52 protein-coding genes (2 of these 52 cut by a window edge) are annotated in these 56684 nt (G+C 73.2%); 23 read left to right on the forward strand and 29 right to left on the reverse strand.

What is annotated here, in order from left to right; genetic code table 11:
- From IF83_RS0103215 to IF83_RS0103245, 7 genes are all read right to left on the reverse strand, one after another.
- Positions 1-736 carry the 5' portion of a helix-turn-helix domain-containing protein gene (locus IF83_RS0103215; RefSeq protein ID WP_030542470.1) on the reverse strand. The gene continues 491 nt to the left of window position 1, outside the view, so only the first 736 of its 1227 coding nucleotides appear in the window; its start codon is at positions 734-736; the stop codon falls past the left edge of the window.
- A 225-nt stretch (positions 737-961) separates the two neighbouring features.
- Positions 962-1297, reverse strand: a complete 336-nt coding sequence (locus IF83_RS31010) for a hypothetical protein (protein ID WP_051722402.1) — start codon at positions 1295-1297, stop codon at positions 962-964.
- A gap of 65 nt (positions 1298-1362) precedes the next feature.
- Entirely contained in the window at positions 1363-1818 is a 456-nt protein-coding gene (locus IF83_RS0103225; protein WP_030542472.1) for a VOC family protein, read from the reverse strand.
- Between the two features lie 276 nt (positions 1819-2094).
- Complete coding sequence (locus IF83_RS0103230) at positions 2095-2922, reverse strand: helix-turn-helix domain-containing protein (protein WP_037678402.1); 828 nt, start codon at positions 2920-2922, stop codon at positions 2095-2097.
- The gene (locus tag IF83_RS0103235; RefSeq protein ID WP_030542474.1) at positions 2919-3464 is read right to left on the reverse strand and encodes a DUF6879 family protein; all 546 of its coding nucleotides are present in this window, start codon (positions 3462-3464) and stop codon (positions 2919-2921) included. Before IF83_RS0103235 ends, IF83_RS0103230 begins: the two co-directional genes overlap by 4 nt.
- Entirely contained in the window at positions 3448-3633 is a 186-nt protein-coding gene (locus IF83_RS0103240; protein ID WP_394297298.1) for a hypothetical protein, read from the reverse strand. The genes IF83_RS0103235 and IF83_RS0103240 overlap by 17 nt, the downstream gene beginning before the upstream one ends.
- A gap of 175 nt (positions 3634-3808) precedes the next feature.
- Entirely contained in the window at positions 3809-4129 is a 321-nt protein-coding gene (locus tag IF83_RS0103245; protein WP_030542476.1) for a hypothetical protein, read from the reverse strand.
- A gap of 310 nt (positions 4130-4439) precedes the next feature.
- On the opposite strand from IF83_RS0103245, the gene IF83_RS0103250 reads away from it, so the two are divergent.
- On the forward strand, positions 4440-5057 hold the full coding sequence (locus IF83_RS0103250; protein WP_051722403.1) for a pyridoxamine 5'-phosphate oxidase family protein: 618 nt from the start codon (positions 4440-4442) through the stop codon (positions 5055-5057).
- A gap of 107 nt (positions 5058-5164) precedes the next feature.
- Here IF83_RS0103250 and IF83_RS0103255 read toward each other — a convergent pair whose 3' ends face one another.
- From IF83_RS0103255 to IF83_RS0103265, 3 genes are all read right to left on the reverse strand, one after another.
- A complete protein-coding gene (locus IF83_RS0103255; RefSeq protein ID WP_030542478.1) occupies positions 5165-6061 on the reverse strand; it encodes a universal stress protein in 897 nt (298 codons plus the stop codon).
- A gap of 270 nt (positions 6062-6331) precedes the next feature.
- Entirely contained in the window at positions 6332-7345 is a 1014-nt protein-coding gene (gene gap, locus IF83_RS0103260; protein ID WP_030542479.1) for a type I glyceraldehyde-3-phosphate dehydrogenase, read from the reverse strand.
- 145 nt (positions 7346-7490) lie between these two features.
- Entirely contained in the window at positions 7491-8102 is a 612-nt protein-coding gene (locus tag IF83_RS0103265; RefSeq protein WP_030542480.1) for a DoxX family membrane protein, read from the reverse strand.
- Positions 8103-8574: 472 nt separating this feature from the next.
- On the opposite strand from IF83_RS0103265, the gene IF83_RS0103270 reads away from it, so the two are divergent.
- The 4 genes from IF83_RS0103270 to IF83_RS0103285 all read left to right on the forward strand — a co-directional run bounded on the left by IF83_RS0103270 (position 8575) and on the right by IF83_RS0103285 (position 12140).
- On the forward strand, positions 8575-9300 hold the full coding sequence (locus IF83_RS0103270) for a CBS domain-containing protein (RefSeq protein WP_030542481.1): 726 nt from the start codon (positions 8575-8577) through the stop codon (positions 9298-9300).
- Positions 9301-9389: 89 nt separating this feature from the next.
- Positions 9390-10121: a CBS domain-containing protein gene (locus IF83_RS0103275; RefSeq protein ID WP_394297296.1), complete on the forward strand. Its 732-nt coding sequence runs from the start codon at positions 9390-9392 to the stop codon at positions 10119-10121.
- Positions 10122-10378: 257 nt separating this feature from the next.
- A complete protein-coding gene (locus IF83_RS0103280; RefSeq protein WP_030542483.1) occupies positions 10379-11080 on the forward strand; it encodes a response regulator in 702 nt (233 codons plus the stop codon).
- A gap of 88 nt (positions 11081-11168) precedes the next feature.
- A complete protein-coding gene (locus IF83_RS0103285; protein ID WP_030542484.1) occupies positions 11169-12140 on the forward strand; it encodes an Acg family FMN-binding oxidoreductase in 972 nt (323 codons plus the stop codon).
- A gap of 280 nt (positions 12141-12420) precedes the next feature.
- On the opposite strand, the gene IF83_RS0103290 is transcribed toward IF83_RS0103285, so the two are convergent.
- On the reverse strand, positions 12421-13086 hold the full coding sequence (locus tag IF83_RS0103290) for a class I SAM-dependent methyltransferase (RefSeq protein WP_030542485.1): 666 nt from the start codon (positions 13084-13086) through the stop codon (positions 12421-12423).
- Between the two features lie 82 nt (positions 13087-13168).
- Entirely contained in the window at positions 13169-13741 is a 573-nt protein-coding gene (locus tag IF83_RS31015) for an ATP-binding protein (RefSeq protein ID WP_051722404.1), read from the reverse strand.
- Between the two features lie 136 nt (positions 13742-13877).
- Between IF83_RS31015 and IF83_RS0103300 the strand changes: the two genes are divergently transcribed.
- Positions 13878-15254: a tetratricopeptide repeat protein gene (locus tag IF83_RS0103300; protein ID WP_037678407.1), complete on the forward strand. Its 1377-nt coding sequence runs from the start codon at positions 13878-13880 to the stop codon at positions 15252-15254.
- Between the two features lie 39 nt (positions 15255-15293).
- Positions 15294-15659: a hypothetical protein gene (locus IF83_RS0103305; protein WP_030542488.1), complete on the forward strand. Its 366-nt coding sequence runs from the start codon at positions 15294-15296 to the stop codon at positions 15657-15659.
- Positions 15660-15729: 70 nt separating this feature from the next.
- Here the strand turns inward: IF83_RS0103305 and IF83_RS0103310 are convergent, their stop codons facing one another.
- Together IF83_RS0103310 and ppdK are read right to left on the reverse strand one after the other, a co-directional pair.
- Positions 15730-16005, reverse strand: coding sequence for a hypothetical protein (locus tag IF83_RS0103310; RefSeq protein ID WP_030542489.1), 276 nt, complete (start codon positions 16003-16005; stop codon positions 15730-15732).
- A 544-nt stretch (positions 16006-16549) separates the two neighbouring features.
- On the reverse strand, positions 16550-19282 hold the full coding sequence (gene ppdK, locus IF83_RS0103315) for a pyruvate, phosphate dikinase (protein WP_030542490.1): 2733 nt from the start codon (positions 19280-19282) through the stop codon (positions 16550-16552).
- 338 nt (positions 19283-19620) lie between these two features.
- Here ppdK and adhE point away from each other — a divergent pair, with 338 nt between their 5' ends.
- Positions 19621-22440, forward strand: coding sequence for a bifunctional acetaldehyde-CoA/alcohol dehydrogenase (adhE, locus tag IF83_RS0103320; RefSeq protein ID WP_078843112.1), 2820 nt, complete (start codon positions 19621-19623; stop codon positions 22438-22440).
- A gap of 132 nt (positions 22441-22572) precedes the next feature.
- The gene (locus tag IF83_RS0103325; protein ID WP_051722405.1) at positions 22573-23472 is read left to right on the forward strand and encodes a universal stress protein; all 900 of its coding nucleotides are present in this window, start codon (positions 22573-22575) and stop codon (positions 23470-23472) included.
- A 244-nt stretch (positions 23473-23716) separates the two neighbouring features.
- Here IF83_RS0103325 and IF83_RS29800 read toward each other — a convergent pair whose 3' ends face one another.
- Positions 23717-24154, reverse strand: coding sequence for a hypothetical protein (locus IF83_RS29800; RefSeq protein WP_051722406.1), 438 nt, complete (start codon positions 24152-24154; stop codon positions 23717-23719).
- A gap of 195 nt (positions 24155-24349) precedes the next feature.
- Between IF83_RS29800 and IF83_RS0103335 the strand changes: the two genes are divergently transcribed.
- The 3 genes from IF83_RS0103335 to IF83_RS0103345 all read left to right on the forward strand — a co-directional run bounded on the left by IF83_RS0103335 (position 24350) and on the right by IF83_RS0103345 (position 26587).
- The gene (locus IF83_RS0103335; RefSeq protein ID WP_158710988.1) at positions 24350-24706 is read left to right on the forward strand and encodes a hypothetical protein; all 357 of its coding nucleotides are present in this window, start codon (positions 24350-24352) and stop codon (positions 24704-24706) included.
- 40 nt (positions 24707-24746) lie between these two features.
- The gene (locus tag IF83_RS0103340; protein WP_030542494.1) at positions 24747-25187 is read left to right on the forward strand and encodes an SPW repeat protein; all 441 of its coding nucleotides are present in this window, start codon (positions 24747-24749) and stop codon (positions 25185-25187) included.
- A gap of 266 nt (positions 25188-25453) precedes the next feature.
- Positions 25454-26587, forward strand: a complete 1134-nt coding sequence (locus IF83_RS0103345) for a PP2C family protein-serine/threonine phosphatase (protein ID WP_030542495.1) — start codon at positions 25454-25456, stop codon at positions 26585-26587.
- Positions 26588-26705: 118 nt separating this feature from the next.
- Here IF83_RS0103345 and IF83_RS0103350 read toward each other — a convergent pair whose 3' ends face one another.
- Positions 26706-29366, reverse strand: a complete 2661-nt coding sequence (locus tag IF83_RS0103350; protein ID WP_244176803.1) for an FG-GAP-like repeat-containing protein — start codon at positions 29364-29366, stop codon at positions 26706-26708.
- Positions 29367-29625: 259 nt separating this feature from the next.
- Positions 29626-30015, reverse strand: a complete 390-nt coding sequence (locus IF83_RS0103355) for a hypothetical protein (protein WP_030542497.1) — start codon at positions 30013-30015, stop codon at positions 29626-29628.
- Between the two features lie 715 nt (positions 30016-30730).
- On the opposite strand from IF83_RS0103355, the gene IF83_RS0103360 reads away from it, so the two are divergent.
- The 8 genes from IF83_RS0103360 (at position 30731) to ssuE (ending at position 38128) form a co-directional block, all read left to right on the forward strand.
- Positions 30731-31591 (forward strand): AfsR/SARP family transcriptional regulator, encoded by an 861-nt coding sequence (locus tag IF83_RS0103360; protein ID WP_279617208.1) that lies wholly within the window; start codon positions 30731-30733, stop codon positions 31589-31591.
- 374 nt (positions 31592-31965) lie between these two features.
- Complete coding sequence (locus IF83_RS0103365) at positions 31966-33651, forward strand: amino acid adenylation domain-containing protein (RefSeq protein ID WP_051722407.1); 1686 nt, start codon at positions 31966-31968, stop codon at positions 33649-33651.
- On the forward strand, positions 33648-34895 hold the full coding sequence (locus IF83_RS0103370; protein ID WP_078843115.1) for an acyl-CoA dehydrogenase family protein: 1248 nt from the start codon (positions 33648-33650) through the stop codon (positions 34893-34895). The genes IF83_RS0103365 and IF83_RS0103370 overlap by 4 nt, the downstream gene beginning before the upstream one ends.
- A 73-nt stretch (positions 34896-34968) precedes the next feature.
- Positions 34969-35538, forward strand: coding sequence for a hypothetical protein (locus tag IF83_RS0103375; RefSeq protein ID WP_030542501.1), 570 nt, complete (start codon positions 34969-34971; stop codon positions 35536-35538).
- Positions 35539-35577: 39 nt separating this feature from the next.
- Entirely contained in the window at positions 35578-35808 is a 231-nt protein-coding gene (locus tag IF83_RS0103380) for a hypothetical protein (RefSeq protein WP_030542502.1), read from the forward strand.
- Between the two features lie 25 nt (positions 35809-35833).
- Entirely contained in the window at positions 35834-36568 is a 735-nt protein-coding gene (locus IF83_RS0103385; protein ID WP_030542503.1) for a thioesterase II family protein, read from the forward strand.
- Positions 36569-36668: 100 nt separating this feature from the next.
- Entirely contained in the window at positions 36669-37532 is an 864-nt protein-coding gene (locus IF83_RS0103390; RefSeq protein ID WP_030542504.1) for a PAS domain-containing protein, read from the forward strand.
- A 74-nt stretch (positions 37533-37606) separates the two neighbouring features.
- Positions 37607-38128, forward strand: coding sequence for an NADPH-dependent FMN reductase (gene ssuE / locus IF83_RS0103395; RefSeq protein WP_030542505.1), 522 nt, complete (start codon positions 37607-37609; stop codon positions 38126-38128).
- Between the two features lie 56 nt (positions 38129-38184).
- Here ssuE and IF83_RS33590 read toward each other — a convergent pair whose 3' ends face one another.
- Positions 38185-38421, reverse strand: a complete 237-nt coding sequence (locus tag IF83_RS33590; protein WP_158710989.1) for a hypothetical protein — start codon at positions 38419-38421, stop codon at positions 38185-38187.
- 67 nt (positions 38422-38488) lie between these two features.
- Entirely contained in the window at positions 38489-39706 is a 1218-nt protein-coding gene (locus IF83_RS0103405; protein WP_030542507.1) for an MFS transporter, read from the reverse strand.
- 54 nt (positions 39707-39760) lie between these two features.
- Here IF83_RS0103405 and IF83_RS0103410 point away from each other — a divergent pair, with 54 nt between their 5' ends.
- The gene (locus tag IF83_RS0103410) at positions 39761-40588 is read left to right on the forward strand and encodes an AraC family transcriptional regulator (protein WP_078843118.1); all 828 of its coding nucleotides are present in this window, start codon (positions 39761-39763) and stop codon (positions 40586-40588) included.
- On the opposite strand, the gene IF83_RS0103415 is transcribed toward IF83_RS0103410, so the two are convergent.
- The 10 genes from IF83_RS0103415 to IF83_RS0103460 all read right to left on the reverse strand — a co-directional run bounded on the left by IF83_RS0103415 (position 40540) and on the right by IF83_RS0103460 (position 53651).
- The gene (locus tag IF83_RS0103415; protein WP_030542509.1) at positions 40540-41367 is read right to left on the reverse strand and encodes an Sden_1164 family protein; all 828 of its coding nucleotides are present in this window, start codon (positions 41365-41367) and stop codon (positions 40540-40542) included. The two genes, IF83_RS0103410 and IF83_RS0103415, sit on opposite strands and share 49 nt — an antisense overlap.
- Positions 41364-43613 carry an FAD/NAD(P)-binding protein gene (locus IF83_RS0103420; RefSeq protein ID WP_244176805.1) on the reverse strand — a complete coding sequence of 750 codons (2250 nt, stop codon included), beginning with the start codon at positions 43611-43613 and terminating at the stop codon, positions 41364-41366. Before IF83_RS0103420 ends, IF83_RS0103415 begins: the two co-directional genes overlap by 4 nt.
- Entirely contained in the window at positions 43600-45291 is a 1692-nt protein-coding gene (locus tag IF83_RS0103425; protein WP_030542511.1) for an Sden_1168 family B12-binding radical SAM P-methyltransferase, read from the reverse strand. Before IF83_RS0103425 ends, IF83_RS0103420 begins: the two co-directional genes overlap by 14 nt.
- Positions 45288-46490: a pyridoxal-phosphate-dependent aminotransferase family protein gene (locus IF83_RS0103430; protein WP_078843119.1), complete on the reverse strand. Its 1203-nt coding sequence runs from the start codon at positions 46488-46490 to the stop codon at positions 45288-45290. Before IF83_RS0103430 ends, IF83_RS0103425 begins: the two co-directional genes overlap by 4 nt.
- Positions 46487-47671, reverse strand: a complete 1185-nt coding sequence (gene aepY / locus IF83_RS0103435) for a phosphonopyruvate decarboxylase (RefSeq protein WP_244176807.1) — start codon at positions 47669-47671, stop codon at positions 46487-46489. The genes IF83_RS0103430 and aepY overlap by 4 nt, the downstream gene beginning before the upstream one ends.
- Positions 47668-49071, reverse strand: coding sequence for an isocitrate lyase/phosphoenolpyruvate mutase family protein (locus IF83_RS31600; RefSeq protein WP_244176809.1), 1404 nt, complete (start codon positions 49069-49071; stop codon positions 47668-47670). Before IF83_RS31600 ends, aepY begins: the two co-directional genes overlap by 4 nt.
- Positions 49072-49474: 403 nt before the next feature.
- Positions 49475-50287 (reverse strand): amino acid kinase family protein, encoded by an 813-nt coding sequence (locus IF83_RS0103445; RefSeq protein ID WP_030542515.1) that lies wholly within the window; start codon positions 50285-50287, stop codon positions 49475-49477.
- Positions 50274-51830 (reverse strand): sulfatase-like hydrolase/transferase, encoded by a 1557-nt coding sequence (locus IF83_RS0103450; RefSeq protein WP_158710990.1) that lies wholly within the window; start codon positions 51828-51830, stop codon positions 50274-50276. Before IF83_RS0103450 ends, IF83_RS0103445 begins: the two co-directional genes overlap by 14 nt.
- Before the next feature lie 17 nt (positions 51831-51847).
- The gene (locus IF83_RS0103455; protein ID WP_030542517.1) at positions 51848-52522 is read right to left on the reverse strand and encodes a pyridoxine/pyridoxamine 5'-phosphate oxidase; all 675 of its coding nucleotides are present in this window, start codon (positions 52520-52522) and stop codon (positions 51848-51850) included.
- Between the two features lie 169 nt (positions 52523-52691).
- Positions 52692-53651, reverse strand: coding sequence for a glycosyltransferase family 2 protein (locus IF83_RS0103460; RefSeq protein ID WP_158710991.1), 960 nt, complete (start codon positions 53649-53651; stop codon positions 52692-52694).
- Positions 53652-54141: 490 nt separating this feature from the next.
- Between IF83_RS0103460 and IF83_RS32900 the strand changes: the two genes are divergently transcribed.
- Together IF83_RS32900 and IF83_RS32905 are read left to right on the forward strand one after the other, a co-directional pair.
- The gene (locus tag IF83_RS32900) at positions 54142-55425 is read left to right on the forward strand and encodes an MFS transporter (RefSeq protein ID WP_030542519.1); all 1284 of its coding nucleotides are present in this window, start codon (positions 54142-54144) and stop codon (positions 55423-55425) included.
- Between the two features lie 74 nt (positions 55426-55499).
- Positions 55500-56684, forward strand: the 5' portion of a protein-coding gene (locus IF83_RS32905) for a nucleotidyltransferase family protein (RefSeq protein WP_158710992.1). Its footprint extends 435 nt past the window's final position; only the first 1185 of its 1620 coding nucleotides appear in the window; its start codon is at positions 55500-55502; its stop codon lies off the right edge, out of view.

The following is a 56684-nucleotide window of genomic DNA, read 5'->3' on the forward strand; positions in this document are numbered from 1 at the left end:
GTGCTCTATCCGGCTTCCGGAACGCCGGCTCCAGATCCTCGGCCTTGCGCTCCGCGACTCGCTGCGCTTCCTCCCAGCGGCCCTGACGCAGCAGGACCCAGGAGAGCGTGGACACTCCCATCCCGGACATCAAGGCGTCCGAGGCGCGCTCGGCTGCTTCAAGCTGTGCCTTCACAGCCTGGAACGCCCAAGCCGTATGTCCGGCCTGAGTCACCAGGCAGGCTGCGAGCTGGTAGGCGAGAGCAAGACGGGCCCACACTCGGAGCGCTTCCGGACCGGTCGCCTCGCGCGCGACGGCCCGCCCATCCCGCAGCAGATGAGGAAGTTGGCCGGCGAGTGTGCTGTAAGCACCGCGCCAATAGAGGGAAGTGGCTTCCCCCACGGCGTCCGCCCACGCGTCAGCCCGGGGCGGGTCCTCCTCCACCTCGTCGATGGAGATCCCGGGGAGAGCGGTCACGTCCTGAATGGCGTCGCGGAGGGCGAGAAGCCCTCCCGTGTCGTCATCGGACTGATGGGCGGTGACGGTGGGACTGCCGAGAAGACGTTCCAGTTCGGAGTCCAGGGCGGCGGCGATCGCACGGAGCGTCGTGAGGCGGGCGGATTGCCGTTGTCCCTGCTCCAGTTTGCGGATGGTGTCCACATGGACCTCTGCTCGTGCAGCCAGCTCCTCCTGGGTGACGTCGCGGAATTCCCGCAGGGCGCGGATACGGTCGCCGATACTGCTGGCTTTCACCATGGTTGACCCCCGGCCGGACGGTTCTTTTCCCTTCACGCTACGCGCGGGCGGAGCGGTTGGTCATGGAACAGGGGAAGACATGCCCGGAGAAGGGAACAGCGTCAAGCGCGAGGCGATGCGGTCCGAGCCGGAAGCCGCCCCCGGCCCGTCCCTGGCCGCGTACGCCCTCCGGAGACACCGCAACGCCGGTAACGCAGCCGGGCGGGCAGCCCGGGGCCAGGAGACTCAGCCCGTGCCAGAGGCGACGGGGCCGGCTGTCCGTGCGAGCGCATCCTTGCGGGCCGCGAGCAGGAACAGGACGGCAGCGGCGGCGATGAAGCCGAAGCCGAGGATCATGCAGGTCATGACCGTCTCGTAGGAGGCGTCGGCGATCCGCGGGATGCTGTTGAGGAGCACGAGGGCGTAGCAGCACAGGAAGCCGTAGGCGCGAAGCCGCAGCCCGGCCTGCCGCTTCCGCATCGACGCCGGTATCCAGCCCGACAGCAGCGCCACCGGCACCGGCAGCATGAGCGCTGTCGACACGGCCGGCCCGATCCAGTGGTACACCGGATTGCCGTTCATCCATGCCCCCTTCGTCGACGGTCGCCGGCCTGGAGAAGCCCGACGGGCTCGTCCATGCACGGCTATCAGACCACGTCGAATTCGTTGCCCTCGGGGTCCTGCATGGCGGCGGCGTAGAGCCCCATGTCCGGCTCGTCCTTGATCCGCAGCACGGTGGCACCAGCTCTGACCAGCCGTTCCACCGTGGTCTTGACCCGCTGTGTGCGGATGTCCAAGGGGACGTCACGGCCACCGCCGACCTTGAGGTCGAAGTGCCACCGGTTCTTGGCGGCCTTCGGCTCCGGGACCTGCTGGAACCACACCCTCGGCCCACGCCCCGCGGGATCGGTGATCGACTCCGGGATGTCCCCGGCGCCGGCCGGCAACTCGGCCTCGGGAACCCCCATCGCCGCCCAGTAGGCACGCCACGTGGCGTGCCTGCCCGGCGGAGGCTCAGGAACGTAGCCCAGGGCCTCGGCCCAGAAGGTCACCATTCTCTGCGGATCGGAGCAGTCGATCGTCAGCTGCAGTGTCATCTCCATCCGCGGAGCATCCCAGGCAGGTCTGACAGGCGATCCTTTTTCGCCGCGACAGGCCCTGGCGGGGGAGCGAACGAGTCCTGATCACGCCAACGGGGGCGGCGGCGCCGGTGCTTGTCTCGGTTCTCGCCCAGTGTCCCGGCGAGGGAAGCGGCTCGGCCGTGCGCCTGATCGAAGACGCGACGCGAGCGCCCCTGCCCGGAGCCGCGGCCGGCCTTCGCGATCAGCTCCTCCTTGTCCCGTGGATCCGCTGGAAGCGGAGAGCACCTGCGGCCGGCATCAAGTCTCCCGCTCGTGCAGGAAATCGTCCCGGACGTCCTCCACGAAGGCGCGCATGGTGTCGCCGGCCAGGGCGGTGCCCGAGAAGCGCTCGAACTTGGCGGCGTACAGGGCCACATCCCTCGGGTCCGTCACGGTCATCTCGGCGTGCGTCGTCTCCACCGTCACCAGGCGGTCGTCGCGGATCACGAAGGAGTGGCCGGGCACATCCCGCTGTGGAACGGCCAGGGGTACGACGCGGATGTCCACGTGCGGCAGCCGGGACAGCGAGATCAACCGGTCCAACTGTCCGGCCATCATGAGCGGCGGGAGGAGGCGCCAGCGCAGCACCGGCTCCGTGATGACGAAGCGCAGTTCCTTGCCGTGCTCGTACAACACCGTCTGCCGGGCGATCCGCGCACCGACCGTGCGGGACAACATCTCCTCGCCCAGTTCCTTGCCGGACAGGACGGCCCGCATGTACTCCGGGGTCTGGAGCAGGCCGGGGATCAGTGAGGGCTGGAAGAGGCGGAGCAGCGTCATGGACTGCTCAAGAGCGCGGATCTGCTCCTGCTTGCGGTGGAAGCCCATCCGCCGGTAGAGCCTCCACGCCGTCGCCTCCGTGGCCTGCGCGCGGGCCGCGGCCATGTACTGGGACTTGACCTCTTCGGACACGCCGAGGGCGGTGAGAATGCGTTCCACGTCCGCCACGCTCGGCGCGACGCGGCCGTTCTCGATCTTGCTCAGCTTGCTCGTGGACATCACGGCGCCGCGGGCGACGGCCTTGGCCTCCTTGCCGGATGCCTGCCGAAGCGCCCGCAGTGCCGCGCCCAGCTCTGCCCGGTTCACTCCGTCCCGTGCTTCTCCCACCACTTGGTGAACGGCACCGACTGGGCCAGGGCCACCTTCCGGTAGGTGGTGAACTCGGATTCCACCTCTCCTGCTGATGCCTCTGTGGCCGGCCGGAACGCCGGGCCGAGAAAGGCCCCGGCCTCGTCGTAGTTCAGGACGACCGGGTCGCGACCGTCGAACAGCCAGAAGTCCGGCGCTCCCGCCAACGGATTCGGACGGTCGGTCGTGTCGAGGATGAAGAACTCCTCCCCGGCCGCCATGTTCGTCAGATAGCCCCAGCCCAGCTCGTACCGGAGATACGGGGTCAGCGGCCGGGACAGCACATGCACGCGCAGCATGCGCTTACCGCTCTCCGTCGCGCGGCGCACCGTCTTGAGCCAGGCGGCGTTGTACCCCTCCGGCTTGGGTTCCCCCGCCAGGAAGGCCCGGTAGGCGTCCGAGTTGCCGGACTGCCCGTAGTCGTCGAGGGTCTCCAACCGGAACGCCTCCACCTCGAAGGAGGAGAAGCGGGCGGCCAGGTCGTCAGATGCGCTGATCACGGAGAACCTTCCGGAGGAGTTCCACGGGGATCTCGACGACGGTCTCGTGTGCGGGCAGCGCCAGTCCGTGATCGAGCGGAGTTTCTCCCCGTACGAGGATGGTGTCCCGGTCCGTCGCGTAGAGCGTCGGGCAGTCCCCGTTCTCACAGGTGCTGGCCAGTTTGGTCATGCGCACGATGCCCCCTCGGTCGAGTCGCGGTCTGTCTACCCGATGCTCATGGGGGCTTACGCGGAGGAGCAGCAAGACTCTGTTGCCGGAACGGGAAATCGACCCTCCGGGGCCGGGCATCGCGACGGCCCCGTCCAGGAACACCGGGCTCGCCGGACCGGCGCGGTGCCGCACCCTACGCGGGGTCGGGCCCGTCAAGGAAGCGGAGCAGTACGGCGGCCTCCGCGCGGAGGCGGGCGGCGCGGTCGGCCTGCGCCGGTGCGGTCAACTGCGCTGCCGCCGCCAGCCGTTCGGCGGCCTCGGCGCGGACGACGTCCACCACACCGCCCTCGCTCAGCTCACGCCGCACCGCCTCGGTCGTACCCGCCCCGACCGGTGACTCCTCCAGGGACCCGCCACGGAGCGCGGCCTCGCCCACGGGCACCGCCTCGGCGTTGTCCAGCGCGGCGAGCGTGGTGCGCAGCGCGCTCACCGCCGCCTTGTCGCGGGCACGCATCGCTTCGGGCAGGGCTTGGCGCATACGGAGACGTAAAGACATGGCAGCGACCCTATGGACGGGCCCCCGGCCACCACAACGCGATATACCCGGAGTGCCGCGCCCGCTCCGGGCCGGGACCCCGATGGTCCCTCGTCCAGTGCCCGCGCGGCCGCGGCGTGCGCCGGCCCGTCTCCTCCGCCCCCGTTGGAGTGAACAGGACGTCCCGGAGGCCGCCACCCCCGATTCCCCCGCCCGGGACCAGCGCCGGACCCTCCGGATTCGAGCACGCTTTCGGTACCGGGTGGCCGTACCGACCAGAATGGCGGGCATGGGGAAAACTTACGAACGCATAGACGGAAGGCTGCGCGCCTTCATCGAGGCACAACCCGTCTTCTTCACGGCGACCGCGCCGCTGGACGGCGACGGCACGGTCAACCTGTCACCCAAGGGCGTCACCGGTTCCTTCGCCGTGCTCGACGAACACACGGTCGCCTACCTCGACTTCGCCGGCAGCAACGCCGAGACCGTCGCCCACCTGCGCGAGAACGGCCGGATCACCCTGATGTGGTGTGCCTTCCAGGGCCCGCCGAACATCGTGCGCGTCCACGGCCGAGGCGAGCCGGTCTTCCGCGACGACCCGCGCTTCGAGGAACTGCTCACGCACTTCCCGGACGTCGACCCCGCGCCGCACGGGCTGCGCGCCGTCATCGTCGTGACGGCCTCCCTCATCCGCGACACCTGCGGTTACGCCGTTCCCTTCATGGCCTACGAAGGCGAGCGCGACCTGCACCGCAAGCGTTTCGAGCGGGAGGACGACGCCTCCCTGTCCCGGTACTTCGAGAAGAAGGAGCACATCGCGGCCAGCATCGACGGCCTTCCCGGCCTGCCGCTTCCGCTGCCGCCCCGGAGTGCCCGGGATCCCCGGGAGGCGGCCCCGCAGGCGTAGTCCTCGTCCGGTCCGGGCCCGGGCGGTCCGGGCAGCGAAGCGGCCCGCCGGCCGCCCCCGTGAACCGGGGGCGGCCGACGGGCCGTTGTCGCGCCGCGGCGCGGGACTCAGTCGTGCGGGACGACCGCGACCGGGACCGAGCAGTGGTGCAGCACCGCGTGGGCCACGGAGCCGAGGTGGGTCCCCACCGGCGAGCGGCGGATACGGCGGCCGATGACGACCAGGGAGGCGTCGCAGCCCGACTCCAGCAGATGGTCGGCCGGCTTGCCGATGACCGCCTGCGCCTCCACCTCGACCCCGGGGAACTTCTGCCGCCAGGTGCGCAGGATGTCCGCCAGCTCGCTCGACCGGCGCTCGCCGGTCTCGGCCTCGCGCACCGCGGCGGCGTCGGGGAGGTCGCCCTGGAGCGGCAGGCTCCAGCCGTGCACCACGCGGAGCCGGGTGCCGCGCCGCGCGGCGGTGTCGAAGGCGAACTCCAGCAGTTCGTCACTGGGGTTGGACAGGTCCAGCCCGAGGACCACGTCCTTGTACGGAGTGGCGGTGGAGGCCTGCCCCGCCGCGTCCGCCCGGTGCTCGTCGCCCGCCTGCTCCCCGGCCCGTACGAGGACGACCGGCCGGCGGGCGTGGGCCGCGGTGGACAGGCCGACCGAGCCCACCATGAAGCCGGTCAGGCCCTTGAGCCCGCGGGAGCCGAGGACCAGCAGCTCCGACTCGTCCGCGACGAGCGGCAGCACCTCGGCCGGGTGGCCCCTGAGCTGGTCCCGGCTGATCTCCAGGTCCGGGTGGCGGGCGGCGAGTTCCTCGGTGGCCTCGCGCGGGATGCGCTCGGCCCAGTGGCGCTGGACCTCGGCGTTGGTGTGCGGCGGCAGCGGGTAGGGCAGCGGCTCCCAGACGTGGACGACGCGCAGCGGCAGTCCGCGGAGCTCAGCCTCGCGGGCCGCCCAGTCGGCGGCGGCGACGCTCTCGCGGGAGCCGTCGAGACCGAGGGTGACGGGACGGGACATGGTGGCTACCTCCAGGGATTCGAACGCCGTGGTGACGTCCTTGCTTCGGTTACATACTCGCAGGTAGCAAACGGCTGCCGGAGGGCCGCAAGTCCCGGTCGTGGCACCGGCGGTCCCGGAACGGGCCGGGCCCTTCCGCGCCGGGTGCGGCGGTGCGGAAGGGCCGAGGGGCGCGGGCGGCCGGTGACGGCGCACCGGCCCGACGGCTGGACGGGGCCGGACGGGGCCGGGCCGGGGGCACCCCGGGGTGCCCCCGGCCCGGCGCGGCCGTCAGAGCCGGGCGGCCACGTACTCCGTGAGGTCCAGCAGCCGGTTGCTGTAACCCCACTCGTTGTCGTACCAGCCGAAGACCTTGACCAGTTCGCCGCGCGCCTGCGTGAGCGGGGCGTCCACGACGCAGGAGGCCGGGTCGCCGACGATGTCGCGGGAGACGATCGGCGCCGTGCTCACCCGCAGCACGCCCGCCAGCGCGCCCTCGGCCGCCTCGGCGAACGCCTCGTTGATCTCCTCGGCGGTGGTCTCGCGGCGCAGCACCAGCGCCAGGTCGGTGAGCGAGCCGTCCTCGACGGGGACGCGGACGGCGATGCCGTCCAGGACCCCGGCCAGCTCGGGCAGGACCAGGCCGACGGCGCGGGCGGCGCCGGTGGACGTCGGGATGATGCTCACGGCGGCCGTGCGGGCGCGGCGCAGGTCCTTGTGCGGACTGTCCAGCACCGACTGGTCGTTGGTGTAGCCGTGGATGGTCGTCATCAGCCCCTTGACGATGCCGAAGCGTTCGTGGAGCACCTTGACCATCGGGACCACGCAGTTGGTGGTGCAGGAGGCGTTGGAGACGATCTCGTGCCGCTCGGGGTCGTAGTCCGTCTCGTTGACGCCCATGACGATCGTGGCGTCCACGTCCTTGCCGGGCGCGGAGAGCAGCACCTTGCGGGCGCCGGCCTTGAGGTGGCGGGCGATCTCCTCGCGGGTGCGGAAGCGGCCGGTGGCCTCGATGACGATGTCCACGCCGTGCTCGGCCCAGGCCAGTTCGGCCGGGTCGCGCTCGGCGGTGACGGCGATGCGGTGGCCGTCCACGGTGATCGAGTCGTCGTCGTGCGCGACGGGGCGGCCGAGCCGGCCGTAGGTGGAGTCGTACTCCAGGAGGTGGGCGAGGGTCGCCGTCGGCGCGATGTCGTTGATGGCCACCACCTCGACCGGTGTGGTGTCGTCCGTCCGCCCCAGGGCGCTGCGCAGGTAGTTGCGCCCGATGCGGCCGAATCCGTTGATGCCTACCCGTACGGTCATGGTCCGTTCCTCCGGAACGTGTGCTGGCGGTGGTGTGGTGACGGCGGTGCGGGCGCCCGGTACGAAAGCCGGGTCCGGACACCCGGCCGGGCCGGCGGTGCTGGGCGCCGGCCCGGTCGGAGCTTTCGCGCCGCGGCTCATGAGGTCAGAGGAGCCAGCGGTTCTTGCGGACGAGGGGGAGTTCGGCCCACTTGCGGCCCAGGCCCCAGGTGTTGCCGGCGTAGGCGGCGGCGAGGGCTATCAGGACCAGCGCGTAGATGAGGTGGTAGTCGGCCACGGGGTTGGTCGACATGCTCGGCGCGCCGTTCGAGAGGTGTTGTGCGAGTGGCCATTCGGCCGCCCACATCAGCATCATCATCAGGGAGCCGGCGGCCGCGGTCAGCCGCAGTGCCACACCGCTGAGGAGCGCGACGCCGATGCCCAGCAGGCCCAGCATGAACAGCCAGTTCGCCCAGCCGGCGCCGGCGATGTCGTGGAAGAAGGACTCCAGCGGTCCGACGGCGACGTGGCTCAGGAAGCCCTCGGTGGGCGATCCGCCATCGATCCAGCCCTTGCCCGCGGGGGTGGCGTAGCCCCAGCCGAAGGTCTTGTCGAGGAAGGCCCACAGGAAGACGAAGCCGGTCACGATCCGGACGATCGCGAAGGCCTTCGCCCCGGCCGGGGTCATCACGGCGCCGTGCTCCGGAGCGGTCTGGGCCGCCCGCTGGGACGGGACCTGCATGCTGTGGTTCAGACGGGGTTCCTGCATGACGGCCATGACGCGCTCCTTGACTCGGGGTGGACCCTTCCGGGTGTCTCCCGTCCGGTGGCTCCCGGTCGGGTGATGCTTCAACCATGGCGCCTCGGACCGGTGTGCGACCGGTGCCGAAAGACCGCCTCGTACGGGCCCAACGGCCCCGGTTTCCCGGGCCCCTTGGACGCCGGGCGGCCCGGGGCGGTCCGAGGCCGGGGAGCCGGCGGGGCCCGGCCGCGGAGGGTCCCGGGAGAGGTCCCGGTGAGGCCCCTGCCGGAGCGCCGTACGGCCCGGGCCCCGGGGGGCCGAACGGCCCCGTGACCGGCCCGGGCAGCCCCTGTGACAGGCCGGTGGCCGGACGGATCGTGGAATCGCGACCCGTGGCCGCGCCACCCGCGTCCGGCACACCGCCGGCGGCGGGCGGGCGGGACGAGCCGGACGAAGGAACCAGCGCACCGGACCGGCCCGCCGGGGACCGGGAGAAGAGGAGATGGCCATGAAGCAGCGGAAGGTCGGCAGCGTGATGACGGGCGACGTCGTCCGGGTCACCCCCACCACCCCGTTCAAGGACGTCGCGGCCCTGCTCGCCGAGCACCGCATCAGCGGGGTGCCCGTGATCGACGACGACGAGAAGGTCCTCGGCGTGATCTCCGAGACGGACCTCATGGCCCGGCAGACCGAGAAGACGGACTCGGGGGAGCGGCGCCACCGCTTCCGGATCACCCCCTCCGCCCACCGGACGGCCGCCAAGGCCCGCGCGCTCACGGCCGGCGAACTGATGTCCTCCCCGGCGGTCACCGTGCGCGCGGAGAGTTCCATCGCGGAGGCGGCCCGCATCCTGGCCCGCTTCCGCATCGAGCGGCTGCCCGTGATCGACGAGGAGGACCGGCTGGTCGGCATCGTCACCCGGCGCGACCTCCTCCAGGTCTTCCTGCGGCCCGACGAGGAGATCCGCGCCGAGGTGATCGACGAGGTGCTGGTCCGCACCCTGTGGCTGGTGCCGCAGGCCATCAAGGTCACCGTCACCGACGGCGTGGTGACGCTGGAGGGCGAGCTGGAGCGCAGCAGCGAGGTGCCCGTCGCCGTCCGGATGACCGGGCAGATCGACGGCGTGGTCTCCGTGGTCGACCGGCTGACCTCCCGGTACGACGACTCGCGGCTGCGGCCGGTGGAGGCGTCGACCGCGCAGGGGACCGTCGACGACTGGCTGCGCAGCCTCTGATGGCCAGGGCCCTCGGGCTCCCGGAATCCCGGGCATCCCGCATCCGTACCCGTCGCACCCCCGAGCGCCACACCGAGCGAGGAGGAACCGTGCAGAGCGGAGAGCACATCGTCAATGACGTGATGACGCATACGGTCATCGGCGTCGGCCGGGACGCTCCGTTCAAGGAGATCGTCCGGACCATGCTGGAGTGGGAGATCAGCGCCCTGCCCGTACTGGCCGAGGACGGCCGGGTCATCGGCGTGGTCTCCGAGGCCGATCTGCTGCCGAAGGAGGAGTTCCGCAGGCACTGTCCCCCCGCCGAGGACCGTCCCGGGCGCCGCCGGGACATGGCGAAGGCGGAGGCGTACACCGCCGGGGAGCTGATGACGTCCCCCGCCGTCACCGTGCGGGCGGGCGCCACCCTCGCCGAGGCCGCCCGGATCATGGCGCTGCGGAAGGTCAAACGGCTGCCGGTGACCGAGCCCGGGGGCACGCTCGCCGGCGTCGTCAGCCGGGGAGACCTGCTCAAGGTCTTCCTGCGCTCCGACGAGGACATCGAGCAGGAGGTGCGCCGCGAGGTGACCGGCCCGCTCTTCGGCGCCTCGGCGGCCGTGGAGGTGCGCGTGAACCAGGGCATGGTGGTCCTCGCCGGGCGCATCCCGGACTGTTCCCTGGTCCCCGTCGCGGCCCGGCTGGCCCGCGCGGTCGCCGGTGTGGTGGACGTGGAGTGCGCCTTCGCCGGGCCCGAGCCGTGCCCGCCGGCCGTGCCGCCGGTCGTCCCGCGGGCCGGCCTGCGGGCCGTCCCGCCGCTCACGGTCGGGGGCGTGCCCGAGGCCTGACCCCGGGCAGGGCCCGGCCCTCCCGCCGCGGCCGCACCCGCCCCGGCGCGGGGCGCGCACCGGTCCCCGTACGGATCCGGGTCAGGGGGATCCGTCCGGGGACCACCGCCCATCCGGCGCGCGCGGCAGTCGTGTTGGGGTCCCGCCGGGCCGGTGACCAACGGACGCCGCCCGGGGACCGTTCGGCCCTAACCGGCCGGTCCCCGGCGGCGTGACGATCGGTGACAGCGACGGTTCACCACTCCCCGAGGGACACCATGGCCGAGGAACGCGAGGCAGCACCGGACAAGCCCATCAGGGTCTTCCTGCTCGACGACCACGAGGTCGTCCGGCGCGGGGTCCAGGACCTGCTGGAGTCGGAGCCGGACATCAACGTCGTCGGCGAGGCGGTCACCGCGGAGCAGGCGGTCGTCCGCGCCACCGCGCTCCGCCCCGACGTCGCCGTGCTCGACGTACGGCTGCCCGACGGCAACGGCATCGCCGTCTGCCGCGAGCTGCGCGACCGGATGCCGGACCTGGCCTGCCTGATGCTCACCTCGTTCGACGACGACGACGCGCTGCTCGACGCCATCATGGCCGGCGCCTCCGGCTACGTCCTCAAGCAGATCACCGGCCTCGACCTGGTCTCCGCCGTCCGCACGGTGGCCTCCGGGCAGTCCATGCTCGACCCCGCCACCACCGCCCGGCTGATGACCAGCCTGCGCGGCGAGGACGAGGAGGCGGAGGCCCGGAACGAGGTGCTGGCCGACCTGTCCCCGCGGGAACGGGAAATCCTCGGCCTCATCGGCGAGGGGCTCACCAACCGCGAGATCGGCCGGCGGCTCTACCTCTCCGAGAAGACCGTCAAGAACCACATCTCCCGGCTGCTCGCCAAGCTCGGCGTGGAGCGCCGGATCCAGGCCGCCGTCCTGGCCACCCAGGCGGCGCCGCAGCCGTCCCTGCAACACGGCCACTGCTGAACCCCGGGGCCCGGACGGGACCGGGACCCGGACGGCGCGTTTTCCACGGCGCGGGCATCCCACGCCGGGCACCGGGAGGACTGACGACATGACGACCACCGCCCCGCCGGACACGGCCACCCTGGAGAAGCTGATCTCCGCGTCCGTGGCCGCGCCCTCGATGTACAACACCCAGCCCTGGCGCTACCGCATGGACCCCGCCACCGCCGTGGTGGAGATCCGCGCGGCGGCCGAACGAGCCCTGCGCCACGCCGACCCGGTCGGCCGCGCGCTGCACGTCTCCGTCGGCGCGGCCCTGTTCAACCTGCGCGTGGCCGCCGCCCACCTCGGCTGGGAACCGGTCGTCCGCCTGCTGCCGCGCCCCGGCGAGCCCGAACTGCTGGCCTCCGTACGGCTGGCCGGCCGGCCCCGCCCGGGCAGCCACCGGCCGGACCTCTACGACGCCCTGTGGCACCGGCACAGCAGCCGCTTCCCGTTCTCCGCGCACCCGCTGCCGAGCCGCCTCCCGGCCGAACTGACCGAGGCCGCGCACGCCGAAGGGGTGCTGCTGTCCTTCCCCGGCCCGACCGAGACGGCCCGGCTGCTGCGCGTCACCGCGGAGGCCGAGCGCCGCAACACCCACGACCAGACGCGGCGGGCGGAGAGCCGCCGCTGGATACGGGAAGGGGCGTTCGACGGACTGCCCGGCTCCGTACTGGGCCCGCAGGACGCCACGGGGCAGCTGCCGATGCGGGACTTCGCCGGACTGCGCCCGGCCAGCGGCCGCCCGACCGCCGTCTTCGAACGGCGCCCCGTCATCGCCGTCCTGTCCACCACGCACGACCGCCGCGCCGACTGGCTGCGCGCCGGACAGGCCCTGGAACACGTGCTGCTGGTCGCCACCGCCGAGGGCGTCCGGGCGTCCATGCTCCACCAGGGCCTGGAGTACCCGGACCTGCGGTGGGCCCTCGGCGACGGCCGCGGCCGCCCCCGACACATCCAGATGCTGATCCGCCTCGGCTACGGCCCTGTAGGCCCGGCCACCCCCCGCCGCCCGGTCCGCCTGATCCGCGACCGCTGACGGCCCGGCCCGCCCTGCTGACGCCCGGGCCCGCCCCACGGACCGCCGAGGGGCACCGGCTCCGCACCCCGACGGGCAGGCCCTCCCCGGACCGCGCCGACGGGCCCGGTCCACCCCGACCGGCGGTGGCCCCGGCGGCACCGGGCCGCCGCCCCGCCCGTGCTCCTCCGGCACGGGAACCCGCGCCCCGGACGCCTCCGCCAGTCCGGGGCGCGGGCCGTGGTTCGGGGCGCCGTGCTGGATGGGGCCGACTCGGGCTGTGGCTGAGCCGGAGAGCCGTTCACCCAGGGGCCGAAGCCGTGGCGATCAGTGTGCCGATGTGCCCCGGGACGGGAGCCTCCAGCACCCGTACGTCAACGTCCCGGAACCCCGCGCGAGTGAGGAAGCGGGCCCAGACCTCCGGCTTGTAGCTGTAGCGGTAGGTGAACAGGGCCGGACCGGCGAAGCCGCCCTTGTACATGCCCTGCGGCCCGTAGGCCCCGGGAATGGCGGGCGGCTGGGAGAAGGCGAAGACGCCACCGGGGTTCAATCGCTGTGCGACCAGCGGGAAGAGGCGGCCGGGATCACAGAACCACGCGGCCCCGAAGACCGAGTACACGGCGTCGTAGGCCGCCCGGTCCTCCGACAGGAACTCCAGGACTTCCGCACACACGAACTCGACCCCGAGCGGCCCCCACCGCTTCGAGACGTTCCTGACCATGACGGGGGAGAGGTCCACCCCCTTCGCCGTGACCCCCCGCTGGGCGAGGCAGGCGAGCGCCCGTCCGGTGCCACACCCGATCTCCAGCACACTGCCCGGGCTGCCGAGGAGCTCGGGCCCCGGGCCGTGGCCTTTGTACTGCGTCCAGTTGAAGACGGGCTCGGCATCCGTCACGTCGTTGCGGGCACTGCCGGCATAGGCGTCCCAGAGTTCGCGCTCCGCGGCGATGTCATGGGGTACTGGCACGTCAGCTCCTCACTGGTGTTGTCCAGCGACATGCCCGCCTCCTCCTGCTGATGGCAGGACGAGGTGGAGCGTTGACCGAAAGTCAGTCTGCGGTCGTAGTCGTGGGCCGTGGATCCTCGTCGGTGGTAGTGCTGACCGAGCACCACACGGTGCCGTCGCCGTCCGTTCCCCACGCGTCGGCGATGTGGTCGACGAGCTGAAGACCGCGGCCGTTCTCCTCGTCCGGGCCTGGATCGCGCAGGCCGGGCCGGCCCGTGGACTCGCCGGCAACGGTGAGATGGATCTTCCCGTCCTCCCGGGTCATGTGGAGACTCGTCCGGTCGCCCCGGCCGTGGCGTACGGCGTTGCTGACGAGCTCTGAGACCAAGAGCCGCATCTCGTCCACGAAGCCGGCGAGTTCCCAGCGCATCAAGTACTCGGTCACCACAACGCGGGCGCGGCCCGGCCAGCGGTATGGGTCGCCGTCCTCGGCACGGTCGAAGACGAGGTCCAGCCGGTTGGCGCGGTTGGCGCGGTTGGCCGGGGTGCCGTACGCCGGAACGCGGCCATCGGGGGCGCGGTTGACGAGTGTCCCGGAGACGGGGCGGGCCGCGTCGGCCGTGTCCGGGAGATCGGCGTGAGCACCGCGGCTCGCGAAGGCGGGGGATGGTGCCATGGCGAAGAACCTCTTCCGTCGAGCGCACTCTTCCGGGCTTTCGTACGCTCAGTAAACTGACGGAAGCTTTGGGTAACTACGGGCCCGGTGGGCTCGGGTCGCTCAACGTGCTCAATGCCGCCGCCAGGGGAGGGGTATGTCCCGTCAGGGAAGGCAGCCGAACGACGCGCTCCGTTCCGTCCTGCAAGAAGCCGGGATGAGCTACGCGGCTCTTGCGCGGCGCGTTCGCGAGGTGGCCGCGGAGAACGGCGACGACACGGTCCGCACGAGCTCCGTGGCGGTGGCGTACTGGGTGGCGGGGACTCCGCCGAGGACGACAACCACTCGCTATGTCGCCGAAGCTCTCTCCCGGAGACTCGGGCGTCTCGTCACGCCGGCCGACATCGGGCTACCGTCGCCCGAAGACGCCAACGGCCCCGGACTCGCAGCCGATCCGGTCGAGTCCCTCGCGCACCTAGGACGGGCGGACGTGGACCGACGCAGGTTTCTCAGCACCACCGCGTACTCGGTGAGCGCTCTGGCGCTGCCCCTTTCCCCGGGGACCGCCGAGGCGGCACAGCGAGCGCGGCGAGCCGACGCCGGCGGGCGTATCGGAGCAGCGGAGATCGCCACCGTCCGCGAGGTGACGAAGGTCTTCACCAGGGCTGACGAGCGGTTGGGCGGCGACACGGGCCGGTCGGCGGTCGTGGAGTATCTCGCCACGGACGTGGCGGCCTACTGCCGTGGCACGTTCGCCGACGACGGGGTGCGGCGCGGCATGTTCGGAGCCGCCGCCGAACTCGCGTATCTCGCCGGCTGGAAAGCCCACGACGCCGGACGGGCAGGACTGGCACAGCGCTACTACTTGCATTCCTTCCAGTTGGTGGAGGAAGCGGACCCGCGAGCGCACGCCGGATACGTCTTGCGGATCCTGGCGCACCAGGCGTTCGACAACGGCCACAACACGCACTGCGTGGACTTGGCCGACGCGGCGCTGACCCGAGTCCGCGGGCGCGTCGACAAGGAGACGGAAAGCCTGTTCTGGCTCACCCTGGCCCGAGCGCACGCGGCCGAGGGCAACCGCGCCGGGGCCCTGTCCGCCATCACCACGGCCGAGAGGCTGGTGGACACCGCGAAGGCGGAGCAGCCGCCCGGCTGGGCGAGTCTGGGCGGCCCGCCGGAGGCGCGGCTCGCCAACCAGACGGCAAAGGCCCTGACCGCCATGAGGGACGTGAAGGCCGCCGAAGAGCAGTACCGGCGCTCCGCCCGCTGCTGGAACCCGGCGACGCATCCCCGGATTCACGCACTGACTCTCGCCGACCTGGGACATGCGCAGTTGACTCAGGGGCGGATGGACAGCGCATGCGGAACCTGGACGATGGCGCTGCGCGGGTTGCGGGGAGTGAACTCGGCCCGTGCCCGGGGGGCCGTAGCGGATATGCGCCGCAGCCTGGCGGTGTTCCGCAACCGCGGCTCGGCCGAAGCCACAAGGCTCGACGAGCACGCCGCAGCATGGCAGAGCGCCAACACCTGACAGCGACGAGGGGCACGGCACGTGGGAGAAGGGGCAGGCATGGACCGGACCGAGGGCGCGAGGTTGTTCCGGGAGGCGTGGATCGCGGGCGTGCGCGCGCACTTTCCCGGTGAGCCGAAGCCCGGCTATGTGACGCCCTGGGACGAGACGCCGGAGTGGGAGCGGGCGGCGGCCGGAGCCGTCCACGAGCAGGTGCGCCAGTTCCTCGAACTCAGCGGCGGGCACGCCTCGCGTCTCACGCGGGAGCAGAAGGGGCGCTATGTCGCGACCTGCTGGATCGCCCAGATGTACCAGCACTTCGAGGACCCCAAGCCCGGTTATGTGGCCGACTGGGCCGAGTTGCCCTCCTGGCAGCAGGAGACCGACGCGGACATCTTCGAGGCGATCGAGAAGTCGCTGAACTGACGCCATGTGCCAGGTGCCGCTTGTACCGTCCCAGCGGTGCTGCGGCCGGGTGTCACCCCCTGGATCCGGCTCAGCCGTGCGGTGACTGCTGTCTGCTCGCGGCGATCTCGACAGCGATTCTCAGTACGGCCGTAACCATCCCCGGGGCGACCATCCAGAGGGGAAGGCCACTCTCGCTGAGCCATGTGGCGGGCTTTTGGATCAGTACTGCGGCGGATGCGCACAAGTGGCAGACGGCGATGGCCGTGCCGGCTCTCGCGCGGCTCGGGAAGGTGAACGGGAGGAATGCCCAGATCGCCATGAGCCCGAGCACCACGAGAAAGTAGGCTGCGGCCATCAGCGCCATCGTTCGATTCCCCCGTTCACCATCCGGATGATCCGCGGTCGGTTCTGTGGTGTTCGGCGAAGCGCACCGGCTCGCCGACCCCGACCTGGTGCGTAATCCTGCGCCCCGGTGTCCGGCGCGATGGCGCGGGCGGACCGCTCCGTGATGTTGCCGACCGGACCTCGGCCGCGGTCGCGCTTCCACACCACCGGCCGCAGCCTACCCGTGGCCCTCGCGGCCCGCTCATGTCGTTCACATGGCTCAACTGCCGCTGTGCGGACGGACGTTGGCCGCTGTTGGTGTTCGCCGGCGGCAGTCCCGGCGCAGGGGAGGGGCTTCGCTTCCGGCTCTCAGGCGGGTGAGGGCCGGGCCCGCCGGCTGGTGAGGTGGGCGGCGGGCCCGGCGGTCCGGGCGGCGCAGATGCCGTGCCCCGCGCCCGTATCCGGCCCTGACATGCCGGGTACGGGCGCGGGCGGTGTGCGGCGGGCTTGCCGGTCGGGGGCCGGGCCCGGCAGTGGGCGGTGATCCGGGCCCGGCCGCGGGGTCCGGGCCCGGTCGCCGGTCGTCACTTCGTCGTGTCGGTTCCGTCGTCCGGGATCGCCGCGCGGCCGGCCTCCAGGCGGGCCACCGGGACGCGGAACGGGGAGCAGGACACGTAGTCCAGACCGGCGCCGTGGAAGAAGTGGACCGAGTCCGGGTCGCCGCCGTGCTCGCCGCAGACGCCGATCTTCAGGTCCGGGCGGGCGGCGCGGCCCTCGGCGACCGCGATCTCCACCAGCCGGCCCACGCCCTCCCGGTCGAGGGTCTCGAACGGGGAGACCGGGAAGATGCCCTTCTCCAGGTAGGCGGAGAAGAACTCGGCCTCGACGTCGTCCCGGGAGAAGCCCCAGGTGGTCTGGGTCAGGTCGTTCGTCCCGAAGGAGAAGAACTCCGCGGCCCCCGCGATCCGGCCCGCGGTGAGCGCGGCCCGGGGCAGTTCGATCATCGTGCCGATCGGGAGGTCCACCGTCACACCCGAGGTCTTGGAGACCTCGGCGAGGACCTCCTCGGCCTCCTCGCGGACCAGGCTCAGTTCCTTGACGGTGTCCACGAGCGGCACCATGATCTCCGCCCGCGGGTCGCCCCCGGCCCGCTTCCGTTCCACGACCGCCTCGGCGATGGCCCGCACCTGCATGGCGAAGAGTCCGGGGACGACGAGGCCCAGGCGCACTCCGCGCAGGCCCAGCATCGGGTTCTCCTCGTGCATCCGGTTGACGGCGGCCAGCAGCTCGACGTCGTGCGGCTCCGGGGTCTCCCCGCGCGCCACGGTCGAGGCGACGCGCACCGACAGCTCCGTGCGGTCGGGCAGGAACTCGTGGAGCGGCGGGTCGAGCAGCCGGATGGTGACCGGCAGGCCGTCCATCGCGGCGAGGATGCCGGTGAAGTCGTCCCGCTGAAGCGGCAGCAGGGCCGCCAGCGCCGCGTCGCGCTCCTCGTCCGTGGTGGCGAGGATCATCGACTCGACCAGCTTGCGGCGGTCGCCGAGGAACATGTGCTCGGTGCGGCAGAGGCCGATGCCCTGGGCGCCGAACCGGCGGGCCCGCTCGGCGTCCTCCGGGGTGTCGGCGTTGGCCCGCACCTGGAGGCGGCGCACGGAGTCCGCGCGGCGCATGATGCGGTCCACGGCCGCGACGACCGGTGCCGAGTCCTCCCCGGAGGTGGAGCCCGGGGTGGCGGTGGCGTCGTCCGCGATCCGGCCGCCGTCCTCGAAGTAGCGCATGACGACCGAGTCGATGAGCGGGGCCGCCCCGAGGAGCACCGTGCCGGCCGAGCCGTCCACGGAGATCTCGGTGCCCTCAATCACCGTCGTGCCGTTGGTGGTGAACCGCCGCGCCCCGGTGTCCACGGCCAGTTCCTCGGCGCCGCACACGCAGACCTTGCCCATGCCGCGGGCGACGACCGCCGCGTGGCTCGTCTTGCCGCCGCGGCTGGTGAGGATGGCCTGCGCGGCGATCATGCCCGGCAGGTCGTCCGGGGTGGTCTCCTGCCGGACGAGGACGACCTTCTCGCCGGCCGCCGCGCGCCGCACCGCCTCGGCGGAGTCGAACACCGCGACGCCGACGGCGGCACCGGGCGAGGCCGGGATGCCGCGCGCGAGGGTGGCGCCCACCGCCTCGGTGTCGAAGCGGGGGAACATCAGCCGGGCGAGCCGGTCGCCGGAGACCCGGGCCAGGGCCTCGTCCTCGCTGATCATTCCCTCGTCGACCAGTTCGGAGGCGATGGCGAAGGCGGCCTCGGCGGTGCGCTTGCCGACCCGGGTCTGGAGCATCCAGAGCTTGCCGCGCTCGATGGTGAACTCGATGTCGCACAGGTCGCGGTAGTGGTCCTCCAGCGTCTGGAGGTACTCGCGCAGCCGCGCGTACGAGGTGGGGTCGGTCTTCCCGAGGTCCTCCAGCGGGACGGTGTTGCGGATGCCGGCGACGACGTCCTCGCCCTGCGCGTTGGCCAGGTAGTCGCCGTAGATCCCGGGGCGCCCGGTGGCCGGGTCGCGGGTGAAGGCGACACCGCTGCCGGAGTCGGGGCCGAGGTTGCCGAAGACCATCCGCTGCACGTTGACGGCGGTGCCCAGGTCGTCGGAGATGTGCTCGCGCCGGCGGTAGATGCGGGCGCGCTCGCCGTTCCAGGAGTCGAAGACGGCGCGGATCGCCCGCTGCAGCTGCTCCTCGGGCTCCTGCGGGAACTCCTCGCCCGTCTCGCGGCGGATGATCTCCTTGTAGGTCGTGGTGAGTTCCGTCAGGTCGGCGGCGTCCAGGTGCAGGTCGTCCGAGGCGCCGCGGCGCTCCTTGAGCTCTGCCAGGGCGGCTTCGAACAGGGCGCTGTCGACGCCCATCACCGTGCTGCCGAACATCTGGATGAGGCGGCGGTAGGAGTCCCGGGCGAAGCGCTCCTGCCCGGAGACCTCCGCGAGGCCCAGCACGGAGCGGTCGTTGAGGCCGATGTCGAGGATGGTCTCCATCATGCCGGGCATGGAGAACCGGGCCCCGGAGCGCACGGAGAGCAGCAGCGGGTCGTCCGCCTGCCCCAGCCGCCGTCCGGCCTCCCGTTCGAGCGCCGCCAGGCTCTCCGCCACCTCGATCCCCAGGCCCTCCGGCTCGGAACCGGTGGCCAGGAAGGCCCGGCACGCCTCGGTGGTGACGGTGAATCCCGGCGGCACGGGCAGGCCCATCCGGGTCATCTCCGCCAGGTTGGCGCCCTTGCCGCCGAGCAGGCCGGCCATGTCGCGGCCGCCCTCGGTGAAGTCGTACACGTAACGGACCATGGTGGGGCCTCTTCCTTGGTGAGGACGTGCCTCCACCGTCGCCCGGACACCCGCGCGCCGACAGGTCCCTGACGTCCCCGCGCGGGGGACCGACCGGCCCCAAGGGTCCCCGCCGTCCCGGCGGTCCCGGCCGGGACCCGGCCCGGAGTCCCCCTTCGTACCCCGGTTTTACACCCCCATCGGCCCGCCGCGGGGGGACCTTCGGGACCTGTGGGCGGGCCCGGCGCTGCGGAAGTCTGATGGACGAGGGGCGGCAACCAGCCCCCGGGACACGGCCCCACCGGACCGAGCCCCGCGACCGCACCGGTCACGCGACCCCACGACGGAGGCTCACCGCAATGACCCGACACGACGCCGGCACCCGGCCCGCCGCGAAGCCCGCCAAGCCCGCGAAGCCCGCCAAGCCCGCGAAGACCGACCAGTCCGCCCAGCCGGCCCCCGCCGGCGGCGCGGTCACCGGCCCGGCCTCCGGCGGCGCGGCGGACAGCGGCCCGGCTGGCGGCGGCGCGGCGGGGAGCGGCGCGGCAACCGGCAGCGGAGCAGGCGAACGCACCTCCGCTGTCGACGCATTGGTGGCGAACGGCCTCAAGGCCCTCGCCGCCTACGAATACCTGACCCAGGAGCAGATCGACCACATCGTCGCCAAGGCGTCGGTCGCCGCCCTGGACAAGCACACCCAGCTCGCGCGGATGGCCGTCGAGGAGACCGGCCGCGGTGTCTTCGAGGACAAGGCCGCGAAGAACATGTTCGCGTGCGAGCACGTCACCCACAGCATGGCCAAGACCAAGACCGTGGGCGTCATCAGCCGCGACGACATCGAGGACCTCGTCGAGATCGCCGAGCCGGTGGGCGTGGTCGCGGCCGTCACCCCCGTCACCAACCCGACCTCCACCACCATCTTCAAGGCGCTCCTCGCGCTGAAGACCCGCAACCCGGTGGTCTTCGCCTTCCACCCCAGCGCCCAGCGGTGCAGCGCCGAGGCGGCGCGCGTTGTGCGGGACGCCGCGGTGGCGGCGGGGGCACCGGAGCACTGCGTGCAGTGGATCGAGAAGCCGTCCATCGAGGGCACCGCCGCGCTGATGCACCACGACGGCGTCGCGATGATCCTGGCCACCGGCGGCAACAGCATGGTCAAGGCGGCCTACTCGGCCGGCAAGCCCGCGCTGGGCGTCGGCGCCGGCAACGTCCCCGCCTACGTGCACCGCAGCGCCGTGCTCCGCCGGGCCGTCAACGACATCGTCCTGTCCAAGGCGTTCGACAACGGCATGATCTGCGCCTCCGAGCAGGCCGTCATCCTCGACGAGGAGATCTACGAGGCCGCGCTCGCGGAGTTCGCGAAGCTGCACGCCCACCGGGCCACCGCCGAGGAGAAGCGGAAGCTGGAAGCGTTCCTCTTCCCCACCGGCGCCGACGGCGGCGAGGGCTGCGAGGCCAAGGTCAACCCGGCCGTCGTGGGCCAGAGCCCCGCCTGGATCGCCGAGCGGGCCGGCTTCACCGTGCCGCCGGAGACCTCGATCATCCTCGTCGAGACCGACCACGTCGGCGCCGACGAGCCGCTGACCCGCGAGAAGCTCTGCCCCGTGCTGGCCGTGCTGCGCGCCGGCTCCGCCGACGAGGGCTTCGACCTGGCGGCGGCGATGGTCGCCTTCCACGGCCAGGGCCACAGCGCCGTCATCCACGCAGCCGACGAGGAGCTGGCCGAGGCGTACGGCCGCCGGATGAAGACCGTCCGCGTCATCGTCAACGCGCCCTCCTCGCACGGCGCCATCGGCGGCATCTACAACAGCCTGCTGCCGTCGCTGACCCTGGGCTGCGGCTCCTGGGGTTCGACCTCCGTCTCGAACAACGTCTCGGCCGCCAACCTCCTCAACATCAAGCGCATGAGCACCCGTCACAACAACCTGCAGTGGTTCAAGGTGCCGCCGAAGATCTACTTCGAGCCGCAGGCCATCCGCTACCTGGCCTCCATGCCGGACGTCCACCGGATCACCGTCGTCACCGACGCCACCATGACCCGCCTCGGCTACGTCGACCGGATCAACCGCGTCCTCCAGCGCCGGCCGCAGCCGGTCACCGTCCAGGTCATCGACGACGTCGAACCCGAGCCGAGCATCGACTCCGTGCAGCGCGGCGCCGCCCTGATGCGGGACTTCAAGCCGGACACCATCATCGCCCTGGGCGGCGGCTCCCCGATGGACGCGGCCAAGGTGATGTGGCTGCTCTACGAGCAGCCGGACATCGACTTCGCCGACATGCGGCAGAAGTTCTCCGACATCCGCAAGCGGGCCTTCCGCTTCCCGGTCCTCGGCGAGCGCGCCCGCCTGGTGTGCGTGCCGACCACCTCCGGGACCGGCGCGGAGGTCACCCCGTTCGCCGTCATCTCCGATCCGGCGACCGGCCGCAAGTACCCGCTGGCCGACTACGCGCTGACCCCCAGCGTCGCCATCGTCGACCCGCTGCTCACCGCCGACCTGCCGCCGGCCCTCGCCGCCGACAGCGGCTTCGACGCCCTCACCCACGCCACCGAGGCCTATGTCTCCGTCTACGCCAACGACTTCACCGACGGCCCCGCCCTGCACGCCATCAAGCTCATCTTCGAGAACCTCGAACAGGCCGTGAACAACCGGGCCGCCAGCCCGGAGGCGCGGGAGCGGGTGCACAACGCCGGCACCATCGCCGGCATGGCGTTCGGCAACGCCTTCCTCGGCATCGTCCACGCCATGGCGCACACCCTGGGTGCCACCTTCCACGTCGCCCACGGCCGCACCAACGCGATCCTGCTGCCGCACGTCATCCGCTACAACGGCACCGTGCCGACCAAGCTCACCAGCTGGCCCAAGTACGAGAGCTACCGGGCACCGGAGCGCTTCCAGGAGATCGCCCGCGCCCTGGGCCTGCCGGCCGCCACCCCCGCCGAGGGCGTCGAGTCCTACGCCGCCGCGGTCGAGCGGCTGCGCGACGCGGCCGGCATCGAACCGTCCTTCAAGGCCGCCGGCGTCGACGAGACCGCCTTCCTGGAGGCCCTGCCGCAGCAGGCGCTCAACGCCTACGAGGACCAGTGCGCACCGGCCAACCCGCGCATGCCGATGCTCGACGACATGCAGGCCATCATGCGCGCCGCCTACTACGGCGACCGGGTCGTCCCGGACGCCGGATAACCCCGGGCGGCCCGGCCGGGGACGGCGCCGTCCGCCCCCGGCCGGGACCGGCCGGACCGCACAACAGCACAACGGAACAGCCGCACGACTGCCGCACCGGCGGCACCGTATTGATCACTCGGGAGGAACGTCATGACCGCCACCGGCAAGAACGAAGACATCCGCGGCCGCGTCGTCGTCGGCTTCGACGGCTCGGAGCCGTCGTACCGCGCCCTCGACCGCGCCGCCGAGGAGGCCGTCCGGCGCGACACCGCGCTGGAGGTCCTGTGCGGCTGGCCGTGGAACCCGCCGCCGCTGGCCGGCGAGACCCCGCACGAGCCGCCGACGCTCGCCGAGGAGACCCAGGCCATGGTCGGCCAGGCGGTCGAGAAGGTCCGCGCGGCCCACCCCGGGCTGGAGGTCATACCCGTGACCACCAGCGAGGCCGCCGTCCCGGCCCTGGTGCGGCACAGCGAGACCGCCGCGCTGACGGTGCTCGGCACCCGCGGCCACGGCGGTTTCGCCGGACTGCTGCTCGGCTCGGTCAGCCTCCGCGTCGCCGCGCACTGCGCGAGCCCGCTGATGGTCGTCCGCGGCGAGGCCGACGGCAGCGACGGGCGCGGCACCGTGGTCGTCGGCGTGGAGTCCGACCAGGACGGCGCCGCGGTGCGCTTCGGCTTCGAGGAGGCGTCCCGGCGCGGAGCCCGGCTGCGGGCCCTGCACGCCTGGCTGTACCCGCCGCTGCCGGCCGGCGCCTACATGGGCGCCTTCGACGTACTGCCGAAGGAGGGCGAGGAGCTCCGCAAGGAGGCCGAGGCCCTGCCCCGTTACGAGGTGGCGCCGTTCCGGGAGGAGTTCCCGGACGTGGAGGTCATCGCGGACCACGAGTGCAACGCGGCGGCCCCCGCGCTGGTCGAGGCCAGCCGCACGGCCGACGTGATCGTGCTGGCCACCCACCGGACGCACCGGCACCTCGGGCTGCAGCTCGGCCCGGTCACCCAGGCGGTGCTGCACCACGCCCACTGCCCGGTCGTCCTGGTCCCGACCGACTGACACCCCGGCGGGGGACACCCCGGACCCACGGAAAGGAGCGCATGACGGAAGGGAAGAACGGGCATCCGAACCGCGAGGCGGGCAGCGGTGGTCATCGTCACCGCGCCCGACCGCGCACCACGGCCGCCGTGCCCCGCGCACGGCGGCCGTAGCCGTGCCGGCGGCGGAACGGGTGCCGCGCCTTCGTCCGGCGGGCCGTGAACGGGCAGGCGCCGCGCCGTCCCGGCCGTGAGCGGTTCCGTCTTCAGTGCCCGGCCGGCTCCGGCTGTTCCGAGCGGTCGGACCAGTCGGTCCCCGTCCCGGCCGCCGGGGTCTCGGCCGCCGAGGACCCGGCCGCGGGGGTGCCGGTGGAGGCGCCGGCCTCCGCGGGCGCGTTCTCCGGGGCTCCGGTCCCGTCCGTCGCGTCGTCGTGGCCCCGCTCCGACTCCGGAGCGCGGTCCGGGGCGCTCGTCCGGGCGCTCTCCCGGGCACGCTCGCGAGAGGCGTCGCCGTGCTCCGTCCGCCCCTGCTCCGTCCGCCCGTGCTCCCTCGCTCCGCGGGCCGGCCGCAGATCGCTCCAGTCCAGCGCGGCGCTCGCGGCGCGCTGCGTCTCCCGGGCGGCGTCCCGGGTCGCGGCGAGCACGTCGCCGTGCTCCTCGACGAGGAGCTGGTAGATCGGGGGGTTCGCGGTTGCCGTGGCCACGGTGTTCTTCCTTCGCTGTCGACGAGGGTGCGGTGCGGCCGGTGAGGCGCGGACCGGTCGGCGGTCCGGCCGCGGTGGGCCGAGAGCGCGCGTACCCGTGGCCCGAGCGGGCATGCCACGTCCGCATCCCCGTACCCCCGCACCGTCCGGGTCATGTGTCCAACTCGCCTGTGCCGCCGCCCGATACGGCTCGCCGTGAGACGTGTCACAGAGCGGCCGGACGGGGCGGACGGGGCGGACGCACCCACGCCGCCGCGCGGAACCGGGGGAGAGGACGGGAAGAAGCGGCACGTCGCGATGCGACGCCACAACAGCACCACCCTGCCCCGCATCCGCGCCGAGTCCCCGGCCTCCGATCTGCACCACCCGGAGACCGCGGCCGCCGACCAGGCGGAGCACACGGGCCGCCGGGACCTGCTCGACGCCGGGGAAGGCACGGGCGGCACCGGGCTCCGGTCCCCGACCGGCCCCGGGCCGGTCCGCCCCGCGGCGCCGCGCCCCGATCCGGTGGACATGTCGTGTTTGGCCGGGAACCCCACGGTTACGCCGTAAGCAGTAGGCACTTCAGACGAAAGGGAAGGAGGGGTTCCAGGTGACCGCACAGACATCGTCGAGCATCGCCCAGCACCCCGACATCATGGCCCTGCAGGCCCAGTCCGAACGGGCGGTGGCCTCACCGGCCGCCCAGGCGGTCGAGGCCCTGAGCCTGCTGACCGGTCTCTTCATCGCCGCCTCGCCCTGGATCGTCGGATTCAGCGGCCTGACGGCGCTGGCGGTGACCAACCTCATCGCGGGTCTGGCCTTCGTCCTCCTGGCGCGCGGCATGGGCGGCGACGCCTACGACCGCACGCACGGCATGAGCTGGGCCATGGCCGGTATCGGTCTGTGGACGATCGTCGCACCCTGGGTCGTCGTCGGGGACGTGTCGACGACCAGGACCCTGTGGACCAACATCATCGCCGGTGGCGTCGCGACACTTCTGGCCTTTGCCACCGCGGCCATGGCGGGAGGCGGTCGGCGACAGCGCACGTGAGCGGACCGGCGGCCTGATCGGCGCCGGGTCCCCGGCCCGCGCCGGGCCCCTTCCCGATCGACCGGATCGCACACCTGAGGGCGTGGCGCCTGCGGCGTCACGCCCTTTCGCGGCTCACCGCGACTCGTCCGTCTGGCCGCGACCGGCTGGCCGGAGGGCCCGGCGGACGAGAGCTTGGAGGGCGAGGACGTGCCGCGGTGCGGGCCGGAGGGCCCGGGGAGCCGGTGCGCACGGACGCCGGAAGGGTGAGAGGGCGGCACGGGCCGATGAGCGACAGCAACGGTGAGGACGTCTGGGAGCGCCTCCGCCGCACCGGGCTGTTCGGCTGGGCACCGTGGGTCGTGCCCTACGGGCTGATCCTCGCCGGGGTCGTCATCAATACGGTGGTGCCGCGCGGTACCACGGTCGCCGCCACCTTTGCCGCCGCGCCGCTGGCGGCCGCAGCACTGTGGACCCTGCGCGGCACGCTGGCCGTATCGGCCGTCGCGCTGGCGGCGATGTCGGTGTTCGTCTTCTGGTGGGACAGGCTGAGCACGGTCGAGGCGCTGGTCCGGCTGGCCACGGTCGTGTTCGTGGGCCTGCTGTCCGTGGTCGTCAACAGCGCCCTGCGGCACAGCGTCATACGGCTCTCCTCGGCCCGCCGGATCGCCGAGGCGGCCCAGATCGCCGTCCTGCCGTCACCGCCGGCCCGGATCGGTGACCTGTCCGTAGCGGTGCGCTACGAGGCCGCGTACGCGGGCGCCCGCATCGGTGGTGACCTGTACGCGGTGCAGAGCACCCCGCACGGGGTCCGGATGCTCGTGGGCGACGTCCGCGGCAAGGGGCTGTCGGCCGTGGACGCCGTGACCGTCGTGCTCGGCGCCTTCCGGGAGGCGTCGGAGCGGGTGCCGGATCTGGGGGAGGTCGCGGACTGGATCGAGAACGCGCTGCGCCGGGAGGCCGACCAGCGGGCCGGGGCGGAGGAGAGCGAGGGGTTCGTGACGGGCGTCCTCGCCGAGGTCCCGGCCGGCGAGCCGGACCGGCTGCGGATCGTCAACCGCGGCCACCCTCCGCCCGTGCTGCTCCTGGCCGACGGGTCCGTACGGCCGGTGGAGCCGGGGTCGTACGCGCTGCCGCTGGGCCTGGCGGCCCTGAGCGAGGAGCCGCAGGCGGGCGGGACCGTGGTGTCCTTCCCGCCCGCCGCCACGCTGCTGCTCTACACGGACGGGGTCACCGAGGCGCGGAACTCCGAGGGGGTCTTCTACGACCCGGTGGCCCGGCTGAACGGCCGCCGTTTCCCGGGGCCGCCGGCCCTCCTCGACGCACTGCTCGAAGACGTCGACGCGCACACGGGCGGCCGGACGGTCGACGACATGGCCCTGCTGGCCGTCTCCCGCGACCCTCCCGGGAACTCGGCCTGACGGGCACGGCACAGGCGCGGGCCGCCGGTCCCGGACCGGTCATGAGGACGTTCCGAGCATTCTGCTCACTGCTCGTCCTCATGACGGCCGGAACCGGCGGCCCGGAGTCGCCGCTGCCCTACGGCGTCAGCGTCTGCCCGATCGCCGCACCGGAGGGGAGCCCCAGCGTGCCGCGGCCGTAGTAGACGGCGCCGGAGGTGGAGACGCCCGAACTGCCGCTGTCCAGCTGGAGGATCGTCCCGTTGCCGCCGTCCTCGCCCATCGCGCCGATGGCGAGATCGGCGCGGCCCCAGCCCGACAGGTCCTGGAGGACCACGGAGGAGCCGACCTTGTCACCGGACTCGCTGACGCCGCGGACGCCGGACGTGTCCTGGGAGAGGGCGCGGGCCCCGGAGCCGGTCAGGCCGGCGGAGCTGCCGCGCAGCAGCAGCGTCGCGCCCGCGTTCTTCCGGGCGGTGCCGCTGCGGGTCAGATCCTCGCCCGGCAGGCCGGCGAGGACGTCGGCGTAACCGTCGAGGTCGTAGTCGCCCGCCGAGACGGACCAGCCCATGGCGTCGCCCGCCTCGGCGGCGCCCGGGACGCCGGAGGTGTCCTGGTGGACGGTCCTCATCCCGGTCGTCGTGAAGCCGGTCGAGGTGCCGGGCACCACGGTCACCTGGCCGCCGGCCTTCGCGCCGGACTCGGCCGTGTACGCCTGGCCGATGACCAGGTCGTCGTAGCCGTTGCCGTTGACGTCCCCCGCGGCGACCGAGCGGCCGCCGCGCACGGACAGCGTGCTGACCTTCACCAGGCCCGCGGACGAGCCCTTGAACCAGGTGACCCGGCCGGTGCCGCCCGCGTCGCGGTAGTTGAGCGCCACGTCCGCGTAACCGTCGCGGTTGAAGTCGGCGGTGGCAGCGTCCATGTGGGCGACGGCGCCGGTGGCGCTGGTGAGCGTGCCGTACTTGGTGGCGCCGTCGGTGTGCCGCGCGTTCCAGTGGCCGCCCTTGCCGGTGCCGGCGGAGAAGACGTCGGCCTTGCCGTCGGCGTCGAAGTCGCCGACCGCGACGGCCGAACCCAGCTTGGCGCCGGACCTCGTGACGCCGGTGGTGGTGTACATGGACCCGGAGTCCAGCCCCGGCCCGTACAGCACGGTGACCGCGCCCTGGTCCGTCGCGTCCAGGTTCTCGCCGGGCGAGCCGACCGCCAGGTCCGCGTGTCCGTCCCCGTTGACGTCGCCCCAGGCGGTGACGGCACCGAAGGCGTCGCCGGACTCGGAGCCGCCGGGCACACCCGGGCTGTTCTGGGTCAGGGTGCGCTTGGCCTCGCCCACCGGTCCGTCCGTGCCGCCGGGCACGACGGTCAGCGAGCCCGCGCCGCTGGACGTCTTGGGCGTACCGGCCACCAGGTCGTTGATCCCGTCGCGGTTGACGTCCGAGGTGGGGACGGCCGAGTTCGCGCCCGGGGAGGCGGCGAAGCGACGGATCTCGCCGAGCTTCGCGTAGAGGGTGGTGCCGGGGCAGGCGGTCGCGAAGGCGTCGCGGTGGCCGGAGATCCGCTGGATCGTGGCCTCCTCGTCCGTCTTCCAGACGCCCGTGTCGGCCTTGGCGGTCAGCGTGACCGTGCCGCTCGGGTCACCGCCGTACTGGCCGAGCTTCCAGGCCGCGACGCGCGCCACGGATTCCAGCGCCGCCCGGGTCGGCTTGCCGGGCTGGATGCCCCGCGCCGGGTCGCCGTGGAAGTCGCCCAGGACGGCGATGCCCGTGGAGTAGCTGTTGAAGCCGTAGGTGTGGGCACCCGTCACCGGCAGGTCGATCCCGCCGCCGCGGCCCTCGAAGACCCGGCCGCACTTGTCGACCAGGAAGTTGTAGCCGAGGTCGTTCCAGCCCTCGGACTCGACGTGGTAGGCCATGATGCCGCGCACCAGGGCCGGGGACTCGGCGCAGCTGTAGCTGTTCGTGCCCACCGTGTGGTGCACGAACACCGCCTCCACCTTCTCGATGTAGGTGGGCGGTTCCTCCACCATCGACTCGTCCGCGCCCCACGCGGCCCGGCTGATGACGGGCGGCTGCGTGACGGTGGACGGCGGGGCCTCCGGCACGGTCGCGGTGGGCGAGGGGGAGGCCGACGCCGAGTCCGTGGGCGAGGCGGTGCCGGTGGGCGATCCGGTGCCGGTCGGTGCGGCGCTGTCGGTGGGAGCGGCGCTGCCGGTCGGGGTGGCCGCCGGGGACTCGCCGGGTGCGGCGGTCTCGCCGGGCGTCGCACCGGGGGAAGGGCTCCCCGACGGTGTCTCCTCGGCCGCGAAGGCCACCGGGTCGAGCCCGGACCGGCTGTTCCTCGCCTCGGCCGCCGAGACCCCGGGGTCGACCAGGCTGATCCTCAATCCCTTGGGCAGTCCGGCGGAGGACGCGCCGTCCGCGGCCGCGACCCGCACCTCGACCCCGTCGGAGGGGCCGACCCACAGCGGCTCCGAACCGCCCCGGACACCGGGCCCCTTGGCCTCGGGCGGATGCGACTCGTCGGCGTCCAGGTCCTGCCAGGGCCCCCACTCCCCGCTGTCGCTGTTCCGGGTGCGCACCTGCGCGCTGCCGTCGAGCTTCTTCGCGGCGCCGGTCCAGGTGACGCCGAGGAGGGAGAAGGGCTCGGTGTCCGTGCGCGGCAGGCCGCGCTTGCCCTGTCCGGTGTCCTTCAGCGCGATGTCGTGCACCGAGACCGGGCGCTTCGCCTTCCCGGCCTCCGCCCGGTCGTCGTCCGGGCCGGCGACGGCGTAGGTGACGGCGCCTCCGGCTCCCAGGACCACGGCGCCAAGAGTCAGCCAGGCTCTTCGTCTCAGGCTCAGCGGTCGGTACGCATGCGTTGTACGCGGGCTCACTGCCCCACCCCTCGCAGAGTTCGCTTATGGGCTCACCCGTTGTGCGGGTGGCCTGTTGTAAAGCGCCGTCGCCTGCTGAAACGTCACTTCGTGCGGGGGTGGTGTGACGTCGCTCACGGCCCGGTCGGTCCGTAAGCCGCCGTAAGCCGCCGTAAGCCGCCGTAAGCCGCCGTAAGCCGCGAACCGCTCAGGGGCGGAAGCGGGCGGCGGCCAGGATCTCCCGCAGGAGCGCCTCGCGCTGGTGCGGTGCGCCCGGCCGGCCGGTCAGGACCCGCCGCCATTCGCGGGTGGTCTCGCGCGGGCCGGATGCGGTGGAGCGGTAGGACGCGCGGCAGTTGAGGACGACGCCGCCGTGCTTTCCGGACAGCGGTCCCGACAGGTTGACGCGGACGGAGACCCCGGGGAACTCCGCCGTCACGGTGTCCTGGTGGCACGCGACCCGGACGGCCCCGGCCAGCCGGCCGTCGCCGATGATCAGGGTGAACCGGAGGGCGAGGCCCTGCCGTTGAAGGGCGGTCTCCCGCCGGCGCTGCCGCGCCTGGTGGGCCACGCCGGGTGAGGTGTCCGCGTCGGGCATGGTGAGTCGTCTCCTGCCTGGGACTGCCTGCGACTGCCTGCGCCGTCCACGTGCTGTCCGGCCGCGGACGAGCGGCCCGCCGGTGAGGGCCGGACTGGATCTCCGGGGCCGGAAAAAGACCGCCGGGGATTCGGCCGGAAGCGGGGCCGGGGGGGTGCGGTGAAAGTGTGGCAAAGACCGTTCGAGAAACGGTTGGAGAGAATGTCGAATCGCAGCTCAGGAGGTGCCCGGCGCGGATGTGCGGCGGCCCGGGCGGACGCCCGGCAACCATTACGGCCGTGAAACCGGGAGGTTTCATCGGAGGTGCGCGGTGGGGCGGTTCCGGCCAGGCGCGCGGCCGGTGGCGAACCGGTGGGCCGGCTTGCGGTTCCCCCGGTACAGATTGCGCCATTTCAGTGCCGCGCGGCCGGACTCGCGCGTCCATCCGCCCGGTGACCGGGGCAAAGGGGGCGTCACGCGGAAGGGGCGCCGTGTTCCCGGGGCGATTCCCGGCCTCCGGGCGGGTCCGCCGTTCCGGCGACAATTGCCGCACAAGGCGGTGAAACGGGCTTTGGTCCTCCGCTGTCACGCGCTTTGCATACAAAGGTCTTTCGTAGCTTTAGCGCCACGGGCCCCCCGAGTACGTCTGGTTGACCTGGAAACCGCTGTGTATGTTTCTTGCTGCTTCAGTGATTGTCGATGAGTCACCGGCATCTGTATCCGAATTGGGGGACTGGTGGATCGCTCGAAGCTTTTGTACCAACGCAATCCGAGGCCGTCGGCGGAAGAACGCCCCGTAGCCGGGGAAGGCGGAGCGGAAGTTCACGGCGGAGTTCTCGGACCCCTGCATCTGGGTGTCTCCGCGACGGCCGAAGGTGTCGCGATCGCGCCGAAGGTCCGCACGGTCATGGCCATGCTGCTGGTCCACGCCGACCACGTGGTTCCGGTGCACGCCCTGATGCGCGAACTCTGGGGGGAACGGCCCCCGGCGACCGGTTTGCGCACCTTGCAGACCTACATACTGAACTGCAGAAAGACATTCTCCCAACTCACCGGCCGCTCGCCCGCTCACGTCGCCCGGGAGGTCCTGGTGACCGGGGCGGGCGGCTATGGACTGAAGAGCACGCATATCCGCCTCGATTGGCTGGAGTTCCAGCGGCTGAAGAACCTCGGGACCAAGGCGCTGGAAGAGGGCGGCAGCGCGGCCGGCATCGAACTGCTCGACGCCGCCCTGGCGCTGTGGCGGGGCGACGCCCTGGCCGACACCCCGGAGGGGCCCGTACTCCATTCCAAGCGGCGGTTCTTCGAGGAGTCCCGGCTCGACGCCATAGCGATCCGTGCCGAGGCGCAGATCAGGGCCGGCCTGCACCAGCGGGCCGTCACCCAGCTGGCCGCGGTGACCACCGAGCACACGCTCCACGAGGGGCTGCACGCCCAGTACGTCCGCGCGCTCGCGCTCGGCGGCCGCCGGGCCGAGGCCCTGGGGGTGCTGCGGACCCTGCGCACCCGGCTGGTGAGCGAGATCGGCATCGAGCCCGGCGCCTCGCTCCGGGAGCTCCAGCTCGCCATCCTCAGTTCGGAGCCCGGCGCCGTGTGAACCCCCGCTCCGCGGCAGGCCACGGCCGGCTGCGGAGCGGGCGCGGTCACCGCCCTCCGCACCAGTGCCCGCCCGGATTCCCGGGGCGGGCCTTTTCCTTTTCCCCCCGGCGGGCCCGCACGCGCCGTGGGCGTGCCGGCGAACGTAAGCGCCCCGTTGACCAGCGGCTCTGCCGTTTCCAGGCTCGACGTCGAATGCTTCTGGGGTTCGCTTCCGACAGGGTCTCGACAGGGGTTTGCCAGGCTTGCGGCGCAGACGGCCCCGCCAGGGGAAGCCCCGTTCGCGTCCAGTGGCCGGAAGCGGCCGGCCGGGGATCCGGGGCTGAGCGCGGCCGGCCGTCCTGCCTCTCGCCCCCTACGGACCCTGGAGGGACCTTGAGCAGCCAGGCCCCGTCCCCGTACCCCACCGCCGGCCCCGCACCATGGCTCCGGCCCGAACTCCCCCTGGCGCCCGGCGCGGTCACCCGGGCACGGGAGCTGGCCCTGCGCAACCCGGCGGCGCTCGACACGAGGACCGCGCTCCTCGCCCACGTCGTCCGGCACGCCCGGACCCGGCCGGACGCCTGCGCGGTCCTCGACGGCGAACGCACGCTGACCTACGGACAGTTGGTCGCCAGGGTCGCCTCGGCGCGAGACGCGCTGCGCGACCGCGGGGTGCGGACCGGTGACGTGGTCGCGGCCGTCGGGCCGCGCAGCGCGCACACGCCGGTCGCCTTCCTGGCCCTGGAGAGCCTCGGGGCGTCGTATCTGCCGATCGACATGAGCTGGCCGGAGAACCGCGTCCGTGACGTGCTGGACCGCAGCGGGCCGGCCCTGCTGCTCGACTACTCCGGCGGCGCCGCCTCGGCCGCGCGTTCGGCCGCCGGCGCCGAAGGGCTCGGCATCCTGAGCCTGCCCACGGAGGGCAGGCCCGGTCCCCTGGACGAGGATGTGTACGGCGACCGCTCCGGCGAGGCCCGGTACACGATCTTCACCTCGGGCACCACGGGCCGCCCCAAGGGCGCCACCATCGAGCACCGTGGGCTGCTCAACCATCTGTGGTCCAAGACGGCCGACCTGTCCCTGGGGCCCGGGGACGCGGTGGCCTTCTCGGCGCCGCTGGTGTTCGACATCTCGATCTGGCAGATGCTCTGCCCGTTCCTGGTCGGCGGCAGGGTCGTCGTGCTCGACGACGCCGCCATGCGCATGCCCCGCTGGCTGGCCGACGCCCTCGACACCGCGGGCGTGACCGTCGTCGAACTGGTGCCCACCGTCGTCGGCCGGCTCGTGGAGGAGACACGGCGCCGGGAGGGACCGGCGCTGCCGAAGCTGCGGTGGCTGCTCTCCACCGGCGAGGAGCTGTACCCCGCCCTGGCGGAGCAGGTGCTCGACGCACTCCCGCACGTGTCCCTCCTCAACGCCTACGGGCCCGCGGAGTGCTCCGACGACGTCACCCTGCACACCGTGACCCGCGCCGACCTGGGGCGCCCCCGGCTGCCCGTCGGCACGCCCGTCGCCAACTGCGTCCTCCACGTCCTGCTTCCGGCCGGCGACGGCACCTGGCGGCCGGCCGAACCGGGGGAGAGCGGCGAGCTGTTCGTCGGCGGCACCTGCGTCGGCCTCGGCTATCTCAACGACCCCGCCACCACCGGACGCGCCTTCTTCCGCGACCCCTTCGACCCGGACTCCCCGACCGGCCGGATCTACCGCACCGGCGACCTCGCCCGCGTCGAGGACGGGTTCCTCTTCTACCTGGGGCGCGGAGACCGGCAGGTCAAGGTGGGCGGCGTCCGGATGGAACTCGGCGAGATCGAGGCCGTCCTCAGCCGGCACCCCGCCGTCGAGCAGTGCGCGGTCACCGTCTCCGACGAGGGCGCCCTGAGCGAACTCGTCGCCCACTACACCCTGCGCACCGAGGTGCCGCGGCAGGAACTGCGGCAGGCGCTCGTCGCGGCCCTGCCCCCGGTGATGGTGCCGCGGCACTGGCGGCGATGGGACGCGCTGCCCCTGAGCCGCAACGGAAAGATCGACCACCGGTCGCTCTCGGCGGCCACGGCCCACACCCGGAAAGAGGCGCGATGACCACGGCAACCAGCACGGCGGCGACAGCGACAGCGACAGCGGTGACGGGGGCGGGGACGGCGGGGGCGTCCGGGAACGCGGGCCGGTCCGGCGTCCCCGACCTGGCCGAACGCCTCGCGGCGGTCACCCGGGTCGCCGAACGGCACCTGGACCGCACCGAGCGGGACGCGTCGTTCCCCGCGGAGGCCCTGGCGGAACTGCGCACCACCCGTCTGCTCGGCCTGCAGGTGCCCCGGGAGGAGGGCGGCCTCGGCGGCACCCTCGACGACCTGGTCGAGGCCGGCATGGTGCTCGGGCGCACCGACATGTCCCTGGCCATGATCTTCGTGATGCACTGCCAGCAGGCCGAGGCGGTGGTGCGGCACGCCGCGTCACCCCTGCGGGAGGAACTGATCCCGCTCCTCGCCGAGGGCAAGCTGTACCTGGCGTCCGTGACCACCGAGAGCGGCAAGGGCGCCGACCTGTTCCGGTCCGAGGCCCCGCTGCACGAGGCGGACGGGACCCTGGAGGTCGACCGGACCGTCCCCATCTCGACGGGCGGCACCTCCGCGGACGGCTTCCTGATCACCATGCGCAGCCCGTACGCCACGGCGGACCACCACGTCTCCCTCGTCTACGCCCACCGCCACCAGCTCGACGTGGAGGTCACCGGGGAGTGGAACCCGATGGGGATGCGCGCCACGCACAGTCCGCCGCTGAAGCTCCGCGGCCGGATCCCGGCCCACCACGTGGTCGGCGAACACGGCGCGTTCCACCGCATCGTGCAGTCCGTCTTCGGCCCCCTCGCCCACATCGGCTGGTCCGCCGTCTGGCTGGGCACCGCCTCCGGGGCCCTGGCCCGGGTGCTGCGCCTGCTGCGCGACCCGGCCGGACGCAAAGGCCGGGACCTGGGCTCGGAGCTGCTGCTCACCCGGCTGTCCCGGGCCCGGCAGCGGCTGGAGACCGTCCACGCGCTGCTGCGCCGGACCCAGGCGCTGGCCGAGTCCGGGACGGACTGGTCGGTCACCGGCCACCAGCTGCTCCTGAACAACCTCAAGATCACGGCGGCCGAGGAGTGCCACGCCGCCGTCGACGAGCTCGTCGACGCGCTGGGCCTCCGGCACGGCTACCTCCGGGACTCGCCGACCCGGCTGGAGAAGGCCCTGCGCGATCTGCGCTCCGCCGCCCTCAACTACGGCAACGACCGGCTGCACCTGGCCGACGGGCGGCTCTGCCTGCTCGACCCGGACGTGCGGTTCGCCTGACCGCCGGCCGCCGCCGCGGCCCTCCGCTTCCATCCGCCCGCATCCCTTCGCATTCACCCTCCGAGGAGCCGTCATGCCCGGAAACACCGCCGAAAGCCCGACCCAGAACTGGAACACCGCCCTGAAGTACATCGCGGGACGCAAAGCGGCCGAGGAGTCCCTGGGCTTCGTCGCGCACGTCAGCGCCACCGTCCGCGACACCGGGGACGCGGCGGACGTCGCCCCGGCGGTGGCCCGCGCCTGTGTGCCGTTCTTCGCCACCGCCGTCCTGCTGGACCCCGCGCCCGCGCTCGGCGAGGCCGTGTTCCGGGGCACGGAGGACCTGACGGCCGTCGCCGGGACCCTGCGCGGCCTCGCCGCCGAGGCGGGCGGGCGGCAGCTCGTCATCAGCGAGCACGAGGGGCTGGCCGCCAAGACCGACCCGCGCCACCTGGAACTGCTGCGCGAGGGCGGGGGCGACTCGGCGGTCGTTCTCTCCCTCGCCTACCGCGGGCTGTCCGGCGGCCACCTCGTCCTCGTACGGCAGGCCACCCACCGGCGGGGGGCCTTCAGCCCCGGGGACCTCGCGCTGGCGTCCGAAGTCGCCGACCGCGTCGGGGCGTTCAACGCGATCGCCGGCCTGACCGCCCGCGCCGGGCAGTGACCCGGCCGGCCGGACGCCGGACACCACCGAGGAGAGCTGATGACAGCGACCTGGACCGACGTACGCGACTGGATCCTCGAGCGCAATCCCGACCTCACGGAACTGCGGCCCGAGACCGACATCATCGACTCACGCATCGTCGACTCCCTGCAGTTCGTCGAACTCGTCCTCTTCATCGAGGACTTGCGCGGCACGGCGCTGGGGTCGGACGACGTCAGCCTCGACGCCTTCCGCACGCTCAAGAGCATCGAGCAGACCTTCTTCTCGTGACGGCCGGCCCGCGGGAGGAGCGGCGATGAGCACCGGAACCGGACGATCCCTGGTCATCCAGGGCGATGTGGGCGACGCCGGCGACGTCGTCGTGTTCCTGCCGCCGGCGGGCAGCGTCACCTCGCCGTACCTCCCGATCGGTGAGCTCCTCCCGGACACCCTGCCCGCCGTGCACTGCGAGACGCCGGGGCGTGGCCGGCTGGCGGACGAGGAGCCACCCGGCTCCGTGCAGGGTGCCGCCGACCGGTGGGCCGCCGATCTGGCCGCGACCGTGCCCGGCCGGCGGCTGCACTTCTTCGGGCACAGCCTGGGAGCCCTGTACGCCTACGAACTGACGCTCCGTTGCGAGTCCCGGCCCGGCGGCGGGGCCGCGAGCCTGTCCGTGTCGGGCGCCCGCGAGCCGGGCAGCACGCCCCGGCCGCTGCTGGCCACCGCCTTCGCCGCCCTGCGGGCGCCGGACCGGCGGCAGGGCGAGGGGGAGCCGTGGATGGACCGGGACCTGCGCCTGCGGGGCGAGTACCGGACCGGCCACCGGACGGTGCGGGCCCCCCTGGCCCTGCTGTGCGGCACCTCCGACCCGTTCGCCCGGCCCGGCGAGATGGAGCGGTGGAAGGACTTCACGAGCGGCCCGTACCTCGGGCTGTTCACCTTCCGCGGCGGTCACGACTACTACCTGTCCGGTCAGCGGGCGATCGCGGACGTCATCACCCGCGTCGTCGAGCGCAGCCGGCATCCGGAGCGGGTTCCGCACCCGGAATGAACGGCCCCGAACCGGCCCCGAACCGGCCCGCGAGCCGGCCTCGCGGATCTTTTCCCGGCACCGATCTCCCCCGTCCCTCCGCAAGGAAATGGAGTCAGCCATGCCGAACGACCAGCAGAACACCCCCTCGGTCGAGCAGTTGATCGACGTCGTCGCGAACAGCTCGGTGGGCATCGCGGTCACCGACCGCTCCGGCGCCGTCGTGCTGCACAACCGGGCGCAGTCCGTGCTGATGGGCGGGGAGGCCGACCACCTCGGCGGCCGGCTCCTGCTCGACGGCGCGGAGGACGGCCTCCGGACCCTGGTCCGGCGGCTGGAGGACGGACAGCCGGTCGAGAACGCCGAGGTCACCTACCGCGGCGCCGACGGCGGGCCCGAGCGGACCGCCCGGGTCAACGCCGTGCTGACCGGCAACGGTGAGGAGACGCGCGTCCACTGGGTGAGCCGGCCGGAGCTCGGCGAGCGGCTCCCGGTCTCCAACGACAGCGCCGAGGACGTCACCTCGGACGCCGCCTCCTGGATCCGCGCCGTCAACGAGCGTCCGCTGCCCGCCCTGGCTCCCACCAAGGAACTCGCGGACGTCCTGCGGGAGTTCTACGAGGCCGCCCCGGTGGCGATCCACCTGATCGGCGTCAACGGCCAGGTCATGCACGCCAACCCGGCGGATGTGGCGCTCGTGGGGTACACCTCCGCGCCGTCCGAGTACGTGGGCGGGCACATCCGCACCATCTACGAGGACCAGGGGCTGCTCGACGACTTCCTCGGCCGCTGGGACGAGGACTCGCCGATCATCAACTTCCGGGCCAACTTCCTGACCAGGGAGGGCGCCCCGCAGCCCGTGCTGATCTTCTCCACCGCCCAGGCCGAGGGCGGCAGCGTCACCAACACCCGGTGCTTCGTCTTCAGCGACCCGGAGCCGCAGCGCGCCCGCGACACCATCAGCGCCTTCGGCTGGCCGTCCTGACACCCGGCGGGGGGGGGGGGGGGGGGGGGGGGGGGGGCCCCCCCCCCCCCCCCCCCCCCCCCCCCCCCCCCCCATTGGTCATATCCGGCAGCCCGTCCGCGACCTCCAAGACCGAAGCCATCGGCGACCACGTGGCGCGGCGCCTCGCCGACTACGAGTGGCACACCGGGCACCTCAGGGTCCGCACCCTGCCGGCCGCGCCGCTGCTGAACGCCGACGTCACGCATCCCGCCATCGCCGAGGCCGTGGAACAGGTCTCGCGCGCCGACGGCATCGTCCTCGCCACACCGACGTACAAGGCGAGTTACTCGGGACTGCTCAAGACCTTCCTGGACCTGCTGCCCCGGTACGGATTCCGGCAGAAGACCGTGCTGCCGCTGGCCACCGGCGGCAGCCTCGCCCATCTCCTCGTCCTCGACTACGCCCTGCGGCCCGTGGCGCACGCGCTGGGCGCCCGGCACGTGGTGCAGAGTCTCTTCCTGTCCGACGAGCACCTCACCTGTCAGGACGGCCTGCCGCGGCTGCTCCCGGAGAGCACGCGGCTGCTCGACGACGTGATCGAACAGTTCTGCAAGTCCCTGGTCTCGGCATCCTGAGCCGGCCCCCACCCGCCGGAGGGCCGGGGCGGCGGCCGTCGCCCCGGCCACAGCCCTTAGGCGGGGTGGGGCGCCGCCGCGAAGGCGGCCACGCCGTGCTCGTCCAGGACCACCAGGGCCGCACACGCGCAGCGGCAGTACTCGACGAGGCCGCCGGACGTGACATGACTGGACATCACCCGCCAGCCGGGCTGCCGCAGCCCGGCCCGGCAGCCCCAGGCGGCCAGCGGGCAGGGGTCGGGGACGGGGGTGGGCGCGGGGGACGTCATGGGCCGGCTCACTGCTGGTCGCACGTCGTCGTCCTTCCGTGACTGGTCCGATGCACTGGTCCGGTGCTCGGGAGACCCGCGACACGGCGGGTCAGCGGCTCCCGGCCTCCTGCGCGGTTTCCCGCCCGGCCTCCCGTGCGGCTTCCTCGCCGCCGCCCCCCGACAGCGGCTTCGGCACGGCCGGTTCGGGCAGGGTGCGGAACAGCAGCCAGCTCAGCGCGGGCATCGCGATCAGCGGGATGAGGGCCGTGCGCAGCGAGGTGGCGTCGGCGACGGTGCCGATGACGGGGCTGGTCAGGCCGCCGACGCTGACCATGAGGCCGAGAGTGATCCCGCTGGCCGTTCCGACGCGCGTGGGCAGATAGTCCTGGGCGAGCGTGACCTGCAGCGAGAACGGGACGTACAGCCCGATCGAGGTCAGTGCCACGAACAGGTAGATCGCGGGGCCGGGTACGAACACCACGCCGGCGACCGCCGCGACCGAGACCAGGTACGACGTGCTCACCACCGTGACCCGGTCCCAGCGGTGGGCCAGCCGGCTGCCGAGGACCGTGCCGACGGCACCGCCGAGATAGAGCACGAACAGCGCGGCCGTCCCCATCGCCGTACCGCCGCCCGTCTGCTCCCGGGCGTGGAAGGCGACGAACGTGCTCATCCCGACGAACACGACCGACCGGCACACCACCGCCAGCGACAGCCGGACGAACGACGCCCAGTCGTCCCGGCCCTCCGCGGCCGCCGGACCGCCGCGGGCGGACGACGCCCCGCCGAGCGCCCGCAGCACCGGCAGCGTCAGCACACTGCCGGCGAGCGCCGGCAGGATCAGCAGCGGGGAGAACCGCAGTCCGCCCGTGGCGATCACAGCGGTGACCAGCAGAGGAGCCACCGCGAAACCGATGTTGCCGCCCAGGGAGAACCACCCCATGGAGCGGTGGCTGCCCCTGCTCGCGACCCGGGCGACCCGCGCCGACTCCGGGTGGTACGCGGCGACCCCGATGCCGGACAGGGCCACGAACACCAGCGTGAGCGCGTACGAGCCGCTGATCCCGCTCAGGGCCACGCCCAGCCCGCCGGCCACCGTGCTCACGGGCAGCAGCCAGGGGAGGGGGCGCCGGTCGGTGATCGCGCCGAAGAGGGGCTGCGCCACCGAGGACAGCAGGCTGGCGGCGAGGACGATCCCCGAGGCCGCGGCGTAGGTGTAGGCGCGCTCGGCGACGAAGAACGGGACCAGAGCCGCCACGGCGCCCTGGTAGACGTCCACACAGGCATGTCCGACCGACAGCAGGACGATCGACTTGTTCCTTGGCATGGCGCCATGGTCGTCCGTGGAAGCCCTGTCGCACTTCCGTTAATCTGCCAATCGATGCAGGAAATCCGCCATGAGCCGGTGGCGCCGACCAGCGCCCGCCGGCTGGCCCCGGGCACCGGGATCGACGCCCACCGGCACGACGAGCACCAGCTCGTCTACGCGGGCCGGGGCGTGCTCGCCGTCACCACCGGCGCCGGCACCTGGACGGCCCCGGCCACCCGGGCGATCTGGGTGCCGGCCGGGACCGTGCACTCCCACCAGGCGCACGGCGAGCTCGAACTGCACCTGATCGGCCTCCCCGCGGACACCAACCCCCTCGGCCTCGGCGAGCCCACCGTGCTGAGCGTCAGCCCCCTGCTCAGGGAGCTGATCCTCGCCTGCACCCGCGACCCGGCGGACGGCAGCCCGGAACACCGGCGCCTGCGCGCCGTCCTCTGCGACCAGCTGCGCGTCTCCCCGCAGCAGCCGCTGCACGTGCCGGCACCGACCGCACCGCAGCTCAGGGCGGTGTGCGGGATCCTGCACGCCGACCCGGCCGACAACCGCACCCTCGCGGCCCTCGGCAGACAGGTCGGCGCCGGCGAGCGCACCCTGTCGCGGCTGTTCCGGGCCGACCTCGGCATGACGTTCCCGCAGTGGCGCACCCAGCTCCGGCTCTCCCGCGCCCTGGTGCTGCTGGCCGAGGGCACGCCGGTGACGGCGGTGGCGCACCGCTGCGGCTGGTCCTCGGCCAGCGCGTTCATCGACGTCTTCCGCCGCGCCTTCGGCCACACCCCGGGGAGCGCCGCGGGCACGGCGCGCGACGGCGGCACGGAACGGACCCCGGCCGGGCGTCAGCCCGCGGGGGAGAGCCGCGCGTCGCGCTCCCGGACGGCCGGGTAGAGCTCCTCCGTGATCCGCCGGTAGTCCTCCGGGAAATCGCACTCGGAGAACAGCAGGGAGCCCGGCAGCCGCGCGACGCCGAGCCGGGACAGCCCGAAGAGGTACTGCCAGACCTCCTCGTGCTCGGACAGGCGGCGGCTGTACCCGTAGGCAGGCCGCGCCGGCGGATCGCCGACCATCCACCGGGTCAGCTCCGCGCAGGGGCGCACGTCACCGGCGGCGAGATGGATCATCCCGAGACTCTCCCCCAGCAGTTCGAAACCGGCCGAGACCTCCGGTCCGATCCCCTTGCCGATGAGCTTCGGAACGTCGTCCGAGGCACCGTAGACGCAGACCTCCTCGGTATCGCCGGTCACCCGGTCCACGGTGAAGAGGCGCGAGGCGTCGCAGCGGGCCAGCAACCGGTCGAGCAGCGCGCGCTCGTAGACCACGTCCGCGTCCGTGACGAGGGTGTCCACGCCCCCCGGCCAGTGGCGCAGGACGGCGTCCAGGCCGGCCAGCATGCTGACACTGGACCCGGTGGGCTCCGGATCCGCCGGGAGGACGACGAGCTCCACCCCCTCCCGCAGACAGGGGGCGAACCGTTCCGCCGCCTTCTCGCCGACGACGACGAACACGCGCCACGCCCCCGTCGCGAGGAACAGCCCGATGGCGCGGCTGAGGAACGTCGGCGAGTCCGGCTCCCCCGGGGACAGCGGCAGCAGCGCCTTCGGCGCCGGGGCGGCGTCCCCCATCCGGCGGTTGGCCCCCGCGGCCAGGACCACCACGGCCCGGGTCATGAGACCACCTCGCTCGGCCGCGCGGTGCGGTGCGCCGCCACCGCTTCCCAGAAGTCCTCGAGCCAGGTGAGCACGTCCCGCATGACGTGGTGGTTCTGGTTCGGGCGCAACGCGCCGAGCTGGAAGAACATGACCCCCTCGGACGGCGGGCCGAGCACGGTGAGGCGCTCCTCGGCCCGGCCGTCGGCCCGCACCGGATGGAAGCGCGGCGTGATGTCGAGACCGCCGGGGGCGAAGGACGAGCCGTCCGCCGCCGTGTTGCGCCACAGGCGCACCAGCCCGCCCGCCATCAGGTTCCGGTACAGGGGCAGCACGTCCCGGTCCGGCGAGAAGGGGTGCACCCGGGCGTCGGCGAGGGTGTCGACGTGGACGACCGACGCGGTGTGCGGGCCCACGACACGGAACCGCCCCGACCGCTCGTCCGGCTCGACGCGGGCTCCGGGGCCGGTGGCCACGTCGAGCAGTCCGTGCCGGATCAGCGCGCGCATCTTCTCCATCACCTCCAGCGCGGCCCCGTTGGCGAGCTTGTTGTGGTGGCGCATATAGCGGTCGAGGAAGACCCGGTGCGAATCCGGGGTGAGCCCGGCTCCGTCCACGGCATGGGCGAGAACGCCCCGCAGATCGCGCCAGACCCCGTCGGCGGCGGCCTTGTGCGGGTTGTCGAGGTTGCCCTGCGCCGCCCACGCGTGATCACGCGCCATGAAGTCCAGCAGCGCCTCCCGGTACGCCTCCCGGTCCCGGTGGCCGCCGGACGGCAGCGGGTGGACGGTCCGCTCCCAGTCGAAGACGTTGCCGTGGGGGCTCGTCTCCAGCCGCCAGGGCGAGGTCCGGCCCCGGAGGAGCCCGGCGAGCGCGCCCGGGTCCGCGTAGCCGTCCGCCGCGAGCGCGGCGACGTCCGCGCCGTGAACCACGTGGATCCAGCGCAGCAGCGTCTCCCGTAACGGCCATCCGGGGGCCGGCGCGGCCGCCGGGCCGGCGGCCAGGGCCGCCGCCAGTCCGCCGGCGATCTCCGCCACGGCGGTGCGCAGCGGCGCGAGCAGGGCGCCGGTGCCGCCCCGCACCTCCCCGTCGAGGAAGCGCCGCAGGCGCGGCTCGGCACGGGAGGCGATGAACGCGGCCGCCCCCGGGCCGAACAGCGTGGCGTAGTGGACGTAAGCCATCTCCAGGATCACCACGGGCAGCACGTGGTCCTCGAAGTCGAGCTGCCGCCGCCCGGTGCCGCCGGGCCCCGCGGGGGTGCCGACGGAGGCGCGGAGCCGGTCGACGGCCTCCTCCGTGAGGAAGATTCCGCGGTGTTCCAGGCGCTCCGGGTCCCGCTCCTTGTGGTTGTGCGGCCGGGCGTAGGTGAACAGCCCGGTGTCGCTGAAGGCGACGATGCGCCGGGGTTCCTCCCCGCTGGGCCGGTAGCGCGGCTCCCCGTCGCCGTCCGGGGCGAAGACGCCGCCGCGGCCCTCGGTCAGGTGCAGGATCTCGTCGATCGCGGTCAGCCCGAGCCCCGCGCAGCCCACGACGGTGTCCGGCCCCGAGACGGACCGCGGCAGCATGACGTCGAGCGGGTAGGCGTAGGGCACGTAGACGGCGTCGCCGCGCTCGGCGAAACGGGCCAGCCGGCCGGTGCGCTCGCTGCTGTCCGCCCGGTTGTGCGAGTGGCCGGTCAGCAGCAGGACGTGGTCCGCGGGGCGGCGGCTGCCGTCGGCGGCCAGCACCACCAGGGCGTCGTCCTCCTCCCGCACGTCGACGACCTCGACGGGGTGCAGCTCGACGGTCACGCCCGGATGGGCGCGCAGCTCGGCGACGTACCGCTCGAACATGTCCTTGAGCGCGAGGCCGTGCACATAGCGCTTCGGCCAGTCCTCCGGCCGCAGGTCGAAGTCGGGGTCGCCGGTGGCCTCGTACCGGCGACGGCACCATTCGTGCAGGGTGGGCCGGTCCTCCCGGGGGCGCAGCGGATGCGCGCCCCGCACGGTCTCGTCGGCGGCGAAGCCGACCTGGCCCGTGATGCGGTTGAGGAAACTGGTGACGGGCTGGGACCAGCTGTGGACGCGTCCCGCCCCGAACTCCCCACCGAGGTCGTAGACATGGACCTCCAGGCTTTCCCCGGGGCCGAGCCGGCCGGCGGTCATGGAGAGCCGTTCCATGCAGTAGGTGGCGCTGGGGCCGCCGCCGACGACGGCGAGGCGGAACGCCCCGCCGGCACCGGGGTCCGTGGTGGGTGTACGGGCTTCGGTCGCTTCAGGAGGGAACAATGTCGCCTGCCTCGATGATCTTCGACGTGATGGCGGAGGCCCGTCCGACGCAGATGCGGGCCATCCGCTCCCGGTGCTGGGCGTACTTCCGCTCCCAGGCCTCGGGGTCGCGCAGGTAGATGCTCTTGTTGTAGCGCTCCAGGAAGTCCTCGACGAGCTCCTCCAGCCGGTCCGCGGCGACGGTGGCCAGCCGCAGCGTGGAGCGGGCGGTGTCGATGTGCAGGGCGCCCTCGTAGCTGATCGTCCCGTTGCTCACCGCGCGTTCGAACAGTTCCGAGCCGGGGATGGCCTGCGCGATGAAGACGTTGATGGAGTTGAAGGGCAGCTGCTCGACGTAGCGGAACCCCTCCTCGATCTGCTCCTCGGTCTCCCCGGGCATGCCCACCACGAGGGTGCCGTGCATGAGGACGCCGAGCTCTTGCAGATAGCGCATGAGATCGGGGACCCGCGTGAGGTCGACGGGCTTGCGGTGCTGCTGTTTGAGCGTCTCCGCGCTGCCGCTGTCGAGGGACAGGGTGATCTGGTACAGCCCGGACGCGGCCATGCGGTCCACCAGGGGAGGACTGAGCGTGTTGACCATGATCCCGTTGGGCGTGCACCAGGGGAGCTCCAGCGGGACCATCCGCGTGAACAGCTCCATGGCGCGCTTCTTGTCGAACGTGAGGTTGTCGTCCGCGAACTGGATCTCGTCGGCGCCGTACTCGTCCTTGTAGTACCGCATTTCGGCGATCACGTTGTCGACGGAGCGGGCGATGTACGCCTTGGAGAAGTTGGTGCTGGAGCAGAAGGTGCACCCCACGGGGCAGCCGCGGGAGGTGTAGATCTGCATCACCCGCCGCCCCCGCGGATAGGGCGAGAACGGCACGTTGTGCTCGAAGTACCGCTCCAGCGGCACCTTGTGGTACGCCGGGAAGGGCAGGGCGTCGAGGTCGGTGACGCGGGCGAGCTGCGGGTTGGCGAACACCTCGCCGTCGTGCCAGCCGGCCAGGCCGTCGGCGTTCCGGTCGTAAGCGCCCTCCCGGAGATTGCGCAGGAAGGAGCCGAGCCGTATCTCGCCCTCGCCGCGCAGGACGAAGTCGATGGTCGGCACCCCGTCGACCACGGCGTCCCGGAGGAAGCGCTTGGCGTAGATGCTGGCGTGCAGGCCGCCGGCGATGACCACGGTCTCGGGGCGCACCTCCTTGACGATCCGCGCGTACCGGTACAGGTTCTGCAGATCGGAGGAGTAGATCATGGTGAAGCCGACGACGTCGTAGGCGTGTTCGGCGATGTACGCGCGGAAGCGTTCCTCGGACATGCCGAGCCGCCAGACGCCGTCGGCGACCGGCACCTCCTCGTCGATGCCCTCGACGATGCAGTCGAGGATGTCGACGTCGATGCCCTCCTGCTCCAGGGCGGCCGCGACGTAGCACAGCCCCAGGGGCGGGATGACGCGTTTGACCGCGCCCTCGTACACGCACATGGGCGGCTGGACCAGGAGGGTGCGGGGCATGGCACCGGTGGCGGGGCGGATGCCGACCAGGGAGGGCTCCAGCCGGGGCCGCTTCACCCGGGCCGTCTCGTCCTTCTCCGCCAGGTAGAGCCGCAGGTCGCTGTCGTGCGGCAGGTTCTCGTCGAGCTTGTTCTGTTTGACGCGCAGTTCGCGCTCGGGCCGGTGGTCGTCTCCGGTTGCGCTCATCGGCTGCTTCCTCCCTGCTCGTGCGTGCGGGCCACGGCCGGTGTGCGGGCCAGCGCGTCCAGGAATCCCGTGATGTCCTCCGGGGTGAGTGCGCCCAGCGTCGAGAGCCGGAAGTGCCCTTCGGCGAAGGGGCCCAGGGCCGCGTAGACGATGTAGCCGGCCTGCTTCAGCGGGGCGTGCAGGTCCTCGTACGACACCCCCGGGGGCAGCTTGACGAGGGTGAGGCCGACGGCCCTGTGCTCGGGGGGCAGCGGGAAGGCGAACCCCAGGCGCTCCAGCCCGTCGCACAGGAGGCGGACGAGCGCGCGGTACCGGTCGCGCCGGGCCCGCACCCCTTCGCGCAGCGCCAGCCCGAGGGCCGTGTCGAAGGCGTAGAAGGCGGGAACCGCCGGGGTGAAGGCGGGCGTTCCGGACGTCTCCTGCGCGGCGAAATGGCGCGTCAGATCCAGGGAGTACGAGCGCCGGGGGTGTCCGGCGAGGGCGGCGAGGGCCGTGCGCCGGCCGGTGACGAAGGAGAGCCCGGGCATGCCCTCCAGGCACTTGTTGGCGGAGCCGGCGAGCCAGTCGATCCCGTCCCGGACGAGGTCGAGGTCCTCGGCCCCGACGCTGCTGACGGCGTCGACGACCACTTCGCGGCCGTGCCGGTGGGCGACGCGGGTGACGGCGGCGACGTCGTTGAGCATGCCGGTGCTGGTCTCGTGGTGCACCACGGCGACGTGGCTCAGACCGGGGTCGGCGGCCAGCGCCCGGTCGACGGCGCCGAGGTCGAGGGGGACGGCCCACCCGAAGTCCAGGTGGTGGCCGCGCAGGCCGTGGGCGGCGGCGATGTCGTGCAGGCGACGGCCGTAGTGGCCGTTGTCGAGGGTGAGGACGGCGCCGTCGGCCGGCACCACGGAGGCGAGGGCCGCCTCGACGGCGGCGGTCCCCGACCCCGTGAGGACGAGCGAGGTGTGCTCGGCGCCTCCCCCGCAGATCCGCGTGACGCGGTCCCGCACCCGGTGCATCAGCTCCGCGAACTCCGGTTCGCGGTGGCACAGGTCGGGCCCGCCGAGGGCCGCCCGGACGCGTTCGTCGGTGACGACCGGGCCGGGGTTCATCAGCACCGTGCGCCGGGGGCGGGCGGTGGTCTCTCCGGGGCCGGGCGGCGGCTCGGCGGCGGGTGCCGCCTGCCGCCGGACGGCCGGCTGGGACGCCGTCATGAACGGACCTCCTTCTGGAAGCGTGCGGCCGATTCGGGCGGGGCCAGCGCGGGGCGGCCCAGCGCGGGGTCGGAGCCGGGAGCGATGCGGACCCTGACCATCGCGGGTCCGGCCTCCGCCGCCGCGCGGACGGCCGCGTCGAGCTCGTCCGCCGTGCGGACGTCCCGGGCGTACCGGTAGCCGCAGGCGCGGGCGACGGCGGCCAGGTCCACGCCGGGCGAGGCCGTGGGCTGGGCGCCGGTCGACTCGTAGGCGGCGTTGTCGAGGACGATGTGCAGAAGGTTGACGGGCGCGTGGTGGCCGATGCCGGCGACGGCCTCCAGGCGCATCAGCGCGGCACCGTCACCGTCCAGGACCGCGACCGGGCGGCCGGGAGCGTGCAGCGAGACACCGAGCGCCACGCTGGAGGCGCAGCCCATGGAGCCGACGACGTACAGATTGCCGGGGCGGTCACGGTCGCGTTCGAGTTCCCGCGCGGTCTTGCCGGTGGTGGCGACGACCAGCGTCCGCGGGTCGAGCACCCGCATGATCCGGTCGATGGCCTCGGCCCGCAGCATCAGGCCGGGGCCGGGGCCGGGGCCGGGGCCGGGCGCGGGGGCCGGGGCGCCGTCATAGGGGCCGATGGCGCCCTTCGGCACGATGAAGGCGAACGGCAGCCCGGTGTCCCGCATGTGTGCCGAGGCCACGGCGAGCCGCTCGTCGAGACCGGCCGCGTCCGCGGGGAAGGGTTCGTTGCGGACCTCCATCGCGTCGAGCAGGGCCGGGGTGATGCGGCCCATCAGTTCGTGCTGCGGCTCGTCGGGCCGGCCCGGCTCACCGCGCCAGGTCACGAGCAGAAGGACCGGGATGCGCAGGGTGTGCAGCAGGGAGGTGACGGGGTTGACGGTGTTGCCGAGCCCGGAGTTCTGCAGGATCACCGCGGGGACGCGGCCGGCGAGACGCGCCCCGGCCGCGATGGCCACGGCCTCGCCCTCGTTGCCCGCGATGAGATAGGAGTCGGGCCTCTCGTGCTGGAGGCAGCTGATGACGGGGCCGAGGAACGAGCAGGGGACACCGGTGAACGGGCCGAATCCCGCCCGGACGAAGGCACGGACGACGGCGGCGGGGTCCAGGCCGGCGGGGGCCCGGCCGGCCGCGGGGGGCGCGGGCGCGGGCGGGGCCGGGGCGGGCCGCGGGCTCACGCGTCCGCTCCGGCCGCGGCGGTGACGTCGACGGCGGTCCAGCCGGTACTGGCCAGGTCGGCGATGAGGGCGGACAGGGCCGTAGCCGGCTGTCCGTCGGCGATGCGCTTGCCGGCCACCTCGCGCAGGGCGCCGTAGGCCGGGCCGGACAGGGCGGCGAGCGTCGCGCCCGCCGTGGCGATGTCCGCGGACGCCGCCAGAAGCCGGTTCAGCGCGCCGTCCGCGGGGGCTTCCGTCCCGCCCACCACCACGACCCGGGAGTGGTCGCCGGGATCGGTGGCGGCGACGGCCTCGGCGTCGTGTCCGGCCGTGACGACCGGGATGAGGAGCGTCTGCACCCCTCGCGCGCGCAGGGCGTCCGCCCGGCCGTCCACGGCGGGACCCGCGCCGGGCGGTCCCGGAGGCGCGGGCAGGACGACAGCCGCGTGCGGGGCGGCGGGCGCGGGCACGAAGCGGGCCTCGTTCTCCTTGATCCGGTCCATGCCCTGGAGATCGAAGACCGCGGCGAGCGGGGCGATGCGTGCCTCGACTCCGGTGGTGCGGCCCTCGTCCAGGATCGCGCCGAAGACCTCGCTGACCGCCGTGATGCCCGCGCGCAGCCCGTGGTTCGCGTAGATGACGAGCTTCGCCCCGGCCTCGGCCAGTTCGTCGAAGGTGACGGTGTGGTAGGTCGTGGGGACGACCACGACGGGCAGCTCCCCGTCCCACCGGTCGAGGAACTCCAGGACCGGTTCGGGGGAGGACCCCTTGGCGTGGATCAGGATGGCGTCCGCGCCGGCCGCCGCGTAGGCGTCCGCCCGCGTCAGCGCCTCGTGCATGCCGTAGCCCGCGATCAGCGCCTCGGTCCGGGCGATCACCATGAGGTCCGGATCGCGCTGTGCGGCCTTGGCGGCCGCCACCTTCGCGGCGAACACATCGACGGACTCGAGCTCCTGACGCCCCGGGATGAAGCTGTTGACCTTGGGGAACCGCTTGTCCTCGATGCAGACCGCGGCGACTCCGGCGAGCTCGTACCGCCGGATCATGTGCATGACGTTGAGCGCGTTGCCGTAGCCGGCGTCGCAGTCGGCGACGACCGGGATGTCCACGGCGGCGGCCATCGATCCGGCCACGGCCAGAAGGTCGGTCATGGTCATCAGGTCCGTGTCCGGAAGCCCCTGGGAGGCGGACACCTCCAGCCCGCTGGACCAGACGCCGTCGAATCCCGCGCGCTCGGCCAGCCGGGCCCCGAGCGGATTGTGGGCGCCCACGATGCGCAGCGCCCCGGGCCGGGCGAAAAGCTCCCTGAGTCGCGCGGATTGCTTCCGCGTGCCCTTGCCGGCGAAAGGCGGTGAGGTGGGGGAGTCTTCCTCCAGTATCTCACCCGCTGGGATTTCTAAGTCGTTCCCGGTCATGCTCATGTGAACCCCCGAAGGTTAAATTCAACAAGAACTGGCGCATGCGTGGACAAGGAAATGAGAGCGCTTTCCGCGGAGTGCGTGGACTGTATCACCGAGTCTTTCCGGATGGCCAGGAAAAATTTTCGGAGGGCGGGCGGAGTGGACGGCTGAGGTGCGTCACCGGGGCGGCTCCCCGGGTTCCCGGTCATGCTCCAGCGTGTTCTCGGCCTCGGGGCGCTTATGGAAGCGTCAGAGTATCAGCCCAGGTGGGAGCGGTTCTCAGGGTCGCCGACGTGCCCTGCGTCCGGTGCGTGGACCGCGTGGGTCGCGTGGACCGCTCGTGCCGAGCCGACCGCCCGGAAAGGGCAACGGAAAAGGGTAATCGGAAAACGTTGGCCTTCCGGCGGGGAAGCGTCCCTCCGTCTCAGTCCACATTTTCCGGTACGGGCCCGTCGGCGGTGACCACCGTGCGCGGGACATTTCCCGGCCACTTCTCGACGGGGTCCAGCAGAAAAGCCGGGTCCGCGCCGATCCGGGCGCCGTTCAGGATCACGCATTCCGCTCCTTTCCGGGAATGGCCGAGAGCGGCCGCCAGCTTTCCCGCCATCCCGCCCGTGGTGTCCCACCGCGGTGTCTCCCGCAGGGCTCGCAGCCCGGCGCCGGCCCCGTCCGGGGTGAGGCGCGGGACGACGGTGTCCCCGTCCATCACCCCGTCGACGTCGGTCAGCATCACGATGCGGGTGGCACCGGGCGCGAGGGCGGTCAAGGCGCCGGGCACCCGGTCGCTGCCCACCACGTGGAGACGGCCCGAGCCGTCCGGCAGGCAGTCTCCGCTGAGCACCGGCAGCACCCCAGCGGCGAGCAACCGCGCGACCGACTCCCCGGAGAGCCGGGCCTCGCCCCCCGGCCCCAGCACCGCGGCGGCCGCGAACTGGACGGGGAAGGCCGCGACGCCCGCCTCCCGCAGGGCCACCGTCCACGCCCACCGCAGCTCGGCGTTGGCGCCGGTCAGCGCCAGCGCGGCGAACGGCTCCGACGGGTCCAGGCCGCGGACGGCACCGTGTCCGTACGCTCCGCCGCCGGACACCAGAACCACGCGTCCCGGCGCGGCCCGGTGCAGATCCGCGGCGATCCGCGCGTAGCGGCGCACGGCCGCCGGGTCGAGGTGCCGGTCGAGCCGCTTGTCGGAGAAGAGGCTGCCGCCGATCTTCAGGACGAGCAGGTCAGCCGTGTGCATGCGTCATCTCCCGTCTCCCGGCGGGCCGGCCGGGGTGCAGCCGCTCGTGTTCCCGGACGCGCTCGGCGAAGGCGTCGAGCAGCGGCCGGCTGCCGGGCTCGCCGGCCAGGTCGCGCAGTTCGCCCGGATCGGCCGTCCGGTCGAACAACAGCGGTGGCAGGGTGGGGAAGCGGACATAGGTGTGGGACGCGCCGCGCAGGACGGTCAGCCGGCAGGCGCCGGGTTCCGCGCGGGCGGCCCACGGCCAGGTGTCCCGCAGCGCCGCGCGGAAGTGGAACTCGCACACGGCCTGCTCCCGGAACCAGTCGTGGTACGGGCCGTGCAGGAACGGCAGCAGCGACCGGCCGCACGCCCCCGGCAGACCGGGCACCCCCGCCCAGTCCAGCACGGTCGGCAGCAGGTCCACGGACTCGGTGAACCGGTCCGTGCGCCGCGGCCCGGACGGCGCGCCGGGGCGGTCCGGGGCGGCGATGATCAGCGGCACCCGGTAGGCGCCGGCGGCGAACCCGCCGGTGCCCAGCGTCCATTGGTCGCCCAGGGTGTCGCCGTGGTCGGCGGTGAAGACGACGAGGGTCTCCTCGGCCTGGCCGGTCCGGCGCAGCGCGGCGAGGATCCGCCCGACGTGGTGGTCCACCTCGGTGAGCAGCCCCAGGTACACGGCGCGGCCGCGCGCCACGGCGGCGTCGGTGAGCCGGTCCGCGGCCGTGTCGGGGCCCGGCCGGCCGATCCACCGCCGCAGGAAGGGGTGGACGGCGCCCTGCGCCTCCCGCGTGGGCAGCCGCCGCGGTGCCGCCATCGCGGCCGGCTCGTACAGCGTGTCGTACGGGGGCGGCGCCACCCAGGGCGGGTGCGGGCGCAGGAAGGTGCTGAGGATGAGCCAGGGTTCGTCGCGGTGTTCGGTCAGGCAGTCGATGGTGCGGTCCGCCACGTACGCGGTGTCGCTGTGCTCCGCGTCGTAGCGGGCCCGGTGCGCGGTTCCCTCGGCGGGCCGGAAGACGTCGGCCGGGCGCGGCGGGACGGGGTACCCGGCGGCGCGCAGTGTCTCCAGCCAGCCGCGCAGCCCGGGGTCGTTCAGATTGAAGCGGGTGTGCCAGGAGAAGCCGGCCGGGACCCCTTCGACTCCCTTCGCCTCTTCCGCCCCGTCCCGGCCGTCCTCGTGGACGCTGTCCGTGTAGCCCACGACGTGGCACGGGATGCGGGCGGTCCGCAGGGCGGTGGCGAGCGTGGGCAGGGCGGGATCCAGCGGCGCGGTGTTGGAGACGACCCCGTGTGCGGCCTGGTGGAGGCCGGTGAGCAGGGAGGCCCGGGCGGGACCGCAGGGGGCGGAGGCGGAGTAGTGCTGTTCGAACAGCGCTCCCCGCGCGGCCAGTTCGTCGAGGTGCGGGGTGGGCGCCGCCGGGTTCCCGTACGCGCCGAGGGCGTCGGCGCGCAGTTGGTCCGCGACGATCAGCAGGATCTTGCGGCCGGGGCCGGGGCCGGGGCCGGGGTCGCGGTGGGAGCGGGCGGGCACCGGCGGTGTGCCGGTCCGGGGTAAGGGGGGCACCGGGGAGTCCTCCGCTCTCAGGGCCACAGCAGTTCCCGTTTCCAGACGGTGTCCCCGGCGGTGCCACGGGGGTTCTCCCTGAGATACCGCACACGGTGGTGGACGCGGTCCGTGCTCGCCTGCCAGAACTCCACTTCGGCGGGGGTGATCGCGTAGAGGGTCCAGCTCGGCGGGCACGGCACCCGGTCCGCGTGGAGCGCGTCGAGCCGCTCGAACTCCTCGTGCGCGGTGCGGCGGTCCGGCAGCGGGCCGGGCCGGTGCAGATGGGCGGCGAGCCGGGAACCACGGCCGCGCTCGGCGAAGTCGCGCTCGGAGGCGTCCCGGTCCAGGCCGGAAGCCGTCCCCGTGAGCCGCACCTGCCGGCCGGTGGCGGGCCAGTAGAAGTGGGCTGCGACGTGCGGATTCGACGCGATATCGACTCCCTTGCGGCTGTCGGCCGGAGTGGCGAAAAACAGCCGGTCGCTGTCGATGTCCTTCACCAGCAGGACCCGGCTCGACGGAAGTCCCCCGGCGCCGACCGTGCACAGGCTCATCGCGTGGGGTTCCGGTTGCCCGGCCGCGTGCGCCGCGAGGATCCACTCGGCCACCATCGGCACGGGATTTTCCGGAAGCTCGGATTCCTTGACATCAATCGGTCCGGCGTTCGCGAAGACGGAAATCCTTCGGAGTCTGTCCCGCATCGTTTCGGTCATGCTTCGGTTCCTGCCCTTGGTGCGGACCGTGCCGGAGGTGCTCCGGACGGGACTTGCTTTTCGGGGGAATAGCTGATTCCGGGGCGTGCCGCTTCCGCCGGGTATTCCGAATTGCGGACCGTTCCGGGAATTCGGTGCATACGGAATGCCGGCGGCGGGGCCTCCGCCCTCACGCCGCGCGGCCGGGGGCCTGCACGGCGGCCAGCGCCCGGCAGATCTCGGCGGCCGCGGTGCGCCCCTCGGCGGCCATGGTGCCCGCCTGGTGCAGATGGAACCGGCGCACGGCCTCCCGCAGCTCCGCCAGGCTCATGCGCCCCGCGTCGAGCGCGGCCGTCGCCGCGCCGAGGAATCCGTCCAGGTCGACCAGCAGCATGAGGCTGTAGAAGTCGTCGCCCAGCCGCTCCCGGCTCGCGGACCCCGCGGTCGACCGGGGGATGCGGTAGCCCGCGGTCACATCCGGCAGGAAGCCGAGGCCGGTGCCGCCGGCGAGCAGGCGGAACCAGGCGTGGGCGTCCTCGGAGACCGCGGTGTGCGGGAAGGGGTGACGCGACGCCAGGCCGGTGCGCACGGCGACCGTGCTGGTGAGGGTGACGTAGCCGGTGACGGTGCCGATGGGCAGCCAGCCGTCGGGGCCCTGCACCGGGTCGGTGTCCAGGGCGTCCAGGATCTCCCGCACCGAGGGGGTGATCTCGTCCCGCGGCACCGGCTTGTCGTGCTCGTCGATCACCTCGAACGCGGAGTAGAGGAAGTCGGTCCCGGGCTCCTCGGCGAACCGGCGACGGGTGCGGTCGAGCCGCTCCGGGTCGGCCAGGTCGTCGGAGTCCTGGAACAGGACGAACGGCGCCTGCCGGGCCGCCGCCCAGCGGACCCCCTCGTTGCGGGCGCTCCCCGGGCCGCCGTTCCGGTCCTGCCGCACGACGTGCAGGCGCTCCGGGTCCAGGGCGGCGATCCCGGCGAGCCGGGCGCCGGCGCCGGTGTCCGGAGAGGCGTCGTCCACGATGACCGCTCGCCAGCCGGTGTCCGACTGTGCCAGCAGACTGCGCACCGTCCGCTCCAGGTAATCCCAGGCCCGGGGCCCGTCCCCGTAATGCGGGACGACGAACACGGGCGATCCGGCTAACGGATCCACAGGGGTCTCCTCATGTTCTGAACAAACCGGCTCCACCGCGGTGCGGGGTGGCCGGGCGGACGGGAGCGCGGCGTATTCCGGCGCGGAACCGGTGCCGGACGCTCCATATCACGGTGACACCCCTGAACAACGAAGTGCGATTTCCCGGGGAAGTGCGGATGCCCGGCCCGGTGGCCCGGGTGATAGCGCTTGCAACAATCTCCGAGCGCGCACGAGATTGTCAAGGACTGCCGGGAACGGACTGCGGCCGTCTCCATTCCCTCTCGAACTGCCTTGCGCCCTCCGCCGGCGTCCGGCCATAATGCACTGCCGCCGCATCGAGGCGCGCCGCTTTTCTCCGTCCGTGTAAGTTCCGAACTGCCGGCAGTGGCGGCCGAGCCGCATTTCCGCGCCCCACCGAGAGGGTCACTTCCCCGGTGGCGTACGCCCCTCGCTGCCGCGCTCCACTCGACCGGGCACCGGCCCGTCCGATCACGAGAGGTGGGCCAACGTGACGCCAGGGGACCTCCGGCGCGACCGGATACGTGTCCCGGCCGCCCTGAGTACCGGGCTGCTGCTGAACGCCGCCTTCGCCGGCCTGATGAGCGTGACGCTGCCCCTCTGGCTGGCCGACCGCGGCCACGGCAAGGGCGGCATCGCCGCCTTCTTCCTGCTCACGGCGGTCACCGCGGCGGCGCTCAACCTGCTGGTCGGACGGCGCGTGCGGAACTGGGCCCGCGTGGTGCGCACCGCCGCCGCCGTCTCCGTGGCCGGCCTGGCGGCCCTGTCCTATCTCCCCTGGTCCTGGACGGTCTTCCCGGCCGGTGCCGCCACGATGGCGATGAGCCTCGTCTATCCCCAGTACATGGCGGCGGCACAGCAGTTGGCCGGCCCCGCCTCGGAACTGCGCGTGGTGGCGCAACTGCGCACCCTCTACGTGACCGGCTACGTCGCCGGCCTGGGCCTGTTCAGCGTGGTCAGCGCGCTCGACGGATACGCGGCGGTGCTGCGGCCCGTCAACTGGGGGCTGCTGATCGGAGCCGTCATCGCCCTGCTGCGCAGGCCGACCGTACCGCCCCCCGTTCCGGCGGACGGCGCGACCGGGGAAGAGACCGGGGCACGGTCCGGGGAACAGCCGGGCGAGCGGGCCGGTGAACCGGCGCCGGCCGGGAAGCGCTCGGTACCGGCCGGAACCGGCCTGTGGGTGCTCGGCTGCGCCGTCACCGCGATCGTGCTGCTGCGCGCCGCCGACAGCCTGCGCGGCGTCTACCTCCCGCTGTACGTGCTGCACAGCGGGTGGTCCGAGCAATGGGTCTCCATCCTGTTCGCCGTGACCGTGATCGTCGAGATCGCCGTGCTGCGCCCGCTGGGCCGCGTCGGCGGCCGCTACCGCGACGGTGCGGTGCTGGCGCTGATCGCGGTGATCGGCGGTGTCTCCTTCCTGCTGGTCGTCATCGGCGGCGGCCGCCCCGTGCTGCTGATCTCGCAGATCGTGTACGCGGTGTTCACGGCGGGCTTCCAGGCCGTCGGGATGACCCTGCTGGGCCGGCTGCTGAAGACCGGCGCCGTCGGCGGCGCCAGCCTCTACACGGCGGCGGTGCAGATCGGTTCGGCGGCCGGCGTCCTGGCACCGCTGGCCGTCAGCGGCTACTCGTCGGCGACCTTCGCCATCGCGGCGGCCTTCTGCGCCGTCTCCTGCCTGCTGCTCGTCCTCGTACCCCCCGACCGGGCCGGCCGCCGCACCGGGCGGTGGCGCGACCGGACCCCGGCCGGCGCCGCGACCGCGTCACGGTGACCGCACCCCGCCGCCTCACGACCCGGTGCCGTCCGGACCGGGCCACCCTTCGGAAGAAACGGGCACGCCTCCAGATGAACCCGCTTGACCACGACGCCGGCCGGGACAGCTCGGTGCGCGCCCTGCGCGCCGCGATGACCTGGGCGGCGGGCGCCCCCGGAGCCCCTCCGGCCCTCACCCCCGAACACCTTCCCCGGGTGCTGGAGCTCCTGGACGCCCACCGCCTGGACGCGCGGTTCCTGCGCCGCGTCGACGCCGAGGGCCCGCGGACGTTCGGGGACGATCTGGTCCGCAGGGTCCGGGAACGACAGGAGCACACCGCCGCGGGCGTCGCCCGGCGCATCGCCCTCGCCCGCCGGGTGGCCGACCGGTTACGGCGCGACGGAGCCGCCCAAGTCCTCGTGCCGGTCAAGGGCTTCACCCTGTACGGCCGGACCGGGGACCCCGCCCATCTGCGGCGCAGCGGCGACCTGGACATCGTGTCCGACGAGCCGCAGCAGCTGGTGGACGTCCTGACCCGCGACGGATTCGTCCCGGAGGGCGAGCTCGACATCCTGGACGAGTACTGCCGGCTGCGCAGCCCCGACGGCCAACTCGTCGAGGTGCACTCCCATGTGCGGGTGCCCCGGCTGCCCGACGGCGTCGGCCCGTCCGACTGCGATCCCCGGCGGCACCCCGGCGACTGGCTCCAGCCGTGGCACCTGGAGACGTACCACCTGGGGCAGAAGCGGCTGGCCGAGCTGATGGACACCGGCGACAACGCGGCCGGCCTTCCGCTGCTGCGGCCGGAGCCCGCGCTGCTGGCGCAGGTGTGCCACGCCTTCGGCGACTACGTGACGGCGGCGTTCCCGCTGCCGGCGGCCACCGTACGCCTCGACGAGATCGCGGCCGGGGCCGACTACGCCGCGCTGCCGGACTTCCGCCCCGGCCTCCTGGCCGAACTGACGGCCGAGACCGGCGCCCACGACGCGGTGGCCTTCTTCCGGTCGATGGCGGTGGCCCTGCTGGGCACCGACCCGCTGGCCGGCGCGGGGCTGCCCGGTAGCTGCGAACCCCGCGCGTTCTTCCCCGTGGACGCCTGGTGGGACGGCGTCGACGGCTATGTCGTCGACCGGGGCTGGGATCCCGGGCAGCTCCTCGTCCGCGACCGCACGGCGATCCCGGCGTTGCTGGACCGCTTCGACGCCCCGGCCCCGGAACTCCTCGCACCGGGCGACACCCACCGGGTGACGGCGCCCGGCGGCGGGGCCGCGGGGCGC

Origin of the sequence: Streptomyces albus subsp. albus (genome assembly GCF_000719865.1) — a bacterium.
Classification (GTDB): domain Bacteria; phylum Actinomycetota; class Actinomycetes; order Streptomycetales; family Streptomycetaceae; genus Streptomyces; species Streptomyces albus_E.

Excerpts from the sequence above, each read along its gene's own strand:
- IF83_RS31010 (WP_051722402.1), bottom strand. The coding sequence starts at position 1,297 with ATGAACGGCAATCCGGTGTACCACTGGATCGGGCCGGCCGTGTCGACA.
- IF83_RS0103225 (WP_030542472.1), bottom strand. The coding sequence starts at position 1,818 with ATGGAGATGACACTGCAGCTGACGATCGACTGCTCCGATCCGCAGAGA.
- IF83_RS0103240 (WP_394297298.1), bottom strand. The coding sequence starts at position 3,633 with ATGACCAAACTGGCCAGCACCTGTGAGAACGGGGACTGCCCGACGCTC.
- IF83_RS0103245 (WP_030542476.1), bottom strand. The coding sequence starts at position 4,129 with ATGCGTGCCCGCGACAAGGCGGCGGTGAGCGCGCTGCGCACCACGCTC.
- IF83_RS0103250 (WP_051722403.1), top strand. The coding sequence starts at position 4,440 with ATGGGGAAAACTTACGAACGCATAGACGGAAGGCTGCGCGCCTTCATC.
- IF83_RS0103255 (WP_030542478.1), bottom strand. The coding sequence starts at position 6,061 with ATGTCCCGTCCCGTCACCCTCGGTCTCGACGGCTCCCGCGAGAGCGTC.
- gap (WP_030542479.1), bottom strand. The coding sequence starts at position 7,345 with ATGACCGTACGGGTAGGCATCAACGGATTCGGCCGCATCGGGCGCAAC.
- IF83_RS0103265 (WP_030542480.1), bottom strand. The coding sequence starts at position 8,102 with ATGGCCGTCATGCAGGAACCCCGTCTGAACCACAGCATGCAGGTCCCG.
- IF83_RS0103270 (WP_030542481.1), top strand. The coding sequence starts at position 8,575 with ATGAAGCAGCGGAAGGTCGGCAGCGTGATGACGGGCGACGTCGTCCGG.
- IF83_RS0103280 (WP_030542483.1), top strand. The coding sequence starts at position 10,379 with ATGGCCGAGGAACGCGAGGCAGCACCGGACAAGCCCATCAGGGTCTTC.
- IF83_RS0103285 (WP_030542484.1), top strand. The coding sequence starts at position 11,169 with ATGACGACCACCGCCCCGCCGGACACGGCCACCCTGGAGAAGCTGATC.
- IF83_RS31015 (WP_051722404.1), bottom strand. The coding sequence starts at position 13,741 with ATGGCACCATCCCCCGCCTTCGCGAGCCGCGGTGCTCACGCCGATCTC.
- IF83_RS0103300 (WP_037678407.1), top strand. The coding sequence starts at position 13,878 with ATGTCCCGTCAGGGAAGGCAGCCGAACGACGCGCTCCGTTCCGTCCTG.
- IF83_RS0103305 (WP_030542488.1), top strand. The coding sequence starts at position 15,294 with ATGGACCGGACCGAGGGCGCGAGGTTGTTCCGGGAGGCGTGGATCGCG.
- IF83_RS0103310 (WP_030542489.1), bottom strand. The coding sequence starts at position 16,005 with ATGGCGCTGATGGCCGCAGCCTACTTTCTCGTGGTGCTCGGGCTCATG.
- ppdK (WP_030542490.1), bottom strand. The coding sequence starts at position 19,282 with ATGGTCCGTTACGTGTACGACTTCACCGAGGGCGGCCGCGACATGGCC.
- adhE (WP_078843112.1), top strand. The coding sequence starts at position 19,621 with ATGACCCGACACGACGCCGGCACCCGGCCCGCCGCGAAGCCCGCCAAG.
- IF83_RS0103325 (WP_051722405.1), top strand. The coding sequence starts at position 22,573 with ATGACCGCCACCGGCAAGAACGAAGACATCCGCGGCCGCGTCGTCGTC.
- IF83_RS0103345 (WP_030542495.1), top strand. The coding sequence starts at position 25,454 with ATGAGCGACAGCAACGGTGAGGACGTCTGGGAGCGCCTCCGCCGCACC.
- IF83_RS0103355 (WP_030542497.1), bottom strand. The coding sequence starts at position 30,015 with ATGCCCGACGCGGACACCTCACCCGGCGTGGCCCACCAGGCGCGGCAG.
- IF83_RS0103370 (WP_078843115.1), top strand. The coding sequence starts at position 33,648 with ATGACCACGGCAACCAGCACGGCGGCGACAGCGACAGCGACAGCGGTG.
- IF83_RS0103375 (WP_030542501.1), top strand. The coding sequence starts at position 34,969 with ATGCCCGGAAACACCGCCGAAAGCCCGACCCAGAACTGGAACACCGCC.
- IF83_RS0103380 (WP_030542502.1), top strand. The coding sequence starts at position 35,578 with ATGACAGCGACCTGGACCGACGTACGCGACTGGATCCTCGAGCGCAAT.
- IF83_RS0103385 (WP_030542503.1), top strand. The coding sequence starts at position 35,834 with ATGAGCACCGGAACCGGACGATCCCTGGTCATCCAGGGCGATGTGGGC.
- IF83_RS0103390 (WP_030542504.1), top strand. The coding sequence starts at position 36,669 with ATGCCGAACGACCAGCAGAACACCCCCTCGGTCGAGCAGTTGATCGAC.
- IF83_RS0103405 (WP_030542507.1), bottom strand. The coding sequence starts at position 39,706 with ATGCCAAGGAACAAGTCGATCGTCCTGCTGTCGGTCGGACATGCCTGT.
- IF83_RS0103410 (WP_078843118.1), top strand. The coding sequence starts at position 39,761 with ATGCAGGAAATCCGCCATGAGCCGGTGGCGCCGACCAGCGCCCGCCGG.
- IF83_RS0103415 (WP_030542509.1), bottom strand. The coding sequence starts at position 41,367 with ATGACCCGGGCCGTGGTGGTCCTGGCCGCGGGGGCCAACCGCCGGATG.
- IF83_RS0103425 (WP_030542511.1), bottom strand. The coding sequence starts at position 45,291 with ATGAGCGCAACCGGAGACGACCACCGGCCCGAGCGCGAACTGCGCGTC.
- IF83_RS0103430 (WP_078843119.1), bottom strand. The coding sequence starts at position 46,490 with ATGACGGCGTCCCAGCCGGCCGTCCGGCGGCAGGCGGCACCCGCCGCC.
- IF83_RS31600 (WP_244176809.1), bottom strand. The coding sequence starts at position 49,071 with ATGAGCATGACCGGGAACGACTTAGAAATCCCAGCGGGTGAGATACTG.
- IF83_RS0103445 (WP_030542515.1), bottom strand. The coding sequence starts at position 50,287 with ATGCACACGGCTGACCTGCTCGTCCTGAAGATCGGCGGCAGCCTCTTC.
- IF83_RS0103455 (WP_030542517.1), bottom strand. The coding sequence starts at position 52,522 with ATGACCGAAACGATGCGGGACAGACTCCGAAGGATTTCCGTCTTCGCG.